General features: G+C 59.8%; 59 protein-coding genes, 2 tRNA genes and 1 riboswitch (2 of these 62 running past the window's edge). Of the genes, 10 read left to right on the top strand and 51 right to left on the bottom strand.

Features of this window, described 5'->3' with window-relative positions:
• Positions 1-711, bottom strand: partial view of a glutamate synthase large subunit gene (gene gltB, locus ACTQ05_RS03490; protein ID WP_441537946.1) — the beginning only. Its footprint begins 3978 nt before the window's first position; the window shows 711 of its 4689 coding nt (coding positions 1-711); its start codon is at positions 709-711; its stop codon lies beyond the left edge, outside the window.
• Positions 712-1224: 513 nt separating this feature from the next.
• Here gltB and ACTQ05_RS03485 point away from each other — a divergent pair.
• Positions 1225-2481 (top strand): Nramp family divalent metal transporter, encoded by a 1257-nt coding sequence (locus ACTQ05_RS03485; RefSeq protein WP_441537944.1) that lies wholly within the window; start codon positions 1225-1227, stop codon positions 2479-2481.
• A 468-nt stretch (positions 2482-2949) separates the two neighbouring features.
• Here ACTQ05_RS03485 and ACTQ05_RS03480 read toward each other — a convergent pair whose 3' ends face one another.
• The 6 genes from ACTQ05_RS03480 to ACTQ05_RS03455 all read right to left on the bottom strand — a co-directional run bounded on the left by ACTQ05_RS03480 (position 2950) and on the right by ACTQ05_RS03455 (position 5560).
• Positions 2950-3093, bottom strand: a complete 144-nt coding sequence (locus ACTQ05_RS03480) for a rubredoxin-like domain-containing protein (protein ID WP_035137395.1) — start codon at positions 3091-3093, stop codon at positions 2950-2952.
• Positions 3094-3183: 90 nt separating this feature from the next.
• Positions 3184-3687, bottom strand: coding sequence for a flavin reductase family protein (locus ACTQ05_RS03475; protein ID WP_441048313.1), 504 nt, complete (start codon positions 3685-3687; stop codon positions 3184-3186).
• 232 nt (positions 3688-3919) lie between these two features.
• Positions 3920-4390: an SsrA-binding protein SmpB gene (gene smpB / locus ACTQ05_RS03470; protein WP_196025254.1), complete on the bottom strand. Its 471-nt coding sequence runs from the start codon at positions 4388-4390 to the stop codon at positions 3920-3922.
• Positions 4380-5297 (bottom strand): hypothetical protein, encoded by a 918-nt coding sequence (locus ACTQ05_RS03465; protein WP_154515983.1) that lies wholly within the window; start codon positions 5295-5297, stop codon positions 4380-4382. Before ACTQ05_RS03465 ends, smpB begins: the two co-directional genes overlap by 11 nt.
• Positions 5298-5392: 95 nt before the next feature.
• Positions 5393-5469 (bottom strand) — tRNA-Glu (locus ACTQ05_RS03460).
• 17 nt (positions 5470-5486) lie between these two features.
• Positions 5487-5560, bottom strand: a tRNA-Gln gene (locus ACTQ05_RS03455).
• A 258-nt stretch (positions 5561-5818) separates the two neighbouring features.
• On the opposite strand from ACTQ05_RS03455, the gene ACTQ05_RS03450 reads away from it, so the two are divergent.
• Complete coding sequence (locus ACTQ05_RS03450) at positions 5819-6082, top strand: hypothetical protein (protein ID WP_441537941.1); 264 nt, start codon at positions 5819-5821, stop codon at positions 6080-6082.
• 212 nt (positions 6083-6294) lie between these two features.
• Here the strand turns inward: ACTQ05_RS03450 and ACTQ05_RS03445 are convergent, their stop codons facing one another.
• The 14 genes from ACTQ05_RS03445 to rpmE all read right to left on the bottom strand — a co-directional run bounded on the left by ACTQ05_RS03445 (position 6295) and on the right by rpmE (position 22349).
• Positions 6295-6729: an arsenate reductase family protein gene (locus ACTQ05_RS03445; protein ID WP_441537960.1), complete on the bottom strand. Its 435-nt coding sequence runs from the start codon at positions 6727-6729 to the stop codon at positions 6295-6297.
• 47 nt (positions 6730-6776) lie between these two features.
• Positions 6777-7352 (bottom strand): VanZ family protein, encoded by a 576-nt coding sequence (locus ACTQ05_RS03440; RefSeq protein ID WP_441537940.1) that lies wholly within the window; start codon positions 7350-7352, stop codon positions 6777-6779.
• A gap of 111 nt (positions 7353-7463) precedes the next feature.
• Positions 7464-8069: a recombinase family protein gene (locus ACTQ05_RS03435; protein ID WP_427717749.1), complete on the bottom strand. Its 606-nt coding sequence runs from the start codon at positions 8067-8069 to the stop codon at positions 7464-7466.
• 174 nt (positions 8070-8243) lie between these two features.
• The gene (locus ACTQ05_RS03430) at positions 8244-10379 is read right to left on the bottom strand and encodes a ribonuclease R family protein (RefSeq protein WP_441537939.1); all 2136 of its coding nucleotides are present in this window, start codon (positions 10377-10379) and stop codon (positions 8244-8246) included.
• Between the two features lie 268 nt (positions 10380-10647).
• A complete protein-coding gene (gene ftsX, locus ACTQ05_RS03425) occupies positions 10648-11568 on the bottom strand; it encodes a permease-like cell division protein FtsX (protein WP_154515997.1) in 921 nt (306 codons plus the stop codon).
• On the bottom strand, positions 11555-12772 hold the full coding sequence (ftsE, locus tag ACTQ05_RS03420; RefSeq protein WP_441048318.1) for a cell division ATP-binding protein FtsE: 1218 nt from the start codon (positions 12770-12772) through the stop codon (positions 11555-11557). The genes ftsX and ftsE overlap by 14 nt, the downstream gene beginning before the upstream one ends.
• A 451-nt stretch (positions 12773-13223) precedes the next feature.
• Entirely contained in the window at positions 13224-14165 is a 942-nt protein-coding gene (locus ACTQ05_RS03415; protein WP_441014998.1) for a transketolase family protein, read from the bottom strand.
• Between the two features lies 1 nt (position 14166).
• Positions 14167-14997 (bottom strand): transketolase, encoded by an 831-nt coding sequence (locus tag ACTQ05_RS03410; RefSeq protein ID WP_154516003.1) that lies wholly within the window; start codon positions 14995-14997, stop codon positions 14167-14169.
• 207 nt (positions 14998-15204) lie between these two features.
• Positions 15205-16095 carry a YitT family protein gene (locus ACTQ05_RS03405; protein ID WP_441048319.1) on the bottom strand — a complete coding sequence of 297 codons (891 nt, stop codon included), beginning with the start codon at positions 16093-16095 and terminating at the stop codon, positions 15205-15207.
• 162 nt (positions 16096-16257) lie between these two features.
• Positions 16258-17406, bottom strand: coding sequence for a peptide chain release factor 2 (gene prfB, locus ACTQ05_RS03400; protein ID WP_441042315.1), 1149 nt, complete (start codon positions 17404-17406; stop codon positions 16258-16260).
• Entirely contained in the window at positions 17406-20213 is a 2808-nt protein-coding gene (gene secA, locus ACTQ05_RS03395) for a preprotein translocase subunit SecA (protein ID WP_441537938.1), read from the bottom strand. The genes prfB and secA overlap by 1 nt, the downstream gene beginning before the upstream one ends.
• Before the next feature lie 156 nt (positions 20214-20369).
• A complete protein-coding gene (locus ACTQ05_RS03390; protein ID WP_427794657.1) occupies positions 20370-20642 on the bottom strand; it encodes a hypothetical protein in 273 nt (90 codons plus the stop codon).
• On the bottom strand, positions 20629-21732 hold the full coding sequence (locus tag ACTQ05_RS03385; protein ID WP_441537937.1) for a hypothetical protein: 1104 nt from the start codon (positions 21730-21732) through the stop codon (positions 20629-20631). The genes ACTQ05_RS03390 and ACTQ05_RS03385 overlap by 14 nt, the downstream gene beginning before the upstream one ends.
• Before the next feature lie 191 nt (positions 21733-21923).
• Entirely contained in the window at positions 21924-22349 is a 426-nt protein-coding gene (rpmE, locus tag ACTQ05_RS03380) for a 50S ribosomal protein L31 (RefSeq protein ID WP_154516018.1), read from the bottom strand.
• 350 nt (positions 22350-22699) lie between these two features.
• Here rpmE and ACTQ05_RS03375 point away from each other — a divergent pair, with 350 nt between their 5' ends.
• The 3 genes from ACTQ05_RS03375 to ACTQ05_RS03365 all read left to right on the top strand — a co-directional run bounded on the left by ACTQ05_RS03375 (position 22700) and on the right by ACTQ05_RS03365 (position 25410).
• The gene (locus tag ACTQ05_RS03375; RefSeq protein ID WP_006235289.1) at positions 22700-22987 is read left to right on the top strand and encodes an ACT domain-containing protein; all 288 of its coding nucleotides are present in this window, start codon (positions 22700-22702) and stop codon (positions 22985-22987) included.
• A 74-nt stretch (positions 22988-23061) separates the two neighbouring features.
• A complete protein-coding gene (locus tag ACTQ05_RS03370) occupies positions 23062-24480 on the top strand; it encodes a citrate synthase (protein WP_441537936.1) in 1419 nt (472 codons plus the stop codon).
• 87 nt (positions 24481-24567) lie between these two features.
• Complete coding sequence (locus tag ACTQ05_RS03365; RefSeq protein WP_441537935.1) at positions 24568-25410, top strand: Cof-type HAD-IIB family hydrolase; 843 nt, start codon at positions 24568-24570, stop codon at positions 25408-25410.
• A gap of 118 nt (positions 25411-25528) precedes the next feature.
• Here ACTQ05_RS03365 and ACTQ05_RS03360 read toward each other — a convergent pair whose 3' ends face one another.
• The 4 genes from ACTQ05_RS03360 to ACTQ05_RS03345 form a co-directional block, all read right to left on the bottom strand.
• Positions 25529-26323, bottom strand: a complete 795-nt coding sequence (locus ACTQ05_RS03360) for a Cof-type HAD-IIB family hydrolase (RefSeq protein ID WP_118098921.1) — start codon at positions 26321-26323, stop codon at positions 25529-25531.
• A 206-nt stretch (positions 26324-26529) separates the two neighbouring features.
• The gene (locus ACTQ05_RS03355; RefSeq protein ID WP_441056895.1) at positions 26530-28350 is read right to left on the bottom strand and encodes an adenine deaminase; all 1821 of its coding nucleotides are present in this window, start codon (positions 28348-28350) and stop codon (positions 26530-26532) included.
• A 273-nt stretch (positions 28351-28623) separates the two neighbouring features.
• Complete coding sequence (gene tyrS, locus ACTQ05_RS03350; RefSeq protein WP_154516034.1) at positions 28624-29835, bottom strand: tyrosine--tRNA ligase; 1212 nt, start codon at positions 29833-29835, stop codon at positions 28624-28626.
• Between the two features lie 96 nt (positions 29836-29931).
• On the bottom strand, positions 29932-31890 hold the full coding sequence (locus ACTQ05_RS03345) for a U32 family peptidase (RefSeq protein WP_441537934.1): 1959 nt from the start codon (positions 31888-31890) through the stop codon (positions 29932-29934).
• A gap of 160 nt (positions 31891-32050) precedes the next feature.
• On the opposite strand from ACTQ05_RS03345, the gene ACTQ05_RS03340 reads away from it, so the two are divergent.
• Complete coding sequence (locus tag ACTQ05_RS03340; RefSeq protein WP_441537933.1) at positions 32051-34231, top strand: transglycosylase domain-containing protein; 2181 nt, start codon at positions 32051-32053, stop codon at positions 34229-34231.
• Between the two features lie 172 nt (positions 34232-34403).
• Here the strand turns inward: ACTQ05_RS03340 and ACTQ05_RS03335 are convergent, their stop codons facing one another.
• From ACTQ05_RS03335 to yqeB, 24 genes are all read right to left on the bottom strand, one after another.
• Positions 34404-34841 (bottom strand): arginine repressor, encoded by a 438-nt coding sequence (locus tag ACTQ05_RS03335; protein ID WP_154516043.1) that lies wholly within the window; start codon positions 34839-34841, stop codon positions 34404-34406.
• Positions 34842-34973: 132 nt separating this feature from the next.
• Entirely contained in the window at positions 34974-36101 is a 1128-nt protein-coding gene (locus ACTQ05_RS03330) for a glycosyltransferase (RefSeq protein WP_441537932.1), read from the bottom strand.
• Between the two features lie 68 nt (positions 36102-36169).
• On the bottom strand, positions 36170-36994 hold the full coding sequence (truA, locus tag ACTQ05_RS03325) for a tRNA pseudouridine(38-40) synthase TruA (protein ID WP_441537931.1): 825 nt from the start codon (positions 36992-36994) through the stop codon (positions 36170-36172).
• Between the two features lie 92 nt (positions 36995-37086).
• Positions 37087-37569, bottom strand: a complete 483-nt coding sequence (gene rplQ / locus ACTQ05_RS03320) for a 50S ribosomal protein L17 (RefSeq protein ID WP_271742473.1) — start codon at positions 37567-37569, stop codon at positions 37087-37089.
• A gap of 30 nt (positions 37570-37599) precedes the next feature.
• Complete coding sequence (locus ACTQ05_RS03315; RefSeq protein WP_154516055.1) at positions 37600-38541, bottom strand: DNA-directed RNA polymerase subunit alpha; 942 nt, start codon at positions 38539-38541, stop codon at positions 37600-37602.
• A 32-nt stretch (positions 38542-38573) separates the two neighbouring features.
• The gene (rpsD, locus tag ACTQ05_RS03310) at positions 38574-39170 is read right to left on the bottom strand and encodes a 30S ribosomal protein S4 (protein ID WP_006235275.1); all 597 of its coding nucleotides are present in this window, start codon (positions 39168-39170) and stop codon (positions 38574-38576) included.
• A gap of 19 nt (positions 39171-39189) precedes the next feature.
• Positions 39190-39594 carry a 30S ribosomal protein S11 gene (rpsK, locus tag ACTQ05_RS03305; protein ID WP_006235274.1) on the bottom strand — a complete coding sequence of 135 codons (405 nt, stop codon included), beginning with the start codon at positions 39592-39594 and terminating at the stop codon, positions 39190-39192.
• 14 nt (positions 39595-39608) lie between these two features.
• Positions 39609-39983 carry a 30S ribosomal protein S13 gene (gene rpsM, locus ACTQ05_RS03300; RefSeq protein ID WP_154516058.1) on the bottom strand — a complete coding sequence of 125 codons (375 nt, stop codon included), beginning with the start codon at positions 39981-39983 and terminating at the stop codon, positions 39609-39611.
• A gap of 14 nt (positions 39984-39997) precedes the next feature.
• Positions 39998-40111 (bottom strand): 50S ribosomal protein L36, encoded by a 114-nt coding sequence (gene rpmJ / locus ACTQ05_RS03295; protein ID WP_006363204.1) that lies wholly within the window; start codon positions 40109-40111, stop codon positions 39998-40000.
• A 151-nt stretch (positions 40112-40262) separates the two neighbouring features.
• The gene (gene infA / locus ACTQ05_RS03290) at positions 40263-40481 is read right to left on the bottom strand and encodes a translation initiation factor IF-1 (RefSeq protein WP_035137443.1); all 219 of its coding nucleotides are present in this window, start codon (positions 40479-40481) and stop codon (positions 40263-40265) included.
• Between the two features lie 232 nt (positions 40482-40713).
• Positions 40714-41502, bottom strand: coding sequence for a type I methionyl aminopeptidase (gene map, locus ACTQ05_RS03285; protein WP_329738298.1), 789 nt, complete (start codon positions 41500-41502; stop codon positions 40714-40716).
• Positions 41499-42125, bottom strand: coding sequence for an adenylate kinase (locus ACTQ05_RS03280; RefSeq protein WP_154516064.1), 627 nt, complete (start codon positions 42123-42125; stop codon positions 41499-41501). The genes map and ACTQ05_RS03280 overlap by 4 nt, the downstream gene beginning before the upstream one ends.
• An 18-nt stretch (positions 42126-42143) precedes the next feature.
• On the bottom strand, positions 42144-43430 hold the full coding sequence (gene secY, locus ACTQ05_RS03275; RefSeq protein ID WP_441537930.1) for a preprotein translocase subunit SecY: 1287 nt from the start codon (positions 43428-43430) through the stop codon (positions 42144-42146).
• Positions 43424-43873, bottom strand: a complete 450-nt coding sequence (rplO, locus tag ACTQ05_RS03270) for a 50S ribosomal protein L15 (RefSeq protein ID WP_006235267.1) — start codon at positions 43871-43873, stop codon at positions 43424-43426. Before rplO ends, secY begins: the two co-directional genes overlap by 7 nt.
• Before the next feature lie 3 nt (positions 43874-43876).
• Positions 43877-44059, bottom strand: a complete 183-nt coding sequence (gene rpmD / locus ACTQ05_RS03265) for a 50S ribosomal protein L30 (RefSeq protein ID WP_154516067.1) — start codon at positions 44057-44059, stop codon at positions 43877-43879.
• A 2-nt stretch (positions 44060-44061) separates the two neighbouring features.
• Positions 44062-44586: a 30S ribosomal protein S5 gene (gene rpsE / locus ACTQ05_RS03260; RefSeq protein WP_154516070.1), complete on the bottom strand. Its 525-nt coding sequence runs from the start codon at positions 44584-44586 to the stop codon at positions 44062-44064.
• A gap of 14 nt (positions 44587-44600) precedes the next feature.
• The gene (gene rplR, locus ACTQ05_RS03255) at positions 44601-44969 is read right to left on the bottom strand and encodes a 50S ribosomal protein L18 (RefSeq protein WP_118270231.1); all 369 of its coding nucleotides are present in this window, start codon (positions 44967-44969) and stop codon (positions 44601-44603) included.
• A gap of 75 nt (positions 44970-45044) precedes the next feature.
• Complete coding sequence (gene rplF / locus ACTQ05_RS03250) at positions 45045-45581, bottom strand: 50S ribosomal protein L6 (RefSeq protein ID WP_370450587.1); 537 nt, start codon at positions 45579-45581, stop codon at positions 45045-45047.
• Between the two features lie 33 nt (positions 45582-45614).
• Positions 45615-46013, bottom strand: coding sequence for a 30S ribosomal protein S8 (gene rpsH / locus ACTQ05_RS03245; protein WP_006235262.1), 399 nt, complete (start codon positions 46011-46013; stop codon positions 45615-45617).
• A gap of 119 nt (positions 46014-46132) precedes the next feature.
• The gene (locus ACTQ05_RS03240; protein ID WP_441537929.1) at positions 46133-46318 is read right to left on the bottom strand and encodes a type Z 30S ribosomal protein S14; all 186 of its coding nucleotides are present in this window, start codon (positions 46316-46318) and stop codon (positions 46133-46135) included.
• Positions 46319-46397: 79 nt separating this feature from the next.
• Positions 46398-46955, bottom strand: coding sequence for a 50S ribosomal protein L5 (rplE, locus tag ACTQ05_RS03235; protein ID WP_154516073.1), 558 nt, complete (start codon positions 46953-46955; stop codon positions 46398-46400).
• 307 nt (positions 46956-47262) lie between these two features.
• Complete coding sequence (locus tag ACTQ05_RS03230; protein ID WP_441537928.1) at positions 47263-48576, bottom strand: uracil-xanthine permease family protein; 1314 nt, start codon at positions 48574-48576, stop codon at positions 47263-47265.
• A 298-nt stretch (positions 48577-48874) separates the two neighbouring features.
• Complete coding sequence (locus ACTQ05_RS03225; RefSeq protein WP_441537927.1) at positions 48875-49918, bottom strand: XdhC family protein; 1044 nt, start codon at positions 49916-49918, stop codon at positions 48875-48877.
• 9 nt (positions 49919-49927) lie between these two features.
• Positions 49928-50722 carry a selenium-dependent molybdenum cofactor biosynthesis protein YqeB gene (gene yqeB / locus ACTQ05_RS03220; protein WP_441537926.1) on the bottom strand — a complete coding sequence of 265 codons (795 nt, stop codon included), beginning with the start codon at positions 50720-50722 and terminating at the stop codon, positions 49928-49930.
• Between the two features lie 102 nt (positions 50723-50824).
• Here yqeB and yqeC point away from each other — a divergent pair, with 102 nt between their 5' ends.
• Complete coding sequence (gene yqeC / locus ACTQ05_RS03215) at positions 50825-51562, top strand: selenium cofactor biosynthesis protein YqeC (RefSeq protein ID WP_441537925.1); 738 nt, start codon at positions 50825-50827, stop codon at positions 51560-51562.
• A gap of 113 nt (positions 51563-51675) precedes the next feature.
• Here the strand turns inward: yqeC and ACTQ05_RS03210 are convergent, their stop codons facing one another.
• Positions 51676-52266, bottom strand: a complete 591-nt coding sequence (locus ACTQ05_RS03210) for a nucleotidyltransferase family protein (RefSeq protein WP_441537924.1) — start codon at positions 52264-52266, stop codon at positions 51676-51678.
• Positions 52267-52533: 267 nt separating this feature from the next.
• On the opposite strand from ACTQ05_RS03210, the gene ACTQ05_RS03205 reads away from it, so the two are divergent.
• From ACTQ05_RS03205 to ACTQ05_RS03195, 3 genes are all read left to right on the top strand, one after another.
• On the top strand, positions 52534-53187 hold the full coding sequence (locus ACTQ05_RS03205; protein WP_441537923.1) for a helix-turn-helix transcriptional regulator: 654 nt from the start codon (positions 52534-52536) through the stop codon (positions 53185-53187).
• A 119-nt stretch (positions 53188-53306) separates the two neighbouring features.
• Positions 53307-53996 (top strand): hypothetical protein, encoded by a 690-nt coding sequence (locus ACTQ05_RS03200; protein ID WP_441537922.1) that lies wholly within the window; start codon positions 53307-53309, stop codon positions 53994-53996.
• Between the two features lie 297 nt (positions 53997-54293).
• Positions 54294-54384, top strand: a riboswitch (SAM riboswitch).
• Positions 54385-54392: 8 nt separating this feature from the next.
• On the top strand, positions 54393-54815 hold the full coding sequence (locus ACTQ05_RS03195) for a hypothetical protein (protein WP_441537921.1): 423 nt from the start codon (positions 54393-54395) through the stop codon (positions 54813-54815).
• Positions 54816-55114: 299 nt separating this feature from the next.
• On the opposite strand, the gene ACTQ05_RS03190 is transcribed toward ACTQ05_RS03195, so the two are convergent.
• Positions 55115-56607, bottom strand: the 3' portion of a protein-coding gene (locus ACTQ05_RS03190) for a hypothetical protein (protein WP_441537920.1). The gene runs 37 nt beyond the window's last position; only the last 1493 of its 1530 coding nucleotides appear in the window; the start codon falls outside the window, past its right edge; the stop codon is at positions 55115-55117.

Genomic DNA, 56607 nt, shown 5'->3' with positions numbered 1-56607 from the left:
GGTGGAGTAGCGCGAGTGGACGAGCGCCACGGCCGTCTTGACGGCGGCGTCGTTGAGATCGATAAAGAAGCGGCGCATCTGCGTGGCGACCAGCATGCCCTTGTACACGATGGTGCGCGAGCTCATGGAGCACACATAGAAGATCTTGTCGCGCAGGGCAAACTCGGCGTCGGCCTTCTTTTCGATGGTACGGCGGCACACGTACAGGCGACGCTCAAAGGCATCGCCGGCGGGCGTGTCGTCCGGACGGCCCAGGAAGGCCTGCAGGATGGTGGGCATGCAGGCGCGGGCCGTCTCGCCCAGATCGTGAGGGTCGACCGGCACCTCGCGCCAAAAGAGCAGCGGCACGCCGGCCTCGGCACAGCCTTCCTCAAACACGCGGCGGGCATCCTCTACGCCCTTGTCGTCTTGCGGGAAGAACAGCATGGCCACGCCATAGTCGCCCTCTGCTGGCAGAATCTGGCCGCACTTTTGAGCCTCTTTGCGGAAAAAGTGATGCGGAACCTGGAACAGGATGCCGGCGCCGTCGCCGGTATTCTTCTCGAGTCCCGTGCCACCGCGGTGCTCCAAGTTGACCAGAATGGACAGCGCATCGTCCAGAATCTGGTGGTGGCGCTCACCGTTGATATCGGCAAGCGCGCCGATGCCACATGCATCGTGGTCGAATTCGGGGCGATAAAGGCCCTGCTGCTGAGCGGAATCTGCCTGCATCGCGATCCTCCCCTAGATATATAGACAGTCAGTTGAATAGGCATACTAGAAGCATCGCCGGCCCATTGTGTTTCCCGCCCGTTTCGAAACAATTGCGTAACGCACGCCCTACGAGTGGACACCGCCGACCTCAAGGGCAACAACAAGGGCCCCAGGTTCGGCCTGTAAGCTCACCGCTTCAAACATCTCAGTCTGTAACAGGAAGACCCAATTTCGACGACTAACGGTTACAGATTGAGATGTTCTCGAGAGACGGTTCCGAATGTCTCAATCTGTAACACGAGGGGCCGGTTTTGGCGGTCAGCTGTTACGGATCGAGATTTTCCATAGGACCATTTCTTCCTGTCTCGATCTGTAACACCTAGGCCCAATTTCCATCCCTAGTTGTTACAGATCAAGACATTTCGGCAACCCCCTTTTACCATCACAACAATTTTGTTAGTCATGGTCAAATTTTGAGCCTAAAACGGGTATCCTTTGCGGCGTCAAACAAACGGCACGCAGGAGTGCACCATGATCGACCATCTCAAACATCACTTTGGCTCCCCGCGCACCGGCGGCCACGGCGGACTCGACATCGCACGGCATATCGGCCCCGGGCTGCTCGTGACCGTCGGCTTTATCGACCCGGGCAATTGGGCCTCCAATATGGCCGCCGGCTCGCAGTTTGGCTACGCGCTGCTGTGGATCGTCACGCTGTCCACGATCATGCTCATCATGCTGCAACACAACGCGGCTCACTTGGGCATCGCCACGGGCATGTGTCTTGCCGAGGCCACGACGCGCCACCTGCCCCGCCTCGTCGGGCGTGCGATACTCGGCAGTGCGTATCTAGCCACGGTCGCCACCGCCATGGCCGAAGTCCTGGGCGGTGCGATCGCACTTCAAATGCTCTTTGGCCTGCCCGTACGTGCCGGCTGCATCATCGTGGCGGCGGCATCGATTGCCATGCTCATGACAAGCTCCTACAAACGCGCCGAACGCTGGATCATCGCCTTCGTGGGCGTGGTGGGACTTTCGTTTTTAGCCGAGCTTCTGCTGGTCAAGGTCGACTGGCCGCAAGCCGCCACAAGCTGGATCACACCCAGTATGCCCACCGGCTCAGTCGCGATTATCGTAAGTGTCCTAGGCGCGGTCGTTATGCCCCACAACCTCTTCCTGCACTCCGAGGTCATCCAATCCATGCACTTCGAAGGCCAAGGCGAGCAGGTTATCGAAGAACGCCTGCACTACGAGCTCTTCGACACGCTCTTTTCGATGGGTGTGGGCTGGGCAATCAACTCGGCCATGGTCATCCTAGCCGCAACGACCTTCTTTGCGCACGGCATTGTCGTAGACGACCTCGCTGTCGCAGCGGCCACGCTCTCCCCCATTCTGGGCCCGGCAAGCTCGACCATCTTTGCGGTGGCACTGCTGTTTGCGGGCATATCGAGTAGCGTGACGGCGGGCATGGCGGCGGGCACCATCACCGCGGGCATATTCGACGAGGAATACGACATCCACGACCGACATTCCTCGATCGGAGTGGCGGCCTGTTTCGTCGGCGCAGTAGCGGCGTGCCTGATCGTCCCGAATCCTTTTGAGGGTCTCATTTGGAGTCAGGCACTGTTGTCGCTTCAGCTGCCGATTACGGTCTTTGTGCTCATACGACTCACCAGCTCGCCCCGCGTCATGGGCAAATACGCCAACTCGCGCCCGCTCAACGCGTTGCTCGTAGGGATCGGTGTCATCGTGACGATTCTCGACATCGTGCTGCTAACGGGAATGTAATGGGATGGCGTGACTGTCCAGATATAACATCTCAATCTGTAACACGTGAGGCCGTTTTGAGCCCTTAGATGTTACAGATTGAGATTTTCTGAGAGATAGTTTCAGTTTGTCTCGATCTGTAACAAGTGGACCCAATTTCCGCGCCCAGATGTTACAGATCGAGATATTTCTTCAGCCCCAACCTTTTGTCTCGATCTGTAACAAGTAGAGGGGGTTTACGTGCCTAAATGTTATAGATTGAGATTTTGAGAATGATGGTTTTGGTTTGTCTCGTTCTGTAACAGGAAGACCCGTTTTGAGCCGCTAGATGTTGCAGGTTAAGACAAAAGGTCGGCCGGACTCACAACAGACAGGATCGGCTAATAGCAGCCGTGATCCCTTGGGGACGGAGGAAAAGGGCCCCGGCCGAGAATTCGACCGGGGCCCTTGGACAGAGCTATATGTTGCTGCAAGTCGTGTGTCTACGAGCTACTCCTCGACGAGCTCAAACTGATCGGGACCGACGCCACACACCGGGCACACGTAATCCTCGGGCAGTTCGGGCGTGTCGACCTCTACCTCGTAACCGCAAACGGTGCACACGAACTTGTACGTCTTCTTTTCCTCGGCCATGATGTTCTCCTCTCGAACGTGGCTGCTGATGTACTTTGCTTAATTAGTATATATTCTTAATAATATAATGCAAGCGGTTTTACCGCATTTCTACCCTTGGTACGAAGACGCCTTGGGCGGCGTCTTGCCCTTCAGGACCTTATGGTAGTAATCGTAGGTGAGCGGCGTCTCGTCGCTCAGGCGCTCGGCATCCTCGACCTCACCGATAAACAGTAGATGCGTGCCCACATCCACTGTGTCGATCAAACGGCAGCTAAACAAGGCCGCCGCATGCTCGGGAACATAGGGCATGCCCAGTGCGGTCTCGCGCGTCTCGTACTTGGCAAATTTGTCATAGTTGCTGCTGGTACGGAATCCAAAGTTACCAATGTAGGGCATATCGGCCGTCTGATCGATCACGGTCAGCGCAAAGGCCTTGGCAGACGAGATAACACTAGACGTGACATTTTCCTTGTTCACGGCAACCGAAATGCGCGGCGGCGTGGACGTCACCTGCACCGCGGTGTTGATAATACAGCCGGCGCGCGATCCATCTGCCGCGGCACTCACCACATACAGCCCGCACGGCATCGTAAAGAACGCAGCTTTATCCAAAACGATCACTCCCCTAACTCGGAATTGAGCCTTGCAGACGTATATACCCACAATGAGACATATGTGTCAGAACGGTAAGAAAAATGAGCCACACGCAGTTGCGGTGAAAAAGTCCCTGTTTAAGCCTGGATACCCAACAAACAGGAACTATTCCACCGCAACTTGCGAGGAGCAGACCGGGAGTACGACAACAGTAATGGATGAACATCCCCGCCCGCCCGGATATCAACCCTTAGCGATTACGCTCCTTAAGCGCGCGATCGATTTCGCGCTGAACGTCACGTTTGGCCATGTCCTCGCGTTTGTCGTAGAGCTTTTTGCCACGGCCCAGGCCCAACAGCAGCTTAACGCGACCATCGGCATTAAAGTAGAGCTCGAGCGGCACCAGTGCATAGCCGCGGTTGCGTAGTTTGCCGTCAAGAAAATCAATCTCCTTGCGATGCAGCAGCAGACGGCGCCGGCGATCGGGATCACGGTTCCACACGCCACCGTGACTATAGGGATGGATGTGCAAACCCACCAGCCAGCACTCGCCGCCGCGAATCAGCGCAAAAGTATCGGTAATCTGACAGGCGCGCTCGCGAATCGACTTGACCTCGGTACCGCTCAGCTCAATGCCGCATTCGAATGTCTCGTCGATAAAGTATTCGTGATGCGCCGAACGATTCTTGGAGATGAGCTTGCGCTCGCGCTTACTGGGCATCGCCGGCCTCCTCGGCGTCATCGGCTTTCCCGCTCGCGGCCTCGCGTTTGGCCTTGCGCTCGGCGTTGAGCTCGGCATCGCTTTCGCGCACCAGCTTAATGATCGCCGCGCATGCCTCCTCGCCCACCAGGTCGCGGGCACGGACCGTCAGGCGCGTAGCCTCCTGCTTGTCACCGTCGCTCGCAGCGTCGGTCGCACACATAATCAGACAAATGGCAATCTCGGCCGAAGGCGAGGTCGGTACGCCCTGTAACGCCAGCTCGCCCATCACATGCTCATCACTCTCGTCGGCGGCATCCGGATAGGTGGCATGGATCTTGCTGAGCAAGCGCGTCGTATGTGAATCGCCAGGGGCCAAGCGCAGCGCCAGACGTGCGCAACCCACGGCCGCCGAGACGTTCTCGGTCTCGGGCTCCAAAAAGTACTGGCCCAAGTTGGCGTAGGCGCGGGCGGCGCACCTGCCGTCACTCGCACGCTCCAGCACCGAAAACGAAAGCGAAGCCCACTCCTGCTTGTCCTCGAGCGCACGGAACAGCTCGGCCAGATCCAGTCGGTAGTTGCAGTTCATGGGGTCCCAGCGCACGGCCTGCATCAAGGCATTGCGGGCGCTCACATAATCCTGCTGACGGATGTAGGCAAACGCCATGTCGGAGTACAGGCGGTCAAACGGCACCTCGACCTGCACCAGCTCGCGTGGATCCTTTTCCACGCGGCGGTAGGCCAGGCGCTCAAACTTGCTATCGAAGCTAAAGTACTGGCGGTTCTCCTCCGTTTTGCACTCGGCATCGATATACTCCTCGGCGAGCTCCACCAAACGCTCCAGCAGCGGCGTCGCCGTGGCCAGGTCTCCCTGCGCCAGGTAATTCTCGGCATACGTAATGTCTTGTAGGCTGATGGGCAGGTCCATGGCAACTCCTCGGTCCAGGTGAAACGCGGCTCATTCCACACATACGGTGTATACACAAAACCCGGGTCTCTTGCGAGGCCCGGGCATTCAATTTGTGGTAGCCCGTACCAGATTCGAACTGGTGATCTCCGCCTTGAGAGGGCGGCGTCCTAAACCGCTAGACGAACGGGCCATATGTAGCAAATGCAATGGCTGGGATGGAGGGAGTCGAACCCCCATTGACGGAACCAGAATCCGCTGTCCTGCCATTAGACGACATCCCAATGATTGCATCGCTGCGCTCGGCTGTGCCTTTGCGCAAGAAAGAAATATACGGGAAGTCTCGCCGTGACGCAAGCCCCAATTTTGACTTTTTTAAAATTCGGTCAAATTGGCCTAATTTCGTCCAACCCGTGAAGGACCTGTGATGCCGACCGCTGTACACGAAGGGCAAAACGCCGCGAGCGGTAGCCCTCAACCGTTGGCAGATACTAACGCGAAAACGATAGCACCAGGCAACACAATCGAAGTATCTTTTGATCATGCGGACGTCATGGCATGCGGCGCTCCCCAACCTCAAGCGCATCCAGGCAAGCCTCGTCGAGCTGTCCGGCATGCCGACCGTCATATCCGAGAAGAACCTGGAGCGGCGGCAGCGCGAGCGCCTGCAGCGGCAACGAATTCCGTTTATCTGCCCCGGCATTCAGGCATACCTGCCCTTTATGGACGAAGAGTACTGGAGCGACACGCCCGACAAGCACGTAAAGATCTACGACCCACATGAATGGGCGCAGCTGAAGGACTGACTGGGGCAGGCCCGCCCTGGAGTAGGCCCGCCGGCAGAAAGCGCATCCCAGATTTCAAGCTCAAACTGGTCCCCACTTTCCCGTCGAGCCCTCAACCGGAAACCGTGTCCCAGAATCAGCGCTCGAAACGGGATGTCATTTCCGATAGAGCCCTCAACCGGAAAGCACATCCCAGAATCAGCACTCAAAATGGGACGCACTTTCCGAAGCCGCTACAGCAACGCCTCGGTCCAAGCCGCTTCCCTAAAGCCGGGGATCGCAAAGTCGTCGCCCACCAGCAGCGGGCGCTTAACCAGCATGCCGTCAGTCGCGAGTAGCTCAAAGCACTCCTGGTCCGTCATACCCGCATCCAGGCGCGCTTTCAGACCAAGCTCTCGATATTTCATGCCCGACGAGTTAAAGAAGCGTCGCACCGGCAGCCCCGAACGAGCAATCCAGGTCGCAAGTTCCTCAGCCGAAGGATTGTCTGTAACAATATCGCGATCGACGTACTCAACCCCATGCTCGTCCAACCAGGCCTTGGCCTTTTTACACGTCGAGCATTTGGGGTATTCAACAAACAGCACTGCCATGGGGATTCCCTTCTTAGAGAAGACAAGTGTCTGGCAAACAGCGCATCGATGGCCATCTGCGACCGATGCCGATATTGTAACCAGCGCCGACGTACAGGCGGTCGCGATTTTCCATCTTGAGGTTAGCGCCTCTCATGGGCGCCAATGGGACAGGTCGCGCGCTGAACCAGCGCGGCGGCCAACAGCACCAACAGCATGGCGACAACGTAACCCGCGGCATCGAAGCCCAGGTCGATCATGTCGAAATGACGACCAGGAACAAAGATCTTGTGCACTTGGTCACCGACAGAGCAGACGGCGCAAAAGAGCAGAGCGAGTACGTACCGGAATCGCGCGCATGGCAGGCACTCGCCCAGGCATGCCACTGTCGCCGAAGCAAACAGTCCTACAAAGAAGAACTCAACGGTATGTGCGACGCGACGAATGTTGGCACCCATCCACAGACGAACGGGCGCAAGCGGGTCGGGATGAACAGTGGCAGTCGTTGAATCCGTGCCCTCGACGGCATCCCCCGCCTGGAACTCCTGCGTGGCGTCGGGTCGCACGTCCGCGGCCCGTCCTTCCACCGCACGCGCGGTGGACTCGCTGAGCGACGACGTCTGCTCCACGTTTTGCTCCGTCAGCATCCAAATACTTGCCAGCGTCACGACCAGCAGGACAATCGAAATCCATCCGACTATGTGCTTCGCACGCGCCAAGGGCTAACCTCCGTCATTTTTTGAGCAGCAGCGAGTGTACCCCCAAATGCAGTTGTCGCCGTAGCGAAATCCAAAATGTTCGAATCGGGGCGCCAAAGGACCGTGGCGCCCCTACTCCATCTCGCGCATCCAGCGATCGAACGTCCCCACGCACACGCCTAGCCGCTTTGCCGCCTGACTCCGCGTGATATCACCCGCCTCGTAGGCATCGCGTACCAGCTCGAATTGCGGGGGACAGGGCTTGCGGGGCCGGCCAAAGCGCACGCCGCGCGCTCGCGCCGCCGCAATGCCCTCGGCTTGGCGCCGGTGGATGTTCTCGCGCTCCACCTGCGCCACATAGCTCAGCAGCTGCAAAACAATATCGGCAATCAACGTACTCGTCACGTCCGACCCACCACAGTCTCTGGCGCGCGTGTCGAGCAATGGCATGTCCAGCACCACGATGGCGGCGCCGAGCTCTTTGGTTATGCACCGCCATTCCTCGAGGATCTCGCTGTAGTTACGGCCCAGCCGATCAATGGAAAGTACCACCAGCACATCGCCGGAATCCAACGCGCACAGCAGCTCGCGATATCGCGGTCGATCGAAGTCCTTGCCACTCGCATGGTCGGCAAAGATATTCGCCGGTTCCACGCCATAGGCGCCCAGCGCATCCAGCTGCCGATTCAGATTTTGATCACGCGAGCTCACCCGCGCATACCCGTACACCGTTGTCATCTCATCCCCGCTCTCTCGTAAACCTCCCAAAAAGGGACAGGTTTATTTTGGTAGGTTTTATCTCCCCTATAGCAGGCGGAAGACGCAAGCGCGCGAGCGGCAAGAGGATTGAACCGCCACAAAAAAGGCAGCCCCAAAAGACCGCCCCGTTCTCTATCAATCACCAAATTCCGGCTAATGAATAAGCCTGAAATCCAAGTGCCCGCGCGTGGTATTGACGCGCGAGACCTCGATGATCACGCGTTGCCCCAACTCAAAACGGCGCCCCGTGTCGGCACCCGTCAACGTGAGCGCGTCCTCGTCAAACTCGAACCACTCGCTTCCCAAACTCTTAATCGAGACCAAGCCCTCGACCTGTGTCAGGTCGAGGCGCACAAAGAGGCCCATGCTGCTGACCCACGAAATGGTTCCGGCATAGCGCTCGCCCAGACGATCCTCGTAATACTGGGCAATCTTGATCTTTTGCGTCGCATGGCTGGCGGCGTCGGCCGCACGCTCGGCATCGCTGCATGCACGGCAAATCTGCGGCAAGATGCGCGGCAGCGACTCGCGACCCTTGCCAATCAGCCGCGGCGTGCGCGCCAAGGCATCCTTGCCGCCCAGCTGCTCATACGCCAGTTGCAATTTGAGCACGCGATGGACAACAAGGTCCGGATAGCGTCGGATAGGGCTCGTAAAGTGGCAGTAGCACGGCGCGGCGAGCGCAAAGTGGCCCTCGTTGCGCGGCTTGTACAGCGCGCGCTGCATACTGCGCAATAGCAACGTGTTGACAAGCGGGGCATTTGCCGTGCCAGCGGCAGCGTCAACTGCCGCCTGCAGCTCATCGGGACTTCCCAGGGCAATGCCGGCCGCGCGGCGATCGTCGATGATACCCAGCTGCGCCAGCGTCACAGCGGCCCCGTGCAAGCTGTCGGGGCTGGGATCCTCATGCACGCGATAGCATGCCTCAATATCGCGGTCTGCCAGCCACTCGGCAACGCACTCGTTGGCAAGCAGCATAGCTTCCTCGATGAGCGACGTGGCACACGAGCGCTCGCGGGCCACGATCTGCACGGGAATGCCATCCTCGTCCAGCAAAGCGCGAATCTCCGCCGTGTCAAAGTCGACCGAGCCGCGCGCACGGCGAATGCGACGGCGTCGCTCGGCAAGCTCGTTGGCAGCAACTAGGAAATCGCTCAGATCCACGTCGTAGTCGCGGGCAGTCTCTTCGCAAGTCAAACCGCGCTCAAGCGCCTCCTCGCGCGACGCCTCGGCTGCAGCAACATCCTCGGCAGCACCTTCCAACACGGAGTACTCCACCGCACCGGCACGCACCAGCAATGCCTCGGCACCGTCATAGTCCATACGCACGCGCGAGCGAATCACGCTGGGATACGGATCGTAGTGGCGGACGTGCCCCTGCGCATCGAGCTCGATGTCGACGGTAAACGCCAGGCGATCCTCGTCGGGGCGCAAGGAACACAGGTCATTCGACAGGCGCTCGGGCAACATGGGGAGCACGCGATCGGCAAGGTACACCGACGTCGTGCGATGGCGAGCCTCTAGGTCGATGTGTCCGTCCCAGGCCACATAATGCGATACATCGGCGATATGGACACCCAGCTTGTAGCCGCCCTGCGGCGTGCGCTCCAACGAGATGGCGTCGTCAAAGTCGCGCGCGTCGACCGGATCGATCGTGATGATAAAACGGTCGCGCAGATCGCGGCGAAGTGGGTCCTTAAGAGCTGTCGCCACGTCGAGCGATAGCTCCTCGGCCTCGGCAAGGGCGGTCTCGGGATAAGTATCGGTATAGCCGTAACGAGCCATGACATATTGAACGCCCAAGTCGGGCGCATCGTCGCCGCCAATGCGGCGCTCAAGAGTCACGGTGCCCGATTCCAAGCGTGTCGGATAGCTCAAAATGCGTGCGACGACTGCATCGCCCGGATGCACGCCCAAACGCTCCGCCGAAGTATCCTCGGGCAAAATAAAGAAATCGGCCTTGAGACGCGAATCAAGCGGCTCGATCACACCGAGCGGGCCTGCCGTCTGATACGTGCCCACCACGCTTATGGCCGCGCGCTCGACAACGCCCTCGATCACGGCACGGCGATCGCCGCGCGGTCCGGTCTTAATGCTCACGGCCACGATGTCGCCGTCCATAATCTCGCGCTTGCCGCGACCCATAACCTTATAGTCGCCATTATCGGTGACAACATAGGCGCTGTGCTCATGGAGCTGCACACGGCCCGTCAGGCTGGGACGCCGCTCGCTACGCACCGGCGCGCGCTTGTTGCGAGCGCTACGCTTATGTTTGTTATTGCGCCCCATGGCGCCTCCTTACTATCTGTTGCGGGGCCCGCAGGCGCAACCGCATCATGTCAAAACACCGTGCAGGCCTAAACCGCACGCATCAAAGAGTCTACCCAATCAACAACAGGGCACGCACCTCGCGTCATGATCCCTATGTGACGGAGAAAATCGAATTATCGAGACAAGCCGAACTGCCGGTGAGCCCTTTTCCTCCGTCGCACGGGAATCAAAAAACGGGCCGCCCCAGAGCGGGACGGCCCGTTAGCAAAACTAATTCCAGCTGTGTCTACACGCGCAGGTAGCGACGCATGGCAATGGCGGAACCAAAGAGACCGATGATCACGCCGACCAGGATCAGTGCGGCATACGTCACCAGGTAGTATTGCATCGGCAGCGCAAACGACATCCAGCCAATGCTCTCCTGAAGACGCGGAACCAACAGGTTGCGAAGCAGCTCCAAAACACCGATGGAAAGCAGCGAGCCCAAAACGGCCTGCAGCACGCCCTCGGTGATAAACGGACCGCGAATAAAGCCATTGCTGGCGCCCACCAGGCGCATGATAGCAATCTCGCGGCGGCGAGCCGTAATCGACAGGCGAATCGTGTTGTTGATAAAGATGAACGCGATAAACGTCAGCAAACCAACAAGCACAACGGCAGCGATGCGGATGTAGTTCGTCACCTGGAACAGGCGGCTCACTTCCTCCTGACCGTACAGAACGCTCGCATCAACGTCACCGTCATCCGCGATCTTCTGGAAATCGGAGTTCTTCTTGAGCTTCTTGGCCGTGCTCTCGACCTGGGACGGATCGTCCATCTCGATCGCGAACGAAGCAGGCAGCGGATTCTGGCCGTCAAGTGCGCTCAGAGTGGCGTCGGCGTTACCCGACATCTTGCTCGTGTACTCGGCCAGCGCGTCGTCCTTGTCCTTATAGGTCACGGACTTAACGTTGTTCCACGTCTTGAGCTCACTCTCGAAAGCCTGGACGTCGGCCTGGTCGGCGTCATCGCTAATAAACGCGTTGATAACAACCTGGTCCTCAACGGTGCCGATCACGGAGTTCAGCATCGCGGAACCCATGATGAACAGGCCGATGATAAACAGCGAAAGGAAAATCGTGATGACGGCGCCGAGCGAGGTGGTCCAGTTACGGAAGAAGTGGCTCATTGCCTCTTTGAGCGAATAGCCCACGTTAGTTGGTGCCATAGTTGCCGTAACCTCCCCTCTCCTGGTCGCGGATTACGTGGCCGCCCTCGAGGGCGATCACGCGACGATGCATACTATCGACCATCTCGCGATCGTGGGTAGCCACGATCACGGTCGTGCCGGTGCGGTTAATGCGCTCGAGCAGCTTCATGATGCCGAGCGAAATTGCCGGGTCGAGGTTGCCCGTTGGCTCGTCGCAAATCAGCAGCGGCGGACGGTTGACCATGGCGCGGGCGACGGCCACGCGCTGTTGCTCGCCGCCGGAAAGCTGATCGGGCAGCGAGTCCATCTGATCGGCCAAACCGACCAGACGCAGTACCTCGGGCACCTGGCTGCGAATGACGCCCTTGGGCTTGCCTATGCACTGCAGGGCAAACGCCACGTTTTCATAGGCGGTCTTTTGCGGCAGAAGCTTAAAGTCCTGGAACACGGCGCCAATCTGGCGGCGCAGGAAGGGAACCTTGCGGTTCTTGATTTTCATGAGATCCTGACCGGCGACCAAAATGCGACCGCTCGTAGGCCTGACATCACGGTTGAGCGTGGAAAGCAGCGTGGTCTTACCCGATCCGGAATGACCGACCAAGAAGACGAACTCACCCGGATAGATCTCGATGTTGATGTCGTCGAGTGCGGGCTTGTTGGGCTGTGCCGGGTAGATCTTGGTGACATGCTCCATCAGAATGACGGGCTCGACACCGGCCTGCTTGGCCATCTTCTTGCGACTTGCCTGCGGATCGATAGGCGCGAACACCGACGTAAAATCGGGGTTGTTGAGCGCATTGTCAAGACTTGCGACCTCGGCAGCCTGATCATTCTCGACTATGGGCGCAGCGGGCTGCATAGGATCGGGAATGCCGGCAAAGAGGCCGGACTGCGCCGGCTGCGGCGCGGGCGTAGCAGGAACCATGGGATCGGGAATGCCCGCCATGGTCGGCTGAGGCTCGGCTGACGTCTGAGGCTGGTTCACGCGAGCAGTCACCTTTTGGACGGGCTCAAAGCCCGCAGCGGCAGAAAGCTCGACATCGCTGGTGGGATTGTAGGCAAAGGGATCGGATGCCGGCCGTGCCTGATCTGCCGGCTGTGCGGGGGCCTGAGCAATATGCTGGCCCTCTGAATCCGGAGTGGCGAAACGTGTGCCCGGGACACCTTGCCGTGTCTTGGGGGCCTCATCGCCCGCACCGGAGGTACGGAAGTGGTTACCCACTGGTGCTCCTTATCATCGTGCGTTTAAACTACATGAGCGCTTTGTATTTTAGCAGCATTAGCTTCGCTGCACATAAGAAGCATGGCAAGGTTTTGGTCTCACCGGCCGCGCACAGGGCTACCTCCCAAATCGTCCTCGGACATGTCGGAGTCCCCGCTGTGCGCTTCGCGCTGCGGGGACTCCTCCGTCCTGCGGAATGATTTGGGAGGTAGCCCTGTGCGCGGCCTGCGGCTACTAAGGAGTCGCCGCGTTTTTCTTGGGGTGCCGCATATACAAAGTTGGGAGGGCTGAGTTGCACTTTGCTGGTCTGGGCCCGCTTCCCGGAGGAAGCCCTTGCTTGGTGCGGGCCCGATTTGTTTGTTGCCCACAAAAAACAGGGGCGCCCTCTTTGGGTGCGCCCCTGTTGTGGCTTGCATACGGTTGCTAAAGCGATACTTTGCCTCGTCTTGCCCTAGGCCAAGAACTCCTTGGTGGTTGCCACGATGTTGGCGGCATCCAGGCCGTACTTGTGCAGGAGCTCGGCGCCCGGGCCGGACTCGCCAAAGGTGTCGTTGACGCCAATCTTCTTGAGCGGCGTCGGGCACTGCTCGCAGAGCACGTCGGCAACGGCGCTGCCCAGGCCACCGATCACGGAGTGTTCCTCGACGGTCACGACGTGGCCGGTCTTGGCGGCGCTCTTGACGATCAGATCGGCGTCGATGGGCTTAATGGTGTGCATGTTGATGACCTCGGCGTCGATGCCCTCGGCAGCGAGCTGCTCGGCAGCCTCGAGAGCCTCGCCAACCATCAGGCCGCAGGCGATGATGGTCACATCGGCGCCCTCACGCATGACGATGCCGCGGCCCGGCTCGAACTTGTAGGTCTCGGGGTCGTTGATGACCGGCGAGGCCAAACGGGCAAAGCGCATGTACACGGGGCCGTCGCACTCGTAGGCGGCGCGGACCACGGCGCGGGCCTCCACGTCGTCGGCCGGGACAATCACGGTCATGCCAGGGATAACACGCATAAGGGCGATATCCTCGCAGCACTGGTGCGTGGCACCGTCCTCGCCCACCGAAATACCGGCGTGCGTGGCGCCGATCTTGACGTTGAGGTGCGGATAGCCGATGGAGTTACGGACCTGCTCAAAAGCGCGGCCGGCGGCAAACATGGCAAAGGTGCTCGCAAAGGCAGTACGACCGGTGGTCGCGATACCGGCGGCGACACCCATCAGGTTGCTCTCGGCAATGCCCACATCGAAGAAGCGGTCGGGGCAGGCGGCCTTAAACTTACCGGTCTGCGTGGCGGCAGCCAGGTCGGCGTCGAGGACCACAAAGTCGTCGTGCTCGGCAGCGAGCTCAACGAGGGCCTCGCCGTAGCTTACACGCGTGGCGATTTTCTTGACGTCTGCCATCCTAGAGCTCCTCTCCGGCGGCCGTGAGCTCTGCCATGGCCTGCTCAAACTGTTCATCGTTGGGGGCCTTGCCGTGCCAACCAACCTGGTTCTCCATAAAGGAAACGCCCTTGCCCTTCATGGTCTCGGCGATAATGGCGGTAGGCTGACCCTTGGTGGCGCGAGCCTCGGCAAAGGCGGCGCGAATCTGACCGAAGTCGTTGCCGTCGGCGAGCTCCACCACGTGGAACTTAAAGGCGCGGAACTTGTCGGCGAGCGGCATGGGATCGTTGACCTCCTCGACGGGACCGTCAATCTGCAGACCGTTGTGGTCAACGATCACACAGAGGTTGTCGAGCTGCTGATTGCCGGCAAACATGGCGGCCTCCCAGACCTGGCCCTCCTCGCTCTCGCCGTCGCCCAGCAGGGCGTACGTGCGGTAAGTATCGCCCCAGTGCTTGGCGGCGACGGCCATGCCCACGGCGGCGGAGATGCCCTGGCCCAGCGAGCCGGTGGACATGTCGACGCCCGGGGTGTCGTTCATGTTGGGGTGGCCCTGCAGGTGGCTGCCGATATGGCGCAGCGTCTCGAGGTCCTCCTTGGGGAAGAATCCGCGCTCGGCGAGCACGGCGTACAGACCCGGAGCGCAATGGCCCTTGGAGAGCACAAAGCGGTCGCGGTCGGCCTTGCGAGGATCGGCCGGGTCGACATTCATTTCCTCAAAGTACAGATAAGTCATGATGTCGGCAGAGCCGAGCGAACCGCCCGGATGGCCGGACTTGGCAGCGTGCACGCCGGTGACGATGCCCTTCCTTACCTCGTTGGCAACTTTTTTGAGCTCTTCGTCGCTCATTGTGCCTTCCTTTCATCCTCTTTAGACAAGATGCGCACGGCGCAGAAGGTAATCCCAACCCAGCCGCAATGCACGTGCGCCATTCATTATGCTGGAAACTGAAGGCTTTACCAGAGTTTTTATCATTATTTGAATAATTTAGCTGGCAGACCCGCTGATGAATCGGTTTATCAATGTGAACGTCTTTTGGATGGAGCGCAGTCTGCCCTACGCGTTAATGTCCTTGAACCCCTCACCGAAGGCTTCCGTAACGTCGGCGACCGTCACGATAGCTTGAGGATCGCGCTCGCGCACGATGGTCTTGAGTGTATTGAGCTCGCGGCGGCTAACGATCACCATAATCACCGGCTTCTCAGCGCCCGAATACATGCCGGTCGCCTTAAATTTAGTGCAGCCGCGACCCAGGCCATACATGATATCGGCCGCGATATCGGGGAAATTCTCCGAGATGATGAGCACCATACGGCGCTTGTTGCCGCCATCGACCACAGCGTCGATCACATAGCCGCTAATTACCATCGAAAGCCCTGCATACAGCGCGTTCTCTAGAGAGAAGACGGGGGCCGATGCCGCGCATACGGCGACATCGATCGCCATGACGGTCGAACCCACCGGCAGCGAGGTATTACGTGAGATAATCTGGCCGATGGTGTCGGAGCCGCCGGTGTTGGCGCCGGCGCGTAACACCATGCCGTAACCAATGCCCGTGATAATGCCGCCCCACATAGCGGGAAGCATCAGGTCTGCATCTGCCAGAGGCGCTACAAACGGGGCAAACAGGTCGGTAAAGAAGCCCAGTAGCACAAAGCCTGTCGCCGTCTGTACCACATAGAACATGCCGCCCTCGCGCATGACGACCAGCAACAGCAAGGCATTCATCACGATGGTTTGGATACCGACGGGCAGCGACACGCCCCGCGCGGCACCGACCGCCTGGATAATAGTCGCAAGGCCCGTAACGCCACCGGCGGCAAGACCGTTGGGAATCAAAAACAGGTCGGTCGCGATGGCCGCCAAAGCGCACCCAAGCATGATCTGGGGTAGATCGCGGAAGAAGTTCATTGAAAGAATGCGCTTGATATCCAGACGATATGCCATGCTACCTCCCTCAAAAAAGCGCACCCCCTTGGGTGCGCTTTGAACTTCTTACCGTATTTGATTCTACCGATTCGCCGAGGAAAAACCACCCCGCGGCGGGTTTGCTCTGGATATAAAACCGCCTGTCCAGAGTTTAGTGTCGGTCCGTGACTCACCCGGGGCTTAAGCGGACGGAGACTCCGCATCAGCATTGCCGGTAGCCCAGCGATGGTAGCCGATCACAAACGGATCCAAGTCGCCATCGTCGAGAACGGCGTCGACGTTGCTGGTCTCCACGCCCGAGCGCAGGTCCTTGACCATCTGATACGGATAGAGCACGTAGCTGCGGATCTGGTTGCCAAAGCCAATCGTGGTCTTGGGACCGCGGATCTCGTCGAGCGCCTCGGCGCGCTTCTCGAGCTCAATCTCGTACAGACGGGCCTTGAGAATCTGCATACACGCGGCCTTGTTCTGAATCTGGCTGCGCTCATTTTGGCAGGTCACTACAATGCCGCTGGGAAAATGCGTCACGCGCACGGCGGAGTCGGTGGTGTTGACGCCCTGGCCGCCCGGGCCGCTTGCGTGGTACACGTCGACGCGGATATCGTCGGGGTTGATCTCGATATCGATATCGTCGGGCAGCACCGGAATGACCTCGACGCCGGCAAACGTAGTCTGTCGACGCTTCTTGTCATCGGTGGGGCTAATGCGCACCAAACGGTGAACGCCGGCCTCGGCACGAAGCATACCGAAGGCATCCTTGCCCTCAACGGTAAAGGTCGCGCGATCAATGCCAATGACCTCGGCAGCGGGGCAATCGTTGATGGTGACCTTCCAGCCGCGGCGTTGGCAGTACTTCATGTACATCTTAAAGAGCATGAAGGTCCAGTCCTGCGCCTCCAAGCCGCCCTGTCCGGGCTTGATGGTCACAATCGCGTCACCGTGATCGAACTCGCCGGTAAACCAGCTCGAAAGTTCGAGCTCATCGATGGCGCGAGCCAGACGATCAGCCGTGGCGGCAGCCTCCTCACGCAGTGCAGCGGCATCGGGGTCATCGCCCATTTCCTCGGCAAGTTCCAGCGCCGCGCGGGCATCGGAGAGCTCGCCGCGCGCGGTATCCACGGCGGCGATATCCTCCTTGGCGCGCGCAATCTCTTCCATCGTGGCGCGAGCGGCATCGGCGTCGTCCCAAAAGCCGGGAGCGACGCTCTTGGCCTCAAGCTCGGTCACGTGGGTGCGCTTCTCGTCCAAATGAAGATACGACTCGACCTCGCCGAGCCGGTCCGCAAACTTGTCCAGCTCGGCGGGCGTTACCTCTAAAGCCTCGGCCATTAACGATTCCTGCCGTGGCAGTACTTGAACTTCTTGCCGCTGCCGCAAGGGCACGGTTCGTTGCGACCCACGTTGACATACGGGTCGTCGCTCTCGGACTTGCGGTAGGTGGTCACCTTAGCGCCGTTGTTGACAGCTGCCGGTCCGCCCTGGACGGCCGTGCGAGCCTGTGCCCGTGCCTCCTTGCGCAGGACCGAGTTGCCGTTGTCGCCATCGACGTCGGCGGGGCCGGAGAAGCGCGCACCCTCGAGCGCGGGGTCCTCCTTGTGCTCGACGGCACGCGGGGCGGCCTTAATCTCGATGCGCAGGACGGTGCGCAGGTAATCCTCGTACATGGTGTCAACGAGCATCTGGAAGGCACCATAGGCCTCGGTCTTGTACTCGACCAGCGGGTCGCGCTGACCAAAGCCGCGCAGTCCGATACCGGTCTTGAGATAGTCCATCTCCTGCAGGTAGTTCATCCAGCGGGTATCGATGACGCGCAACATAACCTGAGTATTGAGCTCGCGCATGAGGTCCTCGCCCAGGCGCTCGGCCTTCATGTTGTAGCACTTCTCGACGTAGGCCAGGACATCGGCAGCAAGGGCCTCGTAATCCTCGTCGGGGAACTTGGGCGTATCGATATGGCCGGTCAGCTCCACGACCCACTTGCGCAGGCCATCGAGGTCGCGCTCGCCGTCGTGGCTGTCCTTAGTGCAAAACTCCTGCACGCAGCGGTACACGGTGTCGTGCATGACCTCGGTGATGTGGTCGGTCAGGTCCTTACCGTCCAGAATCTTGTTGCGCTCGGCGTAGATAACCTGGCGCTGTTTGTTCATCACGTCGTCGTACTCAAGAACGCTCTTGCGCATGGAGAAGTTGATGCTCTCGACCTTGTGCTGGGCGCTCTCGACGGCCTTGGAGATGATCTTGTGCTGGATGGGCATGTCGTCGCCCATTTCTGCCGTGACCATCATCTTGGAGACGCGGTCCATCTTGTCGCCACCGAACAGGCGCATCAGATCGTCCTCGAGCGACAGGTAGAACTGGGTCTCGCCCGGATCGCCCTGACGACCGGAGCGGCCGCGCAGCTGGTTGTCGATACGACGGGACTCATGGCGCTCGGTACCGATGACGGTCAGGCCGCCGGCGGCAAGCACGCGCTCGCGCTCGGCCTTGCAGGTCTCCTTGGCCTCGGCGTTAAACTGCTCGAGCTGCTCGGGCGTCACGTCCTCCATGGTCAGGCCCTCGTACTCAAGGCGCTCGCGCACCAGCTCGTCGGGGTTGCCGCCCAGCAGGATGTCGGTACCACGACCGGCCATGTTAGTAGCGATGGTCACGGCGCCGTAGCGTCCGGCCTGGGCAACGATATGAGCCTCGCGCTCGTGGTGCTTTGCGTTGAGGACCTCGTGCGCGATGCCGCGCTTGGTAAGGGCGGCCGACAGCTTCTCGGAGCTTTCGATGGAGACGGTGCCCACCAGGACCGGCTGGCCCTTGGCGTGACGTCGCTCGACGTCGTCGGCAACGGCGTTGTACTTGGCCTGGATGGTGCGGTACACCAGGTCCTCGTGATCGACACGCTGCACGGGCTTGTTGGAGGGGATGACCTCGACGGGCAGCTTGTAGATCTCGCGGAACTCGGCGTCCTCGGTAAGCGCCGTACCGGTCATGCCGGAGAGCTTGTCATACAGACGGAAGTAGTTCTGCAGGGTGATGGTGGCAAGGGTCTGGTTTTCCTCGCGCACGAGCACGCCCTCTTTGGCCTCGATAGCCTGGTGCAGGCCCTCGGAGTAGCGACGGCCCTCCATGATGCGGCCGGTGAACTCATCGACAATCTTGACCTCGCCGTTGGTAACGACGTACTGCTTGTCGCGGTGGAACATGTATTGGGCCTTCAACGCCTGCTGCAGGTGGTTGACCAGCTGGCCCGAAAGGTCGGCGTAGATGTCCTCGATACCCAGGCGGCGCTCGATCTTCTTGAGGCCGCGCTCGGTGGCGGCAATGGTGTGCTTGGCCTCGTCCATGACGTAGTCGCCCGTGGGCTCCACGTCCTCGGTAGCGGTGAGCATATCGTGCGACACGTCCTCGCCGCGCTCCAGCCCGCGCACAGCGCGCGCGAAGTCCTTGTAGGTGCTGGCCGACTTGGTGCCGGCGCCCGAGATGATCAGCGGGGTCCTGGCCTCGTCGATCAGGATGGAGTCGACCTCGTCGACGATAGCGTAGCTGTGGCCGCGCTGGACGCGCTGCTCGGGGCGGGTGACCATGTTGTCGCGCAGGTAGTCAAAGCCAAACTCGGAGTTGGTGCCGTAGGTGACATCGGCCTGGTAGGCCGGGCGCTTAAGCTCGAGCGGCATGTTGTTCTGCAGCAGGCCGACGGTCATGCCCAAATACTTGTAGATGCGGCCCATCCACTCGGAGTCGCGCTTTGCCAGGTAGTCGTTGACGGTAACGACATGCACGCCCTTGCCGGCGATGGCGTTAAGATAGCCGGCCAGGGTGGAGACGAGCGTCTTGCCTTCGCCGGTCTTCATCTCGGCGATATGACCCTCGTGCAGCGCCATGGCGCCGATGAGCTGTACGTCAAAGTGACGCATGCCCGTGATGCGCTTTGAAGCCTCGCGCACGGTGGCAAAGGCCTCGGGGAGCATGTCGTCAAGCGACTCGCCGTTAGCATAACGCTCGCGGAACTTATCGGTCTGGCCGCGAAGCTCCTCCTCGGTCATCTTCTCAAACTGAGGCTCAAGCCCGTTGATCTGGTCAACGATCTTGTAGTAGCGCTTAAGGTCCTTATCGGATCCAAAGGACAGCAGCTTTGACATGAATCCCATGTGGTTTTCCTTTTTTGGCCATCGCCCGTAGCGCACTGCACTGGGCGAGTTAAACACAGATAGTTGTACTTTAGCCAAACGGGACGCACGCTATACGCTCGACCTCATCCCCCACGTAATAACTACGACCGACCTGCCAAAAAGGGACGTTTTATTTTAGTGGCTACGGCCCAGATAAGCGCCGATAACTTTGCGCTGCTCGGCGCTCGCCCGATAGTAGACGCGAAGCTCGCCTTCGGCATTCAAATCAAAGCGCGCCTCGTCAATCAGGCCATTCTTGTGCGCGGTCATGAGCGCCTCCTGCATGCGCGGCCTTGCAAAGGCGGCAAACGATGCATACTCGGCCGCGAGATCGGCCATCACATCGTCGACGCAAGCCTCGTCATGGCAAACAAAATAATCGAGCATGGCATAATTAAGCGGAAGCATCCCGATCACCGTCCTTTTTAACCATGTCGAGGGGATTCACGGCGATCAGGCAAATGCCGACGAGGTTGACGACGGCCGCCACCCATGCGACGGACGGAAGCGCGTAGCCGTCAAAGCCCAAGACCAGGCCGACGATAATCCACGTAAACAGCGGCGCTGTAAAGGTATAGGTGCCGTTGATGGCCATGCCCAGCGCCGTGCCGCACATGGAGTTGGCGCGATACCAGCTCATAAACGAAAAGTAGGCGGCAAAACCGGAGCAGGCGAAAAACACGACGGAGGATTTGTCGGTGAGCGCTTGGGCGACAAGGACGTAACTCTGACCAAGGGGCTCTCCGCATGCCAAGGTTAGGGCCGGCAGTACCAAGCACAGGTTGCCGACCCCCGAGACAAGCTGACGGATGTTGATGGCGATCTGAGGATCGATCATGCAGGTGGCGCGGCCGCCCACGCATCCCTCGACGCCCCAGCACAGGGCGGCTAACAGCGCCAGGCCCAGGCCAAGCGCCATGCCGGAAGATGACTGCCCGCTCAGGCCGGCGCTACCGATCATGGCGCCGGCGACCACGCAGACAACGATGCCGGTGACGACACGGGGGCTAAGCGGCTGTCGGTAGAGCACGCGGGCGAGCACCGCACCGATCGCGGGGTTGAGCGCGGCGATGGGCACGGCAAGCGTGCCTGCCTGCGAAAGCGCGATAACGTAGGCGGCAGAAGCGATGGGCCCGCCAATGAAGGCGGCGGCGATAACGATGACGCCGGGCTTTGAGGCGATGCAGCGGCCTAGGTCGGCGAGTTTGCCCTGACCGGCAGTGAAATACGTGGCCCAGACGGCACTCAGCACGTCATTGACGCCCGAGGCGATCGTGGGCAAGATGAATACCGCCAAAAGGCCGGAGGGAGCAAATGCATCGAACCAACCGGCCCAAACGCCAAAGAGCTGACCGGCGGTAACAAAGGCCGTGTACAGCGCATACATGCAGCTCGAAAGCGCCGCGACAGCGATACCCTTCCTAAAATAGGCAGCATCGAGCGCACGCTTCTTTGCCACCGCGAGCTCGCGATTGCCCAAGGACGTCGATGTGTCCACGTAGCCTCCTATCGGTTACCTGCCAAAAAGGGACAGGTTTATTTTGGCAGGTTTTATCTGGGCAAACGAAAAATCCCCACCGTTCGGTGCAAAGAGGACGTGCTACTTTGCGTCGATAAGAAAAGGGCCGTGCACCCAATTGGATGCACGGCCCTTTTGCCATGAATGCGAGCGATTCCTCGGCGAGCTATTTACTCAGCAGCCTCGGTGGTCTCGGCCTCGGCAGCGGCCTCCTCGACGGGAGCCTCTGCGGGAGCCTCGGCGGCCTGCTTGGCAGCCTCCTCGGCAAACTTAGCGGCACGCTTGGCCTTCTCGGCAGCCTTAGCCTCAGCGGCGGCCTTGCGAGCGGCCTCGGCCTCAGCAGCCTTGGCGGCCTTGGCAGCCTTGGCCTCCTCGGCCTTCTTGAGCTGGGCGGCAGCGGCGCCACCGAACTTGTCGGCGAAGCGCTGGACGCGTCCACCGGTGTCGACGAACTTCTGCTGGCCGGTGTAGAACGGGTGGCACTCGTTGCAAAGCTCGACCCTCATCTCGGACACGGTAGCGTGCGTCTTGAAGGTGTTGCCGCAGGAGCACGTCACCGTGCACTCGACATACTGGGGATGGATACCCTGCTTCATGGTAGGACTCCTTATTGGTCAGGCGCTGGTTACCGATCAGCGCATAAGGCGTCTTGGTTTCCGACCAAGACAACAAACTCGGCTATGTTACCACGGCGTCGAGCGTCCCACAAAAGGTTCACGGTCTTTACGCCGGAGCGCACAGGCGAATCTGCCCGATCGCGGCGCCAACAGAGCCGCCCGAGCTGTCCAGGGTGCCAAAAAATACACCCTACGAGACAAGCGCTCCATGTTGCAGACGTGTAACGCCGCAGCAAAGGCGCCCCTTTTTGCACAGGACAGGTACAATGATGAACACTGTACCGTAGCGGAGCGCCGCCGCGCGCCGCCAACACGCGAAAGGGTTTCCCATGGCCGAGATCTCGTCCTCCCGTATCGTCATCACCGTCCTTGGCAAGAACCGCCCCGGCATTGTCGCCGGCGTCACCCGCGTCCTGGGCGAAGCCAATGTCGACATCCGCGACATTACGCAGTCCATTATCGAGGACATCTTCACCATGACCATGCTGGCCGACACCGCCGAGTCCAAGCTCGACTTCGCCGAGCTGCAGAAGGCCCTGGCCGAGGCCGGCGAGCTTTCGGGCGTTAACGTGTCCATCCAGCGCGAGGACGTCTTTAACTTTATGTACCGCCTGTAGCGAACAGGCTGCGTGACGACGGCCCAACGTGCGCCCAGGCGCAACGTCGCCACATGGCCCGGAGAGGAGCGCACATGGCCTACGACGCCAAGAAAATCTATTACCGCTTCGACGACCACCTGAGCCGCCTGGTCTTGGACTACGAAGCAAGCCGCCAGATTTCGCCCGAAAGCGAAAATCTATACTACGGCCTGCCGACCGACCCTTATGACGAGGACCTGTTTGTCGAGCACGATGTCAAGCGCGGCCTGCGCAATGCAGATGGCTCGGGCGTGGTTGCAGGCCTCACTCGCATCTCGGATGTGCATGGCTACAACAAGGTCGACGGAAAGGTTGTGCCCGATCAGGGCAAGCTCACGCTTCGTGGCTACAGCATCGAAGATCTGGTCAACAATGCCCAGGCCGAGAACCGCTACGGCTACGAAGAAGTCGCCTACCTGCTCATCACGGGCTCTCTGCCCACCAAGGAAGAGCTTGACGGTTTTTGCGAACGCCTAGGTGCTTTTAGGCACCTGAGCGACGAATACGTCCGCGTGTTCCCCATGACCACGGTATCCTCGAGCATCATGAACGTGCTTCAGCGCGCCGTGTTGCTGCTCTATGCCTTCGATGCCGATCCCGATGCAATCACACCCGAGCACGAGATCGACGTTGCCATTTCCATGCTGGCACGCCTGCCCCGCATCGCCGCCTTTGCGCACATGGCATCGATCGCAAAGTGCCACGGTTCGGAGATGCACGTGCCGCACCCCACGCCCGGTCTCTCCACCGCCGAGACCATTCTGCAGGTCCTGCGCGGCGGCATGGCGTTCACCCGCGACGAGGCCATGCTGCTCGACGTGATGCTCATGCTCCACGCCGAGCACGGCGGCGGTAACAACTCCACCTTCGCCTGCCGCGTGCTGTCTTCTTCGGCCACCGACCCGTATTCCGCCTACGCCGCGGCTATCGGCTCGCTCAAGGGCCCGCGTCACGGCGGTGCCAACGCCAAGGTCGTATCCATGCACGAGGACATTCGCGCGCATGTTTCCAACTGGGAAGACGATGACGAGGTTGCTGCATATCTGAGCAAGATTCTCGACAAGCAGGCCTTTGACGGCACGGGGCTCATCTACGGCATGGGTCACGCCGTCTACACGCTCAGCGACCCGCGCGCCGAGGTCTGCCGCCACTACGCACGTTCGCTCGCCGCCAAGAAAGATCTGGGCGAGGAATTCGCGCTGATCGAGCGCATCGAGCGCCTGGCGCCCCAGGTCATGCGCGACCATGGCATGACCAAACCTATCTGCGCCAATATTGACCTGTACACGGGCTTTATCTACAAGATGCTCGGCGTACCCGAGACGCTCTTTACGCCGATGTTCGCCGTGGCCCGCATGGCAGGCTGGTCGGCACACCGCATGGAAGAGCTCTTCTGCGCACACCGTATTATTCGCCCGGCATACCGTCCGGTAATCGAGCCACTGGAGTACAAGCCACTCGCCGACCGTTAGGACGCGCACCGTTATAGAACACGAGCGTGGCCAGGGTATCACCGCCCTCGGCCACGCTTTTTATGCCAGCAGAAAGGGCTGCATCGAATGATTGTTTTTTCCGATATGGATGGAACACTGTTGACGAGTGACAAGCAGATGAGCGACGCCACCTGGGCGATGCTCGACGAGCTCGCACGTCGCGGCATTGAGTTTGTACCGTGCACGGGGCGTCCGCTGTCGGGCGTCTTTGAGGACATCCTCGCCCATCCTGCCGTGCACTACGCGGTCTGCGCCAATGGTGCTAGCGTCTGGCAGCTCGACGAGGATGTGCCCACCGATGCCTCACGCGCCACGCGCATATTGAGCCGACCGCTCGACCGCGCCATCGCCCACCGCGTCCATAGCATTGCCGCTGGCCACGATGTGACCTTCGATATCTTCGCGGATGGACAGTGCTTCCTCCCCCGCTCGCTCTACACGCGCCTGGACGAATTCTGCGGCGGAGATCCTCACATCGCGGCATCGCTCAAGCGCACGCGAACGCCGATCGACATGGATATCGACAGCAAGATCGACGAGGTCGAGGTGCTCGAACGCATCGCCATGTACTGGCACGACCCGGCCGATCGCGACGCCATCGCGGCTGAGCTCGACACGCTCGGAGGCATTGAGGTCACGCGTTCGTACGCCATGAATATCGAGGTCATGGGCGGGGGCGCCACCAAGGGAACGGCATTGGCTTGGCTATGTGGGCATCTGGGCGAGCGTCTCGCCGACGCCTGGGCGTTCGGCGACAACATCAACGACATCCCCATGCTGCAGGCGGCGGGCCACGGTACGGCGATGATCAATGCCGAGCCCGAGGACCGCGAAGCCGCCGGCGCCATCACCGAATACGACAACGACCACGACGGCGTCGCCCGCGCCATCATGGCCGCCCTCGCCTAGCAGCAGCAACCCGGCAGGGTAGCTAATTTGGGACGGGGCTTTTTTAGCTACCCTGGTCACAGTAGTCGTTGGGGGCACTCTTCACGGGGCGCTGCAAGGACTGTCCCCATCTGCCGAATTAGGCGAGACTCTCCAGCACGCGACGGAGCTCCTGCTGGACGGCGTGGTCGCGGTTGCACCCCACCACGCGATCGGCAACTGCCTTGAGCGCGGGGCGCGCGTTTTCCATCGCGCAGCCCGTGCCGACAAAGCGAATGATCTCGTAGTCGTTCATCGAGTCGCCAAATGCCATGATCTCATCGCGCCCAATGCCGTAATGCTCCGCGAGCTGCGCGATGCCAGAGGCCTTCGACACGCCGGGCTGCATGGCATCGATCCACGCGTTGCCCGAAGGCGCAAAGGTAAAGAACTGGCCGAGCTCGCGCTGCAGTACGTAAGCGCTGTCCATAACGGCACCATCATCGCAAAAGATACTCGCCTTGATGATATTTACGCTGGGATCGGGCAGCTCCCAAATGCGCTCGGCATTGGGAAGGTCCTTATCCACCTCGCGCACGAACTTACTCTCGTCATCGAGCAAGAAGGACTTGGTTCGGTCAAAGAGCGCAAGATGCAGATTGGGAAACGTCGCGACGGCCTGGGCGAGCTTTCGAATCGCCAGGTGCGAATACACCTCACGGCCTACCATTTTGCCGTCGGCGTAGACCTGGGCACCGTTAGCTGCGACAAAGTCCATTTTGTCGCGAACGGGCGCAAAGAACTCGCACAGGCGATCGTAGCGGCGGCCTGACGATGCGGCAAAATGCACGCCATGCTCGCGTAGCGCCAAAATCAGTTCGTAGGTCTCGGGAGGCACCTGGCCGTTTTCGTCAAGCAACGTGCCGTCCATATCGGATGCAATCAGCTTAAACATAGAAAAGCTCCCTTCGGGCTTGCTGGAATCGAACGTGTATCCGATTCCAACGTACCCAAAGGGAGCTCAAATAAGACCCCGCAGTCATAAACGTTACATAGACCTGGCAAATAGCTCACGCGCGCCAGAGAGCCCACGGTCGCGGCGTCAGGCGACACGCCAAAGAGTGTCCCCAGCGACTAGTCGTTTAAGAACGTCCCCGATGACTAGTCGGCGTAGGTGAAGGTGGTGACGTCGAACATGCCCTCGGGGCGGATGCGGAGCGTCGGGATGACCGGCAGGGGCAGGAAGATGATGCCCATGATGGGGTCGAGCGGCGGCTCAATACCCATGGCGCGCGCCTTGACCATAAAGTCGTCGTGCTGCGCTGCGACATCCTCGGCCGTGCCCTCGCTCATCAGGCCACCGAGCGCCAGCGGAATGCGGGCCACGACCTCGCCGTTGCGCACCAGCACGTGACCGCCCTGGCCCACGGCCTCAACAGCAGCCATCATATCGGCGGCGTTGTCGCCCACCACGCACACGTTGTGCGAGTCGTGGCCGATCGTGGAGGCAATGGCACCACCGGTGATGGTGAAACCGCGCACCCAGCCGCGACCGATATGCTTGCCGACCAGGCCCAGGCCATCGGGGCCGTCGCCGTCGACGCCCTCGGCTTGCAGCGACACGCCGCGGCCATGGCGCTCAATCAGCATAATGCGGCGCAGGCCCTCGGCGCTCTCGGGGCGAGCCATACCCGTGATGGCCTTACCCGGCACCACGTCAATCACAGCCTCGCCCGGCTTAAAGGCATAGTCGAAAACGTCGAGCGAAAGCTTCGGCAGCTTAACAGAGGCGCGCAGCTCGTCGGCAAGGGCTGCAACCTCAGCCATCTCGGGTGCGATCTCGCCCACAAAGGCGCCATCCTGCGCCACCAGAGCACCGGCGGCATATACGCGATGCGGGGCCGTGGCAAACGTCAGATCGTTGAGCACCAGCAGGTCGGCACGCTTACCCGGAGCGATGGCGCCGCGGAGCTCATGCGGATCGCGGCAACCGTGGTCCAGACCAAAGGCCTCGGCCGTGGAAAGGGACGCCATGGAGATGGCGACCACCGGGTCGATGCCGGCCTCGATGGCCACGCGGCAGGCGTTGTCGATCATGCCGGTCGAAAGCGCGTCGGAGGGGGCGCGGTCGTCGGTCGCAAAGCAGCAGCGGCGAGCACGGGCGGGGTTTTCCAGCAGCATAGGCGACAGGTTGGCAAGATCATGGCTGCAGGTGCCTTCGCGCAGCATGACATACATGCCGCGGGATAGCTTGTCGAGCGCTTCCTCGGGAATCGTCGACTCGTGGTCGGCGATAATACCCGCCGCGGCATAGGCGTTGAGATCCTTGCCGGCAACAAGCGGAGCATGACCGTCAACCTGCTTGGACGGTGTCTGGTTGGCAGCATCGATGCGAGCGCAGGTCTCGGGGTCGGCCATAAAGACACCCGGCAGGTTCATCATTTCGCCCAGGCCAAAGACGTCGCCCGGATGCTCGGCAAAAAACGCCTGCATATCGGCAGCAGTGATAACGGCACCGGCCTGCTCGTCGGGCAGTGCGGGCACGCACGAAGGCATCATGTACTTGATGGAGATGGGCGCGCGACAACCGTCCTCGATCATAAAGCGCAGGCCGTCTAGGCCGGAAACGTTAGCGATCTCGTGGCTGTCGGCAATAGCGGTGGTGGTACCACGCGTCGCCGCCATGCGCGCATACTCGGCAGGGCGGATGTTCGAAGACTCGATATGCAAGTGTCCGTCAATAAAGCCGGGTGCGAGATAGCGACCCTGACAGTCGATAACCTCAGCTGCCTCGTACGTGCCAGCAGCGTCATCTCGACCATCGTAGAGAACACCGACAATCACGCCGTCCTTGACGGCGACGCTACCGGGCGCCACGCGCTGACCGTACACATCAACGATCTGTGCGTTGGCAAACAGCGTGTCGACGGGCACGCGGCCCTCGGCGGCATCGATCACAGACCTCATGACCTCAACGGACATACATACTCCTTTAACCGTAGAAAAAAGCTGCGGAGCGGACAGACCTTCACCGCAGCAAGCCAATAGCCATTGTATGCCCAAACGATGGGTCAGCAATACGCCCCTCTGCTTAACGGCACACACCGCTTGGCGCAATGGGGACAGGCTGCTTTGCACCACTGACAAGGAGTGTCCCAAAGTGCCGGCACAAAAGGATCATCCCTAAGTGCCAAAAAGGCCGCAGTCGGAAATCCCGGCTGCGGCCTTGTTGCACTTGTGAGGTCAACTTGCTCGTTAGACCAGCTTAAAGCCCTTGCGCTTGCCCACGGAGAGGGTGTCGCCCAGCTTGAGGGCACTGGGGTCGATGTTGTAGCTCTTGGGAGCCACGGCCTTGCCGTTGATCTTGACACCGCCGCCATCGATGTCGCGACGAGCCTGGCCGGCGCTGGCCGAAAGACCCAGGTCCTTGAGCAGGCCGGCAAGGTAAATCTGGCCCTCGTCGTTTACAGTCAGCTCAATATGCTTCTCGGGGAAGTCGGCGAGCTGGCCCTCCTTGAACACGCGGTCGAACTCGGCCTGAGCCTCGTCGCCGGCACCGGCGCCGTGGTAGGTGTCGCACAGGTCGCGGCCCAGAGCGCGCTTGAGCTCATAGGGATCGGCAGAGCCATCGGCCAGGGCAGCGTCGATCTTGTCGACCTCGGCCGGGGTGAGCGAGCTCGCCAGGCGGTAGTACTTGCCGATCATCTCGTCGGGGATGGACATGGTCTTGCCGAACATATCCTTGGGCGCGTCGGTCAGACCGATGTAGTTGCCATAGGACTTGGACATCTTACGGACGCCATCGGTGCCCTCGAGCAGCGGCATGGTGAGCGCGATCTGCGGCTCCATGCCCATCTTCTCCATGAGCTCACGGCCGGCGAGCAGGTTGAAAAGCTGGTCGGTGCCGCCCATCTCCACGTCAGCCTTGATCATGACCGAATCGTATGCCTGCATCACGGGATACAGGAACTCGTGCAGGGCGATCGGCGTCTGGGACTGATAGCGCTTGGTAAAGTCATCGCGCTCAAGAATGCGGGCGACGGTGAACTTGGAGCACACCTGCAACAGACCGGCCAGGTCCATCGACAAGATCCAGTCGCCGTTGTGCACGATGGTGGTCTTCTCGGGGTCCAAGATCTTCATGGCCTGGCTCACGTAAGTCTCGGCGTTGGCCTCGATCTGCTCCTGAGAAAGCTGCGGGCGGGTGGAGTTCTTGCCCGAAGGATCGCCGATCAGCGCGGTACCGTTGCCGATGATCAGGGTGACGTTGTGGCCCAGGTCCTGGAACTGGCGCATCTTGCGCAGGGGCACGGCGTGGCCCAGGTGCAGGTCGGGACTGGTGGGATCGACGCCGAGCTTGATGTTGAGGGGCTCACCCTTCTCAAGCTTCTTACGAAGGTCGGCCTCGGGGACAATCTTCGCGGCGCCCGAGGTGATGATACGCATTTGCTCGTCAACAGACAGCATTGGGTATCCTCCTTTTGCTATAGCACCCTCGCCGAAAACAGCGGTGCTGGAAGTCCATAAACTCTCATATGATAACAAACTGACGCGACGCGGCACCTACGACAGGAAAATCCTCGTCCTGCCGCATGCGTCGATGGCAACTGGCAAACGTGTACCGTCACGATCGACCAGATAGCGCGTCTGCCGGCGACGCAAGCAGTCGCGGCAACAGGCCTGTCCCGTCGCATCGGTGGCACAGACGCCCTCGGCGGTCAGCAGGCAGTGCTCGCACACCATGAGCTCGGGACGATCGGTATCGACGGGGCCCAGGACGCCAGGACAGGCGGCAAGCTCGGCAACGCGTTTCGCATCGTGAGCGACAAGTTCGGCAGGCAAAAACACGCGCTGCGCCCCAAGCCCCCGCAACCAGGCGAGCGTTGCCCGATTCGCACAGAACACCGGCGCTGCCACGTCAAAGGCGACGCGCAGTTCGCGAGCTATCGCCACTTGTCCCAGATTACGACAGACGATGCGGCCGGCGCGCTGCATGAGCGACCGAGTCCGCTCGATATCGCCCACACGGCAGACCTCGTCGAGCACAACAGTCGCATCGGACAGGTCGAGCTCTTCGTTTGGGTCCTGGTCCATCAGCTGCCAGGCAAAGACCAAGCGAGCGGCGACAGACTCTGCAGGTTCTTCCGGCTGCGTTCCGCTATCCATCAGAACGCCCGCAAACGGCAGCGTCTCGACAGCGCGTTTCGCAAGCGCGACCGCATCGGCCTCGGCCCGCATGCGCTCCAGCGCCGCCGCCGTTTGCTCAAGCACACCAGCGCTGCGAATCAGATACACTTCGCAGCCCGCGTCGACCTTGCGCTTGCAATGGACAACGATGCGCTCCCCCGCCGCGGCATCCACCGGGCAGGGAACTTGCGGCCAGCGTTTAGGTACATCGGGACGCGCGTCGGCGCCCGGGTAAAACCTGATCTCGAGCGTATCGCCCGCCGCCACGGCGGCATCGAGCTCGACGGTCACTTCCTCGTGTCCCACGGCAACCAAACGGCCCACACGCACGCCCTGGTTGATCGCGCGTTCAAAACTCATAAGCTCCGCGCCCGAGCGGCCTCGCAGATACGCGTCGGTAAACCCGCGGTTAAACGACCTTCCCAGCTCACGTTCGAGCGCCTGCACGGCATCGGGATCCCACGCGCCATCACGCAGCATATCGAGCGCCCGGCGCCACGCCCGCACCACGTTGTAGACGTAGTCGGGGTTCTTCATACGCCCCTCGATCTTGAGCGACGCCACCCCGGCAGCAACAAGCTCGGGTAAATGAGCAATGCCCAGATAGTCACGCGGGCAGAGCAGACGATCGCCTTCGACGGCAACGACGCTCTCCCCAGCCTCATCCACCAAATCGTATGCCAGGCGGCACGGCTGCGTGCAGTCGCCACGCATCGCCGACCGTCCGCGCCGCAGGGCCGAAAACTCGCACGCGCCCGAATAGCCAATGCATATGGCGCCATGGCAGAACACCTCGATGGGCACACCGGTAGCGCAGAGCGTCACAATCTCTGCCACGGTCAGCTCGCGCGCCGTAGTCACGCGCTCGACCCCCAGCTCGTCAGCCGCCAAACGCACGGCCCCCTTGCTATGGACGCCCGCTTGGGTGGACAGATGAATCTCGACCCCCGGAATTGCCGCATGCAGCGCGCGGGCTAGGCCCGCATCTGCCACGATCAGTGCATCGGCGCCCAGCGCATGCGCATGTGCCCCCAGTGCCACGGCTTCGGACAGCTCGTCGTCGAACACGAATACGTTGAGCGTCACGTACACGCGCACACCATGGGCGTGCGCCACGGCACACCCGCGCGCAAATTCGTCGTCACTAAACCCGTGCGCACTCACGCGGGCGTTAAATCCGCTCAACCCGGCATAAATGGCATCGGCACCTGCCGCGATTGCGGCGAGCATCTGATTGAGCCCGCCAGCAGGAGCCAACAGCTCGGGCAGTGCCAGCCCCGATGTTGGCGTCCCATTCCCGCATTGTCTGCTAGGCTCCGTCGCCCAAATCGCCATCGGCAAACTCCCTACCAAGGTATGCAATCGCTCTGTTAATTGCCGTCAACCAGCATACACGAGGCTTCGCGCGGCTCGATTGGTTTATCGTGTAATAACTTATGTCCATCCTGCCCGACGCACACCCGCCGCCTGGCACGACATACTTGGAGGTCAACATATGGGTCCTCGCCAACGACAGGGACACGGTCGCTCTAAGACGCACGCTCTGCCCGTCATCCTGCTTTCGCTTTTGGGTTTTTTGCTCATCGCGGGCGTAGCATTTGGCATCGGCATGATCGGCAACGTCAACCGCTGGCTGTCCGACCTGCCCGACTACACCGACGCCAACGCCTATCTGGTCAGCGAGCCCACCGAGATTGTTGACTGCAACGGCAACAAGATCGCCAGCTTCTATACCCAAAACCGCAAGTCCATCACCAAGGACCAGGTCTCCCCGTACGTCCTGCAGGGCACGATCGACGTCGAGGACGAGCGTTTCTACGAGCACGGCGGCATAGACCTCTTGGGCATCGCGCGTGCCTCGGTGGCAACCCTTGCCGGCGGCCACGAAGGAGCCTCGACCATCACCCAGCAGCTGGTGCGCAACACCATCCTGCAGGAGGAGCAGTTCGACTCGACCATCGAGCGTAAGGTGCGCGAGGCCTATATCGCCATCAAGATGGAGGACATGTACTCCAAAGACGAGATCCTCATGATGTACCTCAACACCATTTACTATGGCCACGGCGCCTATGGCATCGAGGCCGCCGCCGAGACCTACCTCTCCAAGAGTGCTTCCGACCTCACCCTGAGCGAGGCCGCGCTGCTCATCGGTCTGCCCAACTCGCCTTCACAGTACGACCCCACGGTCAATCCCGACCTGGCGCTTTCCCGCCGCAATAAGGTGCTCGACAACATGCTGCGCCTGGGCCACATCACGCAGGAAGAGCACGATGCCGCGCAGGCTGAGCCCATCACCCTCAACGTGACCGAGATCTCGGGCAGCGGCGTCGACGTATACTCACAGCCCTACTTTGTCTCCTACGTCAAGCAGCTGCTCGAGCAGGAGTTCTCCACCGACGTGCTCTTTAAGGGTGGCCTGACTGTTAAGACCACCATCGACCCCACCATGCAGCAGGTGGCCGAGGAGGCTGTGCGCTCACAGCTCGACACGCTTTCGCTCGATGGCCTGGACATGGGCATGGTTGTCGTTGACCCCAAGACCGGCTACATCAAGTGCATGGTGGGCGGCTACGACTACAACGCCGACGAGAATCACGTGAACCACGCTACGGCAAAGCGCCCCGTGGGCTCCACGTTTAAGGCCTTTACGCTGGCAACTGCCATCCAAAACGGCATGAACCCCAACGTCATTCTCAACTGCAACTCGCCACTCAAGGCCAAGGGCACCACGACCGAGGTGCAAAACTATGGCAAACAGAGCTATGGCAACATCACGCTTAAGCAGGCAACGGCATACTCATCCAACACCGGCTATATTCAGGTGGCCGAAGCCATCGGCAATGACAAGATCATGTCGCTCGTCAAAAAGCTCGGCATCGATCCCGCCAAGGACAATATCGAGGACGTTCCCGTCATGACGCTCGGCACCGGGTCCATCTCACCGCTCGAGATGGCATCGGCCTACGCCGCTTTTGCCAACGGCGGCTATTATCGCCAGCCGATCGCCATCACCGAGATCGACTCGCGTACCGGCTCGGTTCTGTACCAGCACACCGACAATCCCACGCGGGTGCTCACCGAAGGTGAGGCTGCCGCGGTTACCGACGTTCTATCCGGCGTCATGCAGGGCAGCGGCACGGGTGCCGCCGGCGCGCTGAGCGTCAACCAGCCCTATGCCGGCAAGACGGGCACCACTGACAACACCACCAACCTGTGGTTCTGCGGCTACACGCCGCAACTGGCATGCGCCCTGTGGACCGGCTATTCCGCAGGCGAGATTCCCATCCAAAAGTACGGTTCGGACCTGCTGGGCGACAGCACCAACCTGCCCGTCTTTAAGAAGTTCATGAACACCGTTCTTGCGGGCGCCGAGCGCGAGGAGTTCCCGACCGGAACGGCTCCCACGTACAAGAACAATAACGTCTGGAAGTTCTACGGCACAAACAACAAGAAGAAGGAAGAGGACGAGGATAAGGACGAAGACGAGGAAGAAGAGACGGAGACCACCGGCGGGAGCGGCAACGAGGGCGGTAACACCGGCGGCGAAGGCGATGCCGGCGGTACCACCCCTACTCCCGACCCCAGCCCCGATCCCAGCCCCAGCCCCAGCCCCGACCCTGGCCCGACCCCCGATCCCAGCCCTAGCCCGACCCCCGATCCCTCCACAGATCAGTAGATAGCAAAGCGCCCGAGCAGCTCAAAAGCTCGGGCGCTTTTTGCTGGGACATACATGGCATATCGCGCGCAATCGAGATGCCACGACAGGAGCGTCACAAAAAGGGCGTCGGCTCAAAACCGACGCCCCTGTATTTCTGCCGTCTTAGCTGGCGTTGTTTACGTGCGTAAAGCTATTTACGCGCGGCACTGAGCTTGTTAATCAGCGCTTCGAGGCGTTCGCCATCCTCGGCAGTCTGAGCGATAACCAAAATCGTGTCATTGCCGGCAAGCGATCCGAGCACATCGGGCAGCTCGGCCGCATCGACAGCCGCGGCAATGCCCGAGGCGGTGCCGGGCTGAGCCTTAATCATAACCAGGTTGTCGGTGCGCAACACACCGGTAACCAGCTCGGAGACCATGCGCTGCAGGTGCAGGTCCTCAGCCAGAACATAGATGCCCTCGGGCAGTTTGCGCAGCCCCATATCGGCGATGTCACGCGAAACCGTCGCCTGCGTGCAATCAAAGCCCATGGCGCGGAGTTCGTCCACCAGCACGCGCTGCGTACGCACGTCTTTATTGCGCACGATATCTCTGATGGCATCCTGGCGCCCGTTGCGTTTTTTAGCCATATAAAACCTCACTCCATAGATGGCGAAGACAATCTATCAGTGATTGAATAGTTTAGCGCTATTTGAGGCTATTTGTGAATAAGAACGCATTTCGAAACAATTCTATGCAAATTATTTTCGAATATGACACAGCTAGGCTACCCTTGCGCCCGTTCTGTTCAAAAAAGCAGCCAGATGCGCATACATAACGCAGCGCATAGGCTTAACGTTGGCAATCGGCCCAAACAAAAGTCCAAGGCCTCGGCGCTCTCCCTTAAGGGCCACCGCCATCTGGCGAGTCCGCACGTCATTGAGCATATCACGCAATCGTGCCGTGCGCTCAATTGAAGACACCCCATGGGGGCTCAGGCACAAATTCTCGATACAAGCAACCAAGCGGCCATAGTAAAACCGTTGGCAGGCCAGCTTTAGATGGTTATCGTCATCTATTGCGTCAAATGGCACGCAAAGCTCTTCAAGCGCCTTGGCGTCATCGGAAAGTCGCGAGAACATGGTGGGGTCGAATGAATCCGCAACCGATGGCGCGGCCGTATGGAAACAAGCTTCGGCGCACCCCAATACGCGTTCCGCATGCGAAAGGGCAGGCGCCAAAAAGGCGATCGCACGATACGACTCGGCATGCTGCAGACACAACTCAAACAGGGCGCGTTCATACATCACGCCGGAATGTTGACAAACCAGACCGCTCTCGACCAGCTTGGCCAGGCCTAAAGCCCGGTCTCCATCGTCGGCAAGGGCAATGGATTGCGCGTCCAACATACGAGAATGGCGTTCCCGATGCGTATCGTAGCGATCGAGCGACACCGAGGGAAATACGATATCTGCCGAGGTCTCACAAGCGACATCGAGCATTGCCAAAAACGCGTGCGGCGCAAACCACTCATCGGCGCTCATTGCGATAATGTGGGCCCCGCGCGAAGCGGCAAAACCCTCGCGAAGGCAAGCTCCGCTCGACGGATCGTCAACGTCTATCAAATCGATGTGAATATCTCTGCCCGCGGCAACATCGAGCGAATGACGAACGCCCGGCGCAGCGTTGCGACATGCAACGACAATCTGCATATCGTAGAGGTCTTGGTTTTGGACGCTTTCGAGTGCGCGCATCGCGTAGCTGGGTGAACCCTCCACAACAAGGATCACCGAAAGTCGCGGAAGCGAGCCACGTCGAAGCAAGTTATCCATCCTCTCGACAGCAATAATCAACTGCCGTTCATGGTACACCCCGGCAATAAACGCAACGAGTCGCCCGATGCGCTGCACGCCAAGAACAGATGTTGCACACGGCTCGCCCACACGAGCAGCATACTTAGATGGCTCTCGCTTCTCCCCTATTCGAGCGCGACGAGCTCGGTGGGGTCATAATCTACGCCCATAAAGGTAAGGCCGCACGCCGGCGCCGTGGGACCCGCAGCAGTACGATCGCAAGCGTCAATCACCTCGCGCATCCACTCGGGATCGCGACGATGCATGCCGATCTCGACGAGCGTTCCCACGATGGTGCGCACCATCGAATGCAAAAACGCATTGCCCTCGATGGTAAACGTGAGGATATCCTCGCCAAAGGCGACCTCGTGGCCAAACTCGGCACGCATCACGCAACGATGCGTTGGCTTGCCCACGGCAGAAGCGACCTTACAAAAGCTCTTAAAGTCCTGTTCGCCCAAAAGAGCTGGGCAGGCGGCTGCCATCGCATCCACGTCCAAAGGATAACGATGCCACCATACCGCGCCACGCGATAGCACCGGACGCGCATCGCGATCGGCAATGCGGTAGGTATAGGTCCGAGAACGTGCGTCAAAACGCGCAGAAAAGCCCTTACGGGCCCTGTAGACCTCATTAACGGCGATATCTTTGGGCAGCAGCGCATCCATAGCTCGCAGCCACCTGCGGCGCGTTAAAGCGAGCTCAGCGTCCGTAACGGGCACGCTGATGTATTGGGCCACCGCATGCACCCCTGCATCGGTGCGCCCGGCACACGTCAAATCGACTGAGCGGCGCAAGAGCGTCTCTATGGCAAGACGCAGCTCTCCGGCAACCGTCGTCTGCCCCGGCTGCTCGGCAAATCCGCTATAGGACGAGCCGTCATAGGCAACACGAAACACCAACGTGGCATCGAGCTCTGGAGTCAAATTGAAATCAGACGGCGCGGTCATGGGCGCTCCCAACAAACAAACAACGATATCGCGACAAAAAAAGAGGGGTACGCGAACGTACCCCTCGAATATAGCCTATGCAGACGAATTGTCTACTCAGCGGTCTCCTCAGCAGGAGCCTCCTCGGCAGCGGTCTCCTCGACAGCCTCGACCTTCTTGGGAGCAGCGGCCTTCTTGGGGGCCGGAGCAGCCTTCTTGGCCTTGGGCGTGCAAGGCTCGGTGACGAGCTCCATGATAACGATGGGAGCGTTGTCGCCCTTACGGTTACCGAGCTTCATGATGCGGGTGTAACCGCCGTTGCGATCCTGCCACATTCCCTGAGCAGCCTTGTCGAAGATCTCGGCAACGAGCTGCTTATCGCCGAGCTTGGCGATAGCCAGACGACGAGAGTGCAGGTCGCCCTTCTTGGCCCAGGTGATGATCGGCTCGACAACCGAACGCAGCGCCTTAGCGCGGGTCTCGGTGGTCTTGATGCGGTCGTTCTCGAAGAGGGCCTTGGCCAGGCTCTTCTTCATGGCCTTGGTGTGGCTCGCATCGGTGCCGAGCTTCAGGCCCTTCTTAACGTTGTGACGCATGGTCTAGTTTCTCCTCAAATATGCGAAGCATTAAGCCTTCAGGCTCAGGCCCATGGACTCAAGCTTGTCCTTCACTTCCTCGATCGACTTAACACCGAAGTTGCGGATGTTCAGAAGATCGTTCTCCGAGAACTCAACGAGCTGACGGACCGAGTGAATGCTGGCACGCTTAAGGCAGTTGTAGGAACGGACAGAAAGGTCCAGATCCTCGATCTGCTTGTCCAGCTCGGCGTTGTCGTTGGTGACCTCGGGAGCGAAGATCGAAACCTCCTCCTCGACCTCGGGGGTCTCGGCAAGGTTCATAAAGGCAGCCATATGCTGGTTGATGATATTGGCAGCCTGGACCACGGCGTCGCGCGGGGCGATGGAGCCGTTGGTCTCGATCTCGAGGACAAGGCGGTCGTAGTCGGTATGCTGACCGACACGGCAAGCCTCAACGAGCTTGGCGCAACGGGATACCGGCGAGTACAGCGAGTCGACGTGGATCACACCGATGGGATCGTTGTCGCGCTTGTTGGCCTCGCCAGAGACATAGCCGCGGCCATAGCCGATGCGCATGCTCATGGTGAGATGGCCACCCTCGGTGAGCGTAGCGATGTGCTGCTCGGGGTTGACCAACTCAAACTCGGACGGAATAAAGAAGTCCGCACCGGTGACCTCGCAGGGGCCGTCAACCGAGATGGTGGCGGTCGCCTCGTCGGTCGTGCCGAGAGCCCTGAAGACAAGACCCTTGACATTCAGGACGATGTCAGTGACATCCTCGACCATGTTAGGGATGGTCATGAACTCGTGCTGCGCACCATCGATCTGAATAGCCTCGACGGCGGCACCCTCGAGCGAGGACAGAAGAACGCGACGCAAGGAGTTGCCCAGCGTATCGCCGTAACCGCGCTCGAGCGGCTCGACGGAGACACGAGCAGACGTCTCGTTGATCTCTTCGACCTGAACCTGAGGCCTAATGAATTCTGACATGTATTACCTCCAGCCTCAGCAGCCCGGATGGACTACTTAGAGTAGAGCTCGACGATGAGCTGCTCGTTGATATCACCGCTGATCTGCTCACGCGTCGGCAGAGCGAGCACGTTACCAGACAGCTTCTCGATATCGACCTCAAGCCAGCCAGGGACCTCAAAGCGCTCGGAGGAAATCAGAGCCTCCTTGATGGGGAGGAGGTCACGGAACTTCTCGCCGACAGCGACGACGTCGCCGGCCTTGACGCGGTAGGACGGGATGTCCACGCGCTTGCCGTTCACGGTGAAGTGACCGTGGCGGACGGACTGACGAGCCTCTTTACGGGTGCGAGCGAAGCCAAGACGGAAAACAACGTTGTCGAGGCGAGACTCAAGGATGATCATGAGGTTCTCACCGGTGACGCCGTTCATCTTACGGGCCTTGTTGAAGTAGCCGTGGAACTGCTTCTCCAGAACGCCATAGATGAACTTGACCTTCTGCTTCTCGCGCAGCTGCATGCCGTACTCAGATTCCTTGCGACGGCGCTTGGGCTGACGGATAGATTCCTTCTTGCTGCTGTAACCGAGCTCAGCGGGATCGATCCCGAGCTGACGGCAGCGCTTAAGAACAGGAGTCCTGTCGATTGCCATATTGATACGATCCTTTCAGTTACACGCGGCGACGCTTCTTGGGGCGGCAGCCGTTGTGCGGGATGGGGGTCTTGTCCTGAATGCTCGAGACCTCGAGGCCAGCAGCCTGGAGGGAGCGAATGGCGGTCTCACGACCGGAGCCGGGGCCCTTGACGAAGACGGAAACCTTCTTCATACCGTGCTCCATGGCCTGCTTGGCAGCAGCCTCGGCAGCCATCTGGGCAGCGAACGGCGTGGACTTACGGGAGCCCTTGAAGCCCACCTGGCCAGCCGACTTCCAGGAAATGACGTTGCCTTGGGGATCGGTGATCGAAACGATCGTGTTATTGAACGTAGAACGGATGTGAGCCTGGCCCACGGAAATGTTCTTACGGTCCGCGCGCTTCAGACGGGCAGCGCGAACGTTCTTCTTAGCAGTAGCCATCTATCTAGCGCTCCTTATTTCTTCTTCTTAGCACCGATCTGACGCTTCGGGCCCTTGCGGGTACGAGCGTTAGTGTGGGTGCGCTGGCCGCGGACCGGGAGGCCCTTGCGGTGACGAAGGCCGCGGTTGCAGCCGATGTCCATAAGGCGCTTGACGTTCTGGTTGCGCTCACGGCGGAGGTCGCCCTCAACCATGATCTGGTTCTTGTCGATATACTCGCGGATGGCGTTAACCTCATCCTCGGTGAGGTCCTTAACGCGCGTATCCACGTTAACGTTGCACTCGACGCAAATCTTCGTCGCAGTGGTGCGGCCGATGCCGTAAATGTAGGTCAGACCGATCTCAACGCGCTTCTCACGCGGGAGGTCGACACCATTAATACGGGCCAACGTAGTCTCCTCTCTTAACCCTGACGCTGCTTATGACGGGGGTTCTCGCAAATGACGAGGACCTTGCCATGGCGCCTAATGATTTTGCACTTATCGCACATCTTCTTGACCGAAGGACGTACCTTCATCGTTCTTCCTTTCGGTAGCGCTCAAACTACTTCCCTACTATCTACTCGCCCAGCCGCAGGCGTTTAAAACTATGGCTGGTCTTCACACACAATCCGACCGTAGGTTGAGCTAAGCCTGCAGTCGGAAATAAGAGTGCGTGTATGCGTGCCGCTATTTGTAGCGATAGGTGATGCGGCCGCGGGTCAGGTCGTACGGGGAAAGCTCCACGACAACCCTGTCACCGGGGAGAATACGGATGTAATTCATTCGAATCTTGCCAGAAATGTTGCACAGAACCGAATGACCGTTCTCGAGCTCGACCTTAAACATGGCATTAGGCAACGGTTCCTTTACCGTACCCTCGAGCTCAATTGCGTCTTCCTTCTTCACAAGCAATCATCTTTCTCTAGAAAACGACAGCGATTGAGTATTCTACAACACGTATACACGCATCGTAATAACTTCGTAATGGCTCCACAACTACGTGGAACTTGTTACATTTGAAATGTAAAACAAAGCCGTTCCCTGATGCCCAAGATCGCCTTGAAATGAGAAGGCATAGACCTTGGGGTCATGCCTTCGAAATTGAAAGGCGAGGTTGGGCATCAGGGGGCGGCGACTTTTACATTTCTCCGCCTTGGAGCGAACACCAGGATCCTTGCGCATCGGTGGTGAGAATCACCGGACCGTCATTGGTGATGGCGACGGTGTTCTCGTAGTGCGCGGCGGGCAGGTGGTCGTTGGTGGTGACGATCCAACCATCGGAGCCCGTGCTCACATGGTTGGAACCCATCGTTACCATCGGCTCGATGGCAATGACCATACCGGCCTGGAGGCGAACGCCCCTCCCCTTCTTTCCATAGTTAGGAACGTTGGGGTCCTCGTGCATCACGCGGCCAATGCCATGACCCACATAGTCACGAAGCACGCCATAACCGTGAGACTCGGCGAGGGACTGGACGGCATAACCAACATCCCCGATATGGTTACCGGGAACAGCCTGCTCAATGGCAGCCTTAAGGCAATCGCGCGTAACCTCGCACAGGGCCTTGGCCTCGGGCGTAGGGGTGCCGACGAAAAACGTCCATGCGTTATCGCCAACCCAACCGTCAACAACGGCTCCCGTATCGATAGAGATGATATCGCCATCGCGCAGGATCATATCGGGGTTGGGAATACCGTGGACCACGGCATCGTTGATCGATGCGCAAATGGTCCCCGGGAACCCGCCGTAACCCTTAAAGGCCGGGGTGCCGCCATGCATGCGGATAATCTGCTCCGCGAGCTGATCGAGCTCAAAAGTCGAAACGCCGGGGCGCACCATGGCTCCAACGTGGCGGAGCGCCATCTTAGATAGCGCTCCTGCCTTCTTCATCTGCTCGATTTGCGTTGCAGACTTAATCTTAATCATAGACCGAGGGCCTCTTTGACATCCCCGTATACGGTCTCGCGAGCCTGGTCACCGTTGACCGACTTGAGCAGACCCTGGCCACGATAGTAATCGACAAGCGGGCTCGTGGACTTCTCGTAGACGTCGAGACGGTTCTTGATGGTCTCGGGCTTATCGTCGTCGCGCTGATACATCTCGCCGCCGCATTTGGGGCAGGTAACATCGGCAGCAGTGCCGGTGTAACCGCAGGCGCGGCAGGTGCGACGCGAGGACAGACGATCGATGATGACCTCGGGGGCAACGTCGACCAGAAGGGCGCAGTCGATCTCGCGACCCATGGTGGAGAGCTCGGAATCGAGCGTCACAGCTTGGGCGGTGTTGCGCGGGAAGCCGTCGAGGATGAAGCCCTGCTGGGCGTCATCGGCGGCAAGGCGCTCCTTGACAAGGTCGATCACGAGCTGGTCGGGAACGAGCTCGCCAGCGTCCATGTACTTCTTAGCCTGAATACCAAGCTCGGTGCCACCCTTGACGGCAGCACGCAGCAGGTCGCCCGTGGAGATGTGGGCGACGCCAAACTCGGCGACGAGCTCCTGTGCAACGGTGCCCTTACCGGCACCCGGAGCTCCGAGCAATACGAGGTTCATGAGCAATCCTCCTCTAGCCTATTTAAAGAATCCATCGTAATCATACATCTTGATCTGGCCTTCGAGCTTGTCGACCGTGTCGAGCACGACGCCGACCATGATGAGGATGGACGTGCCGCCAAATGCCTGGATCAGCTGATTGCCCGTGAAGGAGAAGATGATCGAAGGCACGATGGCGATGAGCGCCAAAAAGACAGCGCTGGGAAGCGTAATCTTGTTGAGCGCGTTCTTGATGTAGGCCGCGGTAGCCCTACCCGGACGAACGCCCGGAATAAAGCCGCCCTGCTTCTTAAGGTTGTCGGCCGTGTCATCGGGATTGAACACCATGGAGGTGTAGAAGTACGCGAAGAACACGATGAGGACAACGTTAAGCACCCAGTTGAGCCAACCGGTCGAAAGCGCAGAGGCAACTGCCTGAATCCAGCCGATGCCGGGGAAGAACACGGCAACCTGAGCCGGGAAGTACAGCAGCGCCGAAGCGAAGATGATCGGCACGACACCCGCGGTGTTGACCTTGATAGGCAGGTAGGTGGTCTGGCCACCCATCATGCGACGGCCCACGACGCGCTTAGCGTAGGAGACCGGAATGCGGCGCTGGCCGCGCTCAAGGAAAACAATCAGCGGGATAACCAGCAGGATGATGGCGCAGATGATCACCATAGTGATGATGCCACCGCCATTGCCCTCGGTGCTGGAGAAGATCGCCTGCGGCAGACCGGCCATGATGTTCGCAAAGATGATCAGCGACATGCCATTGCCGATACCGCGCTGGGTAATGAGCTCACCAATCCACATGATCAGCATGGCGCCCGCGGTGAGCGTGCCGACGATCATGAGGTCGAAGATGATCTCGGGAGCGGCGGCGCCATTAAAGTTGATGCCGAAACTCTTAAAGAGGAAGAGGTAACCCACGGAGTTGAGGATTGCCAGAGCCAGGGTGAGGTAACGCGAATACTGCGTAATCTTGGTCTGACCGACCTCGCCCTCGCGGGCAAGCTCATGCAGGGAAGGCACAACGGCCTGGAGCATCTGGAGGATGATCGAGCTGGTGATGTAAGGCATGATGCCCAGCGAAAACACCGACACATAGCTCAACGCGCCGCCAGAGAAAAGATTCAGGAGGGCCATAGCACCTGCGGCGACCGAATTGTTATCGGTCGAGAAAAGGCCCAGCATCCCCTGGAAGGGAATGCCGGGCACAGGAACGTGCGCACCAATGCGGTACACGACGAGCATAGCTATGGTAAAAAGAATCTTTTCGCGCAGTTCTTTGATGCGGAAAGCATTCTTAAGACCATTTAGCACGGCAGCTCGACCTTTCCGCCGGCGGCCTCGATCTTGGCCTGCGCAGAAGCGCTGACCTTGTCGACCTTGACCGTGAACTTCTTGGTAAGCTCACCATTGCCGAGCACCTTGACGGGCTCGAACTCGCTCTTGGTGATGCGAGCGGCCTTAAGAGCGGCACCGTCGATCACAGCGCCATCCTCGAACTTACGCTCGAGACGCTCAACGTTAACAGCGGTGTACTCGATACGACGGGGGTTGCGGAAGCCCGGAAGCTTGGGCAGGCGCATAGCCAGCGGAGTCTGGCCACCCTCGAAGCCGGCACCCTTGGTGCCGCCAGAGCGAGAGCCCTGGCCCTTCTGGCCGCGGCCAGAAGTGGTGCCGTGACCCGAAGAATTGCCACGGCCAACGCGCTTGCGGTTCTTGGTGGAACCGGGCGCGGGAGTAAGATCGTGAAGCTGCATTTGCTACTCCTCTACAATCTCGACAAGGTGCTTGACCTTGAAGATCATGCCGCGGACGGACTCGTTGTCAGTAATCTCGCGAACCTCGCGGATCCTGTGGAGACCGAGGGCACGGACAGTACGGACCTGGTCCTGCTTGCAACCGTTGGTGCTGCGGACCTGCTTGATCTTGATGGTGTCAGCCATGCTTAGTTCTCCTTACCGACGAACATCTCGGAGACCGTCAGGCCACGGCGAGCCGCGACGTCCTCAGGGCTGGAGAGCTCCTTGAGGCCCTCGACGGCAGCCTTGATGATGTTGAGGCCGTTGTCGGTACCGAGGGACTTGGACAGGACGTTCTTGATGCCAGCAAGCTCAAAGAGGGGACGCACAGCGCCGCCGGCGATAACGCCGGTACCCTCGACAGCGGGCTTGATGATGATGCGACCGGCACCAAAGTGGCCGATAACCTCGTGCGGAATGGTGCCCTCTTCGGTCACCGGCACGTGGAACATGTTCTTCTTGGCATCGAGAGACGCCTTGGAGATGGCCATGGGCACCTCAGCGGACTTGCCCATGCCAACGCCGACGTTGCCCTTGCCATCGCCAACGACGACGAGAGCGACGAGGCTCATGCGACGACCGCCCTTGACGGTCTTCGACACGCGGTTGATGTAAACGACGCGCTCCTCGAACTCGGAGGCCTCGCGCTGCTGCTTCTGATTACGAGCCATGTGCTACATACCTCCTAGAACTCGAGACCGGCGGCACGAGCACCGTCGGCGAGGGCCTTGACGCGGCCATGGTAGATACGGCCACCGCGATCGAAGGCGACCTTGGTGATGCCGGCCTCGATGGCACGCTTGCCAACGAGCTGACCGACCTTCTCCGCAGCCTCCTTGTTCGAGGTGTGGGTGCCCTTGAACTCGGCCTCGAGGGTCGAGGCAGAGACGAGCGTCAGGCTGGAGCCCTTGCTGTCGTCGATGATCTGGGCATAGATGTTGGCGTTAGTACGGGTCACGCGAAGACGCGGACGCTCGGCGGTACCCGAGATCTTGCCGCGAACACGACGCTGACGACGCTTGAGGCCTTCCAGCTTCGCCTTATGCTTGTTCATACGTAAACTCCTAAAAAGGTTGATCTTGCCAGCACCTAACGGGGTGCTGGTCTTATGCGAGTGAGTCGGTTACGACTACTTGGCGGCCTTACCCAGCTTGCGGCGGATGTGCTCGCCAACGTAGTGGATACCCTTGCCCTTGTAAGGCTCGGGAGGACGATGGCCGCGGATCTCAGCGGCGATCTGACCGACCTGCTGCTTGTTGATACCCTTGACGTTCACGTGGGTGTTGTCGGGAACCTCAAAGGTGATACCCTCGGGAGCCTCGACGATCACGGGGTGCGAGAAGCCCAGGGAGAACTCGAGGTTCTTGCCCTTCTGCTGCACGCGGTAACCGACGCCGGCGAGCTCGAGCTTCTTCTCGAAGCCCTCGGAAACGCCAACAACCATGTTGTGGATGAGGGCGCGGGTGAGGCCGTGGCGGGCACGGGTCTCACGCTCGTCGTCGGGACGGGAAACGGTGAGGACGTTGTCCTCGATATTGATAGCGAGCTTCTCATAGACATCGAGCTCGAGCTGGCCCTTGGGGCCCTTGACGACAACGTTGTTGCCGTTGACTGCCACTTCGACTCCGGCGGGAATCTGGACAGGCTTATTACCGATACGAGACACGGTGATCTCCTTTCCTTCTACCTACCGAGCGAATTACCAGACGTAAGCGATGATCTCGCCGCCGACGTTGTGCTTGCGAGCATCGCGGTCGGTCATGACGCCATGGCTGGTGGAAATAATGGCGGTACCAAGGCCACCGCGGACGCGGGGCATGTCGGCAACGCCGGTGTACTTACGCAGGCCCGGCTTGGAAATGCGGCGGATGCCGTTGATGACCTTAGCCTTCTTGGGACCATACTTAAGCGTGATGTGCAGAGTCTTCTGGGGAACGGTGTCCTCGACATCGTAGCCCTCGATGTAGCCCTCCTCGTGCAGAACACGAGCGATCTCGACGAGCTTCTTGCTGCTCGGCATGGAGACCGTGGCCTTGTTCACAGAGTTAGCGTTACGAATGCGCGTAAGCATATCTGCGATCGGGTCTGTAAGGTTCATACAGATTCTCCTTCGTTCTTGATGAACACGTGCTCTTGGTTCTTCGCCGCCCTTAACGGCAAAGCCTAACTAGCACGTTTTCCCTGTTCCAAACGGATGCTTGAAACGCTGGTAGTGACTTACCAGCTGGCCTTCTTAACGCCGGGAAGCTCGCCCTTGAGTGCAAGCTCGCGGAAGCAGACACGGCACAGGCCGAACTTGCGGTACACAGAGCGCGGACGGCCGCAGCGCTGGCAGCGCGTGTACTCACGAGTAGAGAACTTCTGCTTGCGATTGCACTTGACGATCATCGATGTCTTAGCCACTTATATCCTCCTCACATAGAGTATTGTTCGCCCCAAGCGCCGCCCCCTTGTGGGAACGGCGCTTATAGGGCAGGTGAACCTATTTCTTGAACGGGAAACCAAAGGCGTCCAGAAGGGCCTTGGCCTCCTCATCGGTGTTGGCGGTGGTCACGAAAGTGATGTCCATACCACGCTGGTGATCGACGGAGTCAAAGTCGATCTCGGGGAAGATGAGCTGCTCGGTGACGCCCATGGAGAAGTTACCACGGCCGTCGAAGCTCTTGGCGGAGATGCCGCGGAAGTCGCGGATACGGGGGATAGCGACGGAGGTCAGACGATCGAAGAACTCCCACATACGGTCGCCACGCAGGGTAACCTTGCAGCCGATCGGCATACCAGCGCGCAGGCGGAAGGTAGCGATGGACTTGCGGGCACGGGTGATCATCGGCTGCTGGCCGGTGATGGCGCGCAGGTCGCGCACGGCACCGTCGATGGCCTTGGAATCGGTAGCGGCCTCGCCGACACCCATGTTCACGACGATCTTCTCAAACTTGGGGATCATCATGACGTTCTCGTACTGGAACTTGTCCTGAAGCTGCTGCTTGACCTCGTTGTTGTACTTGGCCTTCAGACGCGGCACATACTTCTCTTCTGCCATTGTTCACTCCTTCTTGGGGTTTTAAGCACGGGGCGTGGCCACGGTGGGTTGTCCTCGTGCCTCCTGACTGCATCCGCGCCGCTCATGGCATTTCGCGGTTTGGACTCGACGCAGCAGGAGCCGACAAAACAATCGGTACTATACGCGCATTGGGTGCGTATTTCCAGAAAAACCTCGTCTGCCTGCACAACTCCACAACTCCCCCGCACAAATGGGTCCTAAAAAGCAGTTGCGGTGAAATAGGGACTGTTTGACAGCTTAACCGGCTTAAACAATCCGTATTTCACCGCAACTCATATATGGGGCGTTATTTTTGGCGAGGCAGGACCAGGTTGAGGACGACGGCGACAAGTGCGGCGACGGCAATGGAGGATCCGCCAAAGACGGTGTCGACCCATGCGGGGAATCCAGCGCCGGCAAGTGCGCCGGCCGTGCGCTCAATGCCCGTGCCAAAGGCGATAGAGAGACCCATGAGCGTGGTATCGCGCTGAGACAGGCCGTGGCGGGAAAACATGACCACACCGTTCATGCCGATGGTTGCGAACACGCCAATGGTGGCGCCGCCGATCACCGGCTGCGGAATGGACGTGAGCACTGCCGCGCACTTGGGCAGCAGGCCCGCGACGAGCAGAATGGCGGCTGCGAGCGTAAAGACCATACGGTTGACGACCTTGTTCTCGGCGATGATGCCCACATTCTGGCCAAAGGTTGCCGTGGGGACGCCGCCCAAAAAGCCCGAGAGCATACCGACGAGACCATTGGCGATCAATCCGCCCGAGATCTGACTATCGGTCGCGGGGGTATCGAGCGCAGCAGAGGACACGGCGGCAAACTCTCCCATAACCTGCACGGCGTTCACGATGGCCACAACGCCCACCACGGCGCACGCCGCTGGATCGAACACCAGACGATGGGCGCCAAACGCCGGTGGGGCAAACCAACTTGAAGTCGCGACAGCCGAGAAGTCGACCATGCCCAACACCGCCGCAACGACAAAACCTGCGCAGATACCGGCCAGGATGCTGCCCAGCTTGAGCGCGCCCTTGCCGTAGTTACCGACCATAAAGGTGACGACAAACGTCACGAGCGCGACGGTCCAGTTGGTGACGCTGCCAAAATCGGCCGCGCTCTCCCCGCCTGCCATGGACGCCACGGCAACCGGGCACAGCGACAGGCCAATGACAAAGATGACGGTGCCGAGCACCGGAGCTGGGAACAGAAAGCTCACGCGCTTAAACAAAAGACCAAAGAGCACGACGAGCGCGCCGCCGATAACTTGAGCGCCCAGCACGGCCTCGAAACCAAGCTCAAGACCGACCGCTTTAAGTGCCGGCACGAAGGTAAAGCTCGCGCCCATCACGATGGGCAGGCCCGAGCCGACGATGCCTTTTATGGGGAACTGTTGAAGAAAAATGTCAAGTGCCGAGAGGACCAGCGACGCCTGAATGACGGCGGCTTCCTCTTGAGGGGTAAAGCCGCAGACCGACGCGATGATGATAGCGGGCGTAACGATACCCGCGAATGCCGCCAGCACATGCTGCAGTGCATGGGGCAATACCTGCACAAACGAAACTTTTCCCGTACGCTCGAACAGGGCGTCCCCTGCCACCGACTCTGCCATTTGCGCCTCCCATACCCTAGGCAGCGGCCCTATGCCGCCCAACGGGCGGACATTATAGGGCATATGGCACAGGTAGCATTTTGGCCCGCATGCGGCAGAGGGCTGGGGTAGCTAATTTGGGACGGGGCTCTTTTAGCTACCCAACAGTGAGCGAACGCCTCGAGATGATTTTTCTGGGACGGGGATTTATAAATCATTGCGTACCTAATGATTTTTTAATCCCCGTCCCAGAAAAATCATCGAGCAGGCAGGGTAGCTAAAAGAGCCCCGTCCCAAATTAGCTACCCCTGGGATGCGACTAGCGCTTGCGGGGGACGAGCTTGGTGCGACGCAGATGGATCATCTCGGCGGCGATGGAGATGGCGATCTCTTCGGGGTCCTCGGCCTGAATGGCAACGCCGATCGGCAGGTGCAGCTCGTCGATCTGGTCCTGCGTAAAGCCCTCCTGCTCCAAGCGAGCCCGCACAAAGGCCGTCTTGCGGCGCGAACCCAGGCAACCCAAATAGGCGGGCTTGGCGCGCATGGTCTGAATCACCACATCGATATCGGACTTGTGGCCCGCCGTGGCGACGACTACCAGATCGCGCGGACCGATGGGGCATTGCTCGTCCAGGTTCTTGTAGTCGACCAGACGACGGTCGTAGACGCCGGGCACCCATTCGGGCGTCAACGTGCCGGGGCGGTCATCGCACGCCACGACGGCAAAGCCCGCCGCCGTGAGCACGCGCGCCGTCGCGGCGCCCACGTGTCCGCAGCCAAAGATGTAAGTCAGGCCCTCGGGGCAAAGCGTCTCGATGTGCGCCGGGGGAATCTCGGAGGCGGCGTTGGTGTAGGTGACCTTACTCCCCTCTTCCGTCAGCGAAAGCCCGGGGCAACCCACAATGGTGCGGCGCGACTCCTCGCCATGGTATTCGGCAGCGTCGCCTTCGAGCGCGCTTGCGATAAACGGTTCAAAGTCGATGACGAAGTCGCCGATGCGTCGATACGCCAAGACGTCGGCAACCGACTGGAACAACGGCGCCTGCGATGCATCCAAGTGCAGATAGCACAGGCAGATGGCTCCGCCGCAGATCATGCCGGTATCGGAGTTCTCGCCGCCCATGGTGTAGCGAACCAGGCGCGACTGCCCTGCGGCCAACAGCTCGCGCGCCTCGTCCAGCGCAAGGAGCTCGATCTTACCGCCACCGATGGTGCCCGCTTGGCTGCCATCGGCAAAGACGGCCATCCAGGCACCCACGCCGCGCGGCGATGACCCTGCCGTGCCGGCAACTACCACCAGCTCGCACGTCCTACCAGCCTTCAGAGCGCCAAGCGCAGCATTCACCACATCGAGCTTTTCCATCGTCGCTTCCTATCCCCTAAAAGCCTCGGTGAACATGGCGAGCGCCTCGAGTACGCCGCCGCCGACCGACGTCGCCTTGTCCGAAATATAGTTGATATAGCTGGCATCGCCGCGTGGATCGACATCGGCACATTTAAAGCCCTCGGTCACCAGAACACCGTCGGCCAAAAGCCCGCGCAAGCAGCCGTCAATCTGCGTGACCATGGGAGTGTCGCCCGCATACCCAATCACATCACCGGCACTCACGATGTCGCCGATCGCGCGGTCGGACCTAAACACGCCGGTGGCGGGGCTGTGGATAACGCGCTCCTTGCCATAGCCGGCGATGACACCCGGCACGCCCGTATTGGGCTGGGGCGAACCCTGGGTGATGACGCGGCCGAGGAAATGCCCGCGCATGGTCTCGACCACGGCATCGCAATCGACCGGCGCGGTAAAGCCCGGTCCTACGGCGATGACGACAGGCGCCATATCGCGCGTGGTGCCCAAGTTGCGCTTGGCCAGGATCGCGTCGACCACAGCAGCGGGCTTAAGTTTGCCGAGCATCTTGGCCTGGGGATCCACCACAACGGCAACATCTCCGGCCTGGGTAATTGCAAGCGCCTCTGCCGGCGTCTGCGCCAAGCGAGCGCGAATGCCCTCGACCTGAACCTCGCCCAGGCGAATGGCCTCGCAAAAACCGATCGTGCGACGGATACACGTGGGAACCGCGATATCGGCCATGACAACCGACACGCCGGCGCGCACCAAACGGGCGGCGACGCCCGTGGCGATATCGCCGGCGCCGCGAACATAAACGAGCATTTTCGGGGCACCTCCCTGTGCTACGGTTTGAACAGAGCAAAAGCGGTTCGACCGCTACTATGATGATTATTTATTATCACAGTATTATACGGCGGTGAACAGATGGAAACGGTTAGCGGCATTCTCGCCTCCGCGCTCAAGCTCGAGCCGGGCATCACCGCAATTATCGGCAGTGGCGGCAAGTCGACCTTGCTAAAGGCGCTCGGCCTTGAGCTTATGCGCGCGGGCGGCCGCGTGCTCCTCTGCACCACCACGCATATGTTTCCCGTCGCCGGCGTGCCATGGGACGGGTCGAGTCGTCGCCTGGACGCCGCACCTTGGAAGCCGGGCGCCTCACATGTCCCCGGTTGCACCTGCGAGGCCTGCGCGGGCCTTGCGCGGGGAAGCATCTGCCAAGCAGGTGTCTTGGACCCCGAGACGGGCAAGCTCTCTGCCCCCGCCGAGCCGCTCGGCGAGCTGGCACAGCGCTTTAACTACGTCTTGGCCGAGGCGGACGGCAGCAAGCGGCTCCCGCTCAAGGCCCACGCCGCCTGGGAGCCGGTGATTCCCTCTGGCACCGCCAACATCGTCTGGATCGTCGGCGCCTCAGGGCTCGGCAAGCCCGTTGCCGAGGTTGTCCACCGCCCCGAGCTCTTTTGCGAGCGTTGCGGCTGCGAGACCACCGACATCGCCACGCCCGAGCGCGTCGCCCAGGTGCTCAATGCCGAGATGCAGGCGCTGAGGCTCGACGCCGCGCACGTCATACTCAACCAAGTCGACGCGCTCAGCGACCCCACGATGGCCGACCGCTTTGAGGCTGCCCTCGGCCGCCCCGTCGTCGCCACCAGCCTCCAGGGGTAGCTAATTTGGGACGGGGCTCTTTTAGCTACCCCATGTTGAGAGAAAAATCATCAGGTAGGCAGGGTAGCTAAAAGAGCCCCGTCCCAAATTAGCTACCCTGGCGGCACCCCCTGCTAGCGAGGCGCGTAGCAGGCCGCAACGTGTTCTGAGACGCGGCGCTGGCCCTTGGCGGTATCGACGTCCCACAGCTCGTAGGCACGCGCCTCGACCAGCACCACGTCGGTGCGGTTCTTGAGAATCGAACCGCCGCCGTCCTTGCCCTCAAGACACATAAGCGCATCGAACAGTTCCGCCGGAAAGAGCACCGGGCTCGAAGGCTCACCGTTGCACGCGAGACGTACCGGATGCTTGCTGCCACACTCGTCAAACGCGCGAACCATGGCCTCAAAGGAATCCGAACTCACGAGCGGCTGGTCGCCCGGCAAAAAGAGGCAACCTTTCCAGTTGTGATCGACTCCCCACGAAAGGCCCGCACGGACGCTTTCGCTGCGCAGCTCGCCATCATGCAGCACGCACGGGCAATGCTTGTCCTCGCAAATCTGAGCAACCTCGGGCCAACGCGTCGAAACCACAACGTCAAAGCCCCGGGGAACCGAATCGATGGTCCGGGCAATCAGCGGCTCGCCATAGATATCGGCAAGCATCTTGTTAGAGCCAAACCGCTTGCCCTCGCCCGAAGCCATAATGACGCAACCAAGTTTCATGGCGATACCTCCCCTGAAGCCATCGTACCCATAACGCGCGTCGCGGGGCATCTACATCGAAAGCGCTTATCCCGCACGCCCACGATGCAAAAAGGGGGCATCCCGCCGGTTGGCAGAGCGCCCCCTTTACATGGCTTACCTCAACCCGGCTTTAGACCTGAAACCAACGGACGGCGTTGCGCTCATAACGCAGCGGCACTTTCGTTATTTGCGAACAAGTGGGGTTTATGGCAAAGTGTGCCCAAACTAATTTTTAGGAAGGCACCGATGACCCCCGCACAGATTGAGTTTTATAAGCGCCTTGCACACGGCCTGGCGCTCCAGTTTGGCCCCAACTGCGAAGTCGTCGTCCACGACCTGGAGACCGAGGACGTGGATCACTCCATCGTAGTGATCGAAAACGGCCATGTAAGCGGACGCAAACTGGGTGACGGTCCCAGCCATATTGTGTTTGAGTCCATGCACGAGGACACCACCGACGTGCACGACCGCGAGCCATACCTCACCAAAACCGCCGATGGCAAGCTGCTTAAGTCCTCGACCATCTTTATCCGCAACGACGAGGGCAAGCCCGTCGGCATTTTGGGCATTAACTTTGACATTACGCTCATGAAAGCTTTTGAGCGCTCGCTCGATGCCTTTACCGGCACCGACGGCACGGGCTACACCGAGCCCGAGCCCATTACCAAAACCATCGGCGACTTGCTCGAAGATCTGCTGCGCGAGTGCGAGCAATACGTGGGCAAGCCCGCAGCCCTTATGACCAAAGATGAGCGCATTCGCGCCATTGGCTACCTCGATCGTCGCGGCGCCTTCCTCATTTCCAAGTCGAGCGAGCGTGCCTGCGAGTTCTTTGGCATCTCTAAGTACAGCTTCTATAGCTACCTCAACGAGGCAAAGGCTGCCGCCGGCGAAAAATAGTCAGCGCGCCTGCGCCCCCCTTTTTGGGCGTGAGTTCTGGAATGCACGAATCCAAGACTCGGCCGCAAGGCAAGTTCCATATAATCGAAGGACGAGACAGTTCGAAAGGATGGAACAAGATGGGGTCGAGCAACGCATCGCGCAACGGCCGTGGAGGCTTCGCTTCTGCCGCCAGGCATGCGAAACGCGCGTTTGACGAGGGCGAAGACGATCTGTTTGCGTTGAGCCTCGACGACGTGATGAGCGATCGCCCCTGGACCGCCGACGAGCCCATGAGCGGCAAAACCCATTCGGCAGGCGATCCTTCCGAGACGGCATCGTTTATCGCCGCGGCGCAGCATCTTGCGCCCGAACCGCGCGTTGCAGATCTCGACGACTTTGCGACCCGTCAGCTCGCCTTCGATTCCTGGGCTGATGCCGATCTGGACGAAACATCTGCCGGCGCGCCGACGCTCGGCGAGCCGGTAAATCCACTTGTCGCTGCGTCCGCTTCCGAATACGAGCCGGACGACCACGCGCAAGCTATGCCCACATCCTCATACACCGATAGCCACACTGACAACGACGATTATTATGGCGACTACTACGCCGCGGAAGAGGCGCCGCGCTTTTTGGATTTCAATCCAGTGGCAAAGATTATCTTTATAGCGATTGTCGTGGTGCTACTTGGCGTCATTGCGTTTGAGGGATTCCAGCTGTTCCGCAGCCCCGTCGAGTCCGAATCGGCAACGCAGCAAAAAGAGGACGAGAGCAACGACTACCTCGACGTCAACAACCTCAAGGGCGACCCCAACGACGGGGACGAGTAGCGAGGGCTGAGGGCGGCTGAAACGTCCATATGTAGCACCAGCTTCTACGTGCTGTTTTGTTATCCGGTTACACTTTTCCGAATGTTGAGACCGTCAGATTCGACACTTTTCCGTACTTTTGAGGTGCCGATTCCGACATTTTTCCGTACTTTCTTACGGCTGATTTCGACACTTTTCCGAATGTTGGCCGAATAATTGCCGCGTAATCAAGCGCCGTCTGCACATCATTTCGCAGGCGCGCTTGATTTGTGTCCGCGCGCGCTGATAGACTCCATCGTGCCCGCAAGGAGCGGGCGCGTTTTATCCAGAGTCGGGGTAGAGAGTTGGCTCCACGATCCCGACGCCAACCGGCCAAGAGGCACGGTGGCCCTGCCAACATCGATGAAAGGAGTCCGTATGGACAATTTCTCCGTGCGCAGCGAGCGCGACTTCCACAACCTGGCAGCCAAGCCAAAACGAATGCATCTTCTGGACAAGCCGAGCGGCTATGCCTCGGCCATGGTCAAGAGCAGCCTCTCCCACCAGATGCGCTTTACGGTACAGAAGCTCGAGGAAGAGCTCTGCGCCGCCGGCAATCCACATGTGTTGCAGATCAAGTTGCTCGGAGATGACTCGTGCGAGCCGTCGAGTTGGAAGTTGTTTGCAGACGGCATGTGCGTTGCGGACGGATCCGGCGCCTTTGCCCGCGAGTGCTTCTGCGAGAGCGCCGAGGTGTTCCTGGACCTGTGCCGCGACGCCATCGAGGCTGCCGAGCTGCGCCAGTGGAGCGAGAGGGAGTACGAGCTGCTGAGTGCTGCGCGCGGGATTGCGAGGGTGTAGACGGGCGGAAATAGACTTGCGCACCCCAATGTCGCCAAAACGACAATACCGCAGCCCTTAGCCACCGTCGCGCGCGGCCACATAGGCCACACGGTGTCAGTGATCTAAACTGGGCAACCACAACGGCATATGCAACGGCCGATGGCTCGCCAATCACGACATGCCCGCCTTCCGCGACCTGATTGCCGAAGTACCGGCACCCAGCAACGATTGCGTCGACATTTCGAGCGACATGCGGCTTGGAAGGGCTGATGAGAGATGGTTGAATGCTTGGTACGAGAGAGTGTAGTTCAGCAAAATCAGCCTAGACAGTGTGCCCCTCTGGTTCGAAGAACCTTGTCGAGATACTCGATAACCATACGCGCGGTTTCTTCGTTCACCTCATCCGCCGCGATGCAAAGTTTCGCATGGACCAGATTCCTCTTCTTGCGAATCTGGTGAGCCATGTCCGCCTCCTTCATCCAACGAGGCCTCTCCAGATACTTAATCTCGTTGATGTAGTCGATAAGGGCCGCGGGTTTCATCCTGCCGCTCTTCCTGTCCCGCACCATATACTTTTCCACAAAGTAGTTAACGTGCTTGATTTCGGAAATCCAGTCGATAAGAACCGCCTCAAGAATGGAGCCGGCAAGGATGATTGCCGCCTTATAAGCGCCGTGCGAAAAACAAGTATTTAGCTCACGGATGTCCGAGGAAAGGAAAGTGCGTAACTGTTCCTCGTTATATGCCTGAATCCTATCGGCGATTTCGGCGTTAAGGATCTCTTCCGCCGCAGACGGTTCCGCACCCTTTAGGCCTTCGAGGTCTTGGTAGTTCCTCGGAGCACGTCCGGACAGGATGGCATATTCGGTGAGATAGTACTGCTCGTCCATCGATGGTTCGACAACGGGAAAAACACTGAGGTCGCGAAGCGCTAGACGCTTCATGATGACGCCACCTGCCAACGATGACAGGGCCTGCTTTGCGATATCGCTGGAAAGGTAGAAGCAGAGGTACTCCGGAGATATCCCGTTGGCACGAATAACAGCCATGCTCGTGCCCGCATAAACGGGCTCTTGCCCATCGCGGTCAAAGACGATGGCGTGATTCTCCTCGCCAATGAGGCACATGACAATATCACCCTTGCGCAGGGGCACCGTTGTTGCCTCGCCCCGCTCCAATGAGTCAAGATCAACTGGGAATCTAATGTTTCTTGGCCTGAGAACCAAGACGTTTCTGGCGGCGTCAGTAACCTTTCGCGGCATAAGAATGTTGGCGACTTCCGAAAGCTCTACGGTCTTTGAACTCGCAAGCGTGCTACGTATCTTACGATTTCGAGGAGAATAGAACGCGGGGGTAAATCTTCCTTCTATAAGTTCGCTTGGAGGCATACCGAAAAAAGCTCCACACTTAGACGGGCAGTCGGGAGTCCCTCCATTTGCATAATCTTCGACCGCCCGAAGATATGCGAGATAATCGTCGCTGAATCGATCGGCCGGAATCTTGCAGAGATTGTCAGTCCTGCGCGAGCCACGTGCCTTGGCGACAAGCGGTTTCTTGAGCTTGAGCGTCGAAAATCGACACTCTCCGAAGCCGGGTCGTGCGAAAACATAAAGCATGAGAAAAAGCGAGGTCCCAGACAAGATGTCCCCGAGCTCAAAGGCGCCGCGCAGGATGTAACCATCCGGAATAAGACTGCGCTTCTTGCCGGTGTCAAAGAAACCGCGAGCGCCCACAAAGGCGTACTCATCCGACTCATCTGAGAATACGAGCTCGGCCAGCTCGTCATGAGTTCCCGTAACGAGAAAGCCTT

It is taken from the genome of Collinsella sp. LCP21S3_A9 (genome assembly GCF_052118785.1).
GTDB lineage: Bacteria > Actinomycetota > Coriobacteriia > Coriobacteriales > Coriobacteriaceae > Collinsella.
This window is presented reverse-complemented; position numbering and strand designations above follow the sequence as displayed.

What these genes read in the sequence shown, in the direction of transcription:
- ACTQ05_RS03340 (WP_441537933.1), top strand. Translation starts at nt 32,051, where the DNA reads ATGGGTCCTCGCCAACGACAGGGACACGGTCGCTCTAAGACGCACGCT.
- rpsE (WP_154516070.1), bottom strand. Translation starts at nt 44,586, where the DNA reads ATGGCTCGTAATCAGAAGCAGCAGCGCGAGGCCTCCGAGTTCGAGGAG.
- rplO (WP_006235267.1), bottom strand. Translation starts at nt 43,873, where the DNA reads ATGCAGCTTCACGATCTTACTCCCGCGCCCGGTTCCACCAAGAACCGC.
- ACTQ05_RS03230 (WP_441537928.1), bottom strand. Translation starts at nt 48,576, where the DNA reads ATGGCAGAGTCGGTGGCAGGGGACGCCCTGTTCGAGCGTACGGGAAAA.
- ACTQ05_RS03450 (WP_441537941.1), top strand. Translation starts at nt 5,819, where the DNA reads ATGCGGACGTCATGGCATGCGGCGCTCCCCAACCTCAAGCGCATCCAG.
- ftsX (WP_154515997.1), bottom strand. Translation starts at nt 11,568, where the DNA reads ATGGCACCAACTAACGTGGGCTATTCGCTCAAAGAGGCAATGAGCCAC.
- ACTQ05_RS03280 (WP_154516064.1), bottom strand. Translation starts at nt 42,125, where the DNA reads ATGAACCTCGTATTGCTCGGAGCTCCGGGTGCCGGTAAGGGCACCGTT.
- ACTQ05_RS03225 (WP_441537927.1), bottom strand. Translation starts at nt 49,918, where the DNA reads ATGGAAAAGCTCGATGTGGTGAATGCTGCGCTTGGCGCTCTGAAGGCT.
- yqeB (WP_441537926.1), bottom strand. Translation starts at nt 50,722, where the DNA reads ATGCTCGTTTATGTTCGCGGCGCCGGCGATATCGCCACGGGCGTCGCC.
- rplE (WP_154516073.1), bottom strand. Translation starts at nt 46,955, where the DNA reads ATGGCAGAAGAGAAGTATGTGCCGCGTCTGAAGGCCAAGTACAACAAC.
- ACTQ05_RS03195 (WP_441537921.1), top strand. Translation starts at nt 54,393, where the DNA reads ATGGACAATTTCTCCGTGCGCAGCGAGCGCGACTTCCACAACCTGGCA.
- smpB (WP_196025254.1), bottom strand. Translation starts at nt 4,390, where the DNA reads ATGCCCAGTAAGCGCGAGCGCAAGCTCATCTCCAAGAATCGTTCGGCG.
- rpmD (WP_154516067.1), bottom strand. Translation starts at nt 44,059, where the DNA reads ATGGCTGACACCATCAAGATCAAGCAGGTCCGCAGCACCAACGGTTGC.
- ACTQ05_RS03315 (WP_154516055.1), bottom strand. Translation starts at nt 38,541, where the DNA reads ATGTCAGAATTCATTAGGCCTCAGGTTCAGGTCGAAGAGATCAACGAG.
- prfB (WP_441042315.1), bottom strand. Translation starts at nt 17,406, where the DNA reads ATGGCCGAGGCTTTAGAGGTAACGCCCGCCGAGCTGGACAAGTTTGCG.
- ACTQ05_RS03200 (WP_441537922.1), top strand. Translation starts at nt 53,307, where the DNA reads ATGGGGTCGAGCAACGCATCGCGCAACGGCCGTGGAGGCTTCGCTTCT.
- tyrS (WP_154516034.1), bottom strand. Translation starts at nt 29,835, where the DNA reads ATGCTGTCTGTTGACGAGCAAATGCGTATCATCACCTCGGGCGCCGCG.
- ACTQ05_RS03430 (WP_441537939.1), bottom strand. Translation starts at nt 10,379, where the DNA reads ATGGGGCGCAATAACAAACATAAGCGTAGCGCTCGCAACAAGCGCGCG.
- ACTQ05_RS03435 (WP_427717749.1), bottom strand. Translation starts at nt 8,069, where the DNA reads ATGACAACGGTGTACGGGTATGCGCGGGTGAGCTCGCGTGATCAAAAT.
- rpsH (WP_006235262.1), bottom strand. Translation starts at nt 46,013, where the DNA reads ATGAACCTTACAGACCCGATCGCAGATATGCTTACGCGCATTCGTAAC.
- truA (WP_441537931.1), bottom strand. Translation starts at nt 36,994, where the DNA reads ATGACCGCGCCGTCTGATTTCAATTTGACTCCAGAGCTCGATGCCACG.
- ACTQ05_RS03365 (WP_441537935.1), top strand. Translation starts at nt 24,568, where the DNA reads ATGATTGTTTTTTCCGATATGGATGGAACACTGTTGACGAGTGACAAG.
- ACTQ05_RS03370 (WP_441537936.1), top strand. Translation starts at nt 23,062, where the DNA reads ATGGCCTACGACGCCAAGAAAATCTATTACCGCTTCGACGACCACCTG.
- ACTQ05_RS03465 (WP_154515983.1), bottom strand. Translation starts at nt 5,297, where the DNA reads ATGGACCTGCCCATCAGCCTACAAGACATTACGTATGCCGAGAATTAC.
- ACTQ05_RS03210 (WP_441537924.1), bottom strand. Translation starts at nt 52,266, where the DNA reads ATGAAACTTGGTTGCGTCATTATGGCTTCGGGCGAGGGCAAGCGGTTT.
- rpmE (WP_154516018.1), bottom strand. Translation starts at nt 22,349, where the DNA reads ATGAAGCAGGGTATCCATCCCCAGTATGTCGAGTGCACGGTGACGTGC.
- ACTQ05_RS03360 (WP_118098921.1), bottom strand. Translation starts at nt 26,323, where the DNA reads ATGTTTAAGCTGATTGCATCCGATATGGACGGCACGTTGCTTGACGAA.
- rpmJ (WP_006363204.1), bottom strand. Translation starts at nt 40,111, where the DNA reads ATGAAGGTACGTCCTTCGGTCAAGAAGATGTGCGATAAGTGCAAAATC.
- map (WP_329738298.1), bottom strand. Translation starts at nt 41,502, where the DNA reads ATGATTAAGATTAAGTCTGCAACGCAAATCGAGCAGATGAAGAAGGCA.
- ACTQ05_RS03375 (WP_006235289.1), top strand. Translation starts at nt 22,700, where the DNA reads ATGGCCGAGATCTCGTCCTCCCGTATCGTCATCACCGTCCTTGGCAAG.
- ACTQ05_RS03335 (WP_154516043.1), bottom strand. Translation starts at nt 34,841, where the DNA reads ATGGCTAAAAAACGCAACGGGCGCCAGGATGCCATCAGAGATATCGTG.
- yqeC (WP_441537925.1), top strand. Translation starts at nt 50,825, where the DNA reads ATGGAAACGGTTAGCGGCATTCTCGCCTCCGCGCTCAAGCTCGAGCCG.
- rpsK (WP_006235274.1), bottom strand. Translation starts at nt 39,594, where the DNA reads ATGGCTACTGCTAAGAAGAACGTTCGCGCTGCCCGTCTGAAGCGCGCG.
- secA (WP_441537938.1), bottom strand. Translation starts at nt 20,213, where the DNA reads ATGGGATTCATGTCAAAGCTGCTGTCCTTTGGATCCGATAAGGACCTT.
- rpsD (WP_006235275.1), bottom strand. Translation starts at nt 39,170, where the DNA reads ATGGCAATCGACAGGACTCCTGTTCTTAAGCGCTGCCGTCAGCTCGGG.
- ACTQ05_RS03205 (WP_441537923.1), top strand. Translation starts at nt 52,534, where the DNA reads ATGACCCCCGCACAGATTGAGTTTTATAAGCGCCTTGCACACGGCCTG.
- ACTQ05_RS03390 (WP_427794657.1), bottom strand. Translation starts at nt 20,642, where the DNA reads ATGCTTCCGCTTAATTATGCCATGCTCGATTATTTTGTTTGCCATGAC.
- ACTQ05_RS03415 (WP_441014998.1), bottom strand. Translation starts at nt 14,165, where the DNA reads ATGGCAGACGTCAAGAAAATCGCCACGCGTGTAAGCTACGGCGAGGCC.
- rplR (WP_118270231.1), bottom strand. Translation starts at nt 44,969, where the DNA reads ATGAACAAGCATAAGGCGAAGCTGGAAGGCCTCAAGCGTCGTCAGCGT.
- rplQ (WP_271742473.1), bottom strand. Translation starts at nt 37,569, where the DNA reads ATGCGTCACAACGTTAAGAAGGGCCTGAAGCTCGGCACCGATGCGAGC.
- ACTQ05_RS03485 (WP_441537944.1), top strand. Translation starts at nt 1,225, where the DNA reads ATGATCGACCATCTCAAACATCACTTTGGCTCCCCGCGCACCGGCGGC.
- ACTQ05_RS03480 (WP_035137395.1), bottom strand. Translation starts at nt 3,093, where the DNA reads ATGGCCGAGGAAAAGAAGACGTACAAGTTCGTGTGCACCGTTTGCGGT.
- ACTQ05_RS03355 (WP_441056895.1), bottom strand. Translation starts at nt 28,350, where the DNA reads ATGTCCGTTGAGGTCATGAGGTCTGTGATCGATGCCGCCGAGGGCCGC.
- ACTQ05_RS03410 (WP_154516003.1), bottom strand. Translation starts at nt 14,997, where the DNA reads ATGAGCGACGAAGAGCTCAAAAAAGTTGCCAACGAGGTAAGGAAGGGC.
- ACTQ05_RS03405 (WP_441048319.1), bottom strand. Translation starts at nt 16,095, where the DNA reads ATGGCATATCGTCTGGATATCAAGCGCATTCTTTCAATGAACTTCTTC.
- ACTQ05_RS03345 (WP_441537934.1), bottom strand. Translation starts at nt 31,890, where the DNA reads ATGGCGATTTGGGCGACGGAGCCTAGCAGACAATGCGGGAATGGGACG.